52 protein-coding genes and 2 riboswitches (2 of these 54 running past the window's edge) are annotated in these 57,058 nt (G+C 60.7%); of the genes, 23 read left to right on the forward strand and 29 right to left on the reverse strand.

Annotation, left to right across the window (positions count from 1 at the left end; all coding sequences use genetic code 11):
- The 11 genes in view from bamA to KUV52_RS08480 are tightly spaced (at most 41 nt apart) and all read left to right on the forward strand, a layout consistent with a single transcriptional unit that may run on beyond the window.
- Positions 1–538, forward strand: partial view of an outer membrane protein assembly factor BamA gene (bamA, locus tag KUV52_RS08430; protein WP_222525499.1) — the 3' end only. Its footprint begins 1,961 nt before the window's first position; 538 of the gene's 2,499 nt are visible here — the last part of the coding sequence; the start codon falls outside the window, past its left edge; the stop codon is at positions 536–538.
- Positions 539–579: 41 nt separating this feature from the next.
- Entirely contained in the window at positions 580–1,083 is a 504-nt protein-coding gene (locus KUV52_RS08435; protein WP_222525500.1) for an OmpH family outer membrane protein, read from the forward strand.
- Between the two features lie 3 nt (positions 1,084–1,086).
- Positions 1,087–2,124: a UDP-3-O-(3-hydroxymyristoyl)glucosamine N-acyltransferase gene (gene lpxD / locus KUV52_RS08440; RefSeq protein WP_222525501.1), complete on the forward strand. Its 1,038-nt coding sequence runs from the start codon at positions 1,087–1,089 to the stop codon at positions 2,122–2,124.
- Positions 2,125–2,145: 21 nt separating this feature from the next.
- Positions 2,146–2,595, forward strand: a complete 450-nt coding sequence (gene fabZ / locus KUV52_RS08445; protein WP_222525502.1) for a 3-hydroxyacyl-ACP dehydratase FabZ — start codon at positions 2,146–2,148, stop codon at positions 2,593–2,595.
- A gap of 3 nt (positions 2,596–2,598) precedes the next feature.
- Positions 2,599–3,369: an acyl-ACP--UDP-N-acetylglucosamine O-acyltransferase gene (gene lpxA, locus KUV52_RS08450; protein ID WP_222525503.1), complete on the forward strand. Its 771-nt coding sequence runs from the start codon at positions 2,599–2,601 to the stop codon at positions 3,367–3,369.
- A gap of 16 nt (positions 3,370–3,385) precedes the next feature.
- Positions 3,386–4,558, forward strand: a complete 1,173-nt coding sequence (gene lpxB, locus KUV52_RS08455) for a lipid-A-disaccharide synthase (RefSeq protein ID WP_222525504.1) — start codon at positions 3,386–3,388, stop codon at positions 4,556–4,558.
- Entirely contained in the window at positions 4,555–5,130 is a 576-nt protein-coding gene (rnhB, locus tag KUV52_RS08460; protein WP_222525505.1) for a ribonuclease HII, read from the forward strand. Before lpxB ends, rnhB begins: the two co-directional genes overlap by 4 nt.
- 11 nt (positions 5,131–5,141) lie before the next feature.
- Positions 5,142–8,639 carry a DNA polymerase III subunit alpha gene (gene dnaE / locus KUV52_RS08465; protein ID WP_222525506.1) on the forward strand — a complete coding sequence of 1,166 codons (3,498 nt, stop codon included), beginning with the start codon at positions 5,142–5,144 and terminating at the stop codon, positions 8,637–8,639.
- Positions 8,640–8,675: 36 nt separating this feature from the next.
- Positions 8,676–9,635 carry an acetyl-CoA carboxylase carboxyl transferase subunit alpha gene (accA, locus tag KUV52_RS08470; protein WP_222525507.1) on the forward strand — a complete coding sequence of 320 codons (960 nt, stop codon included), beginning with the start codon at positions 8,676–8,678 and terminating at the stop codon, positions 9,633–9,635.
- Positions 9,626–10,972 (forward strand): tRNA lysidine(34) synthetase TilS, encoded by a 1,347-nt coding sequence (gene tilS / locus KUV52_RS08475; RefSeq protein ID WP_222525508.1) that lies wholly within the window; start codon positions 9,626–9,628, stop codon positions 10,970–10,972. The genes accA and tilS overlap by 10 nt, the downstream gene beginning before the upstream one ends.
- Before the next feature lie 19 nt (positions 10,973–10,991).
- Positions 10,992–12,935 (forward strand): monovalent cation:proton antiporter family protein, encoded by a 1,944-nt coding sequence (locus tag KUV52_RS08480; RefSeq protein ID WP_222525509.1) that lies wholly within the window; start codon positions 10,992–10,994, stop codon positions 12,933–12,935.
- A 2-nt stretch (positions 12,936–12,937) separates the two neighbouring features.
- Here the strand turns inward: KUV52_RS08480 and KUV52_RS08485 are convergent, their stop codons facing one another.
- Positions 12,938–14,059 carry a patatin-like phospholipase family protein gene (locus tag KUV52_RS08485; protein ID WP_222525510.1) on the reverse strand — a complete coding sequence of 374 codons (1,122 nt, stop codon included), beginning with the start codon at positions 14,057–14,059 and terminating at the stop codon, positions 12,938–12,940.
- Positions 14,060–14,167: 108 nt separating this feature from the next.
- The gene (locus KUV52_RS08490; protein WP_222525511.1) at positions 14,168–15,880 is read right to left on the reverse strand and encodes a proline--tRNA ligase; all 1,713 of its coding nucleotides are present in this window, start codon (positions 15,878–15,880) and stop codon (positions 14,168–14,170) included.
- Between the two features lie 164 nt (positions 15,881–16,044).
- Here KUV52_RS08490 and KUV52_RS08495 point away from each other — a divergent pair, with 164 nt between their 5' ends.
- The gene (locus tag KUV52_RS08495; protein WP_222525512.1) at positions 16,045–17,637 is read left to right on the forward strand and encodes a CHASE domain-containing protein; all 1,593 of its coding nucleotides are present in this window, start codon (positions 16,045–16,047) and stop codon (positions 17,635–17,637) included.
- Here the strand turns inward: KUV52_RS08495 and KUV52_RS08500 are convergent.
- The 6 genes from KUV52_RS08500 to KUV52_RS08525 form a co-directional block, all read right to left on the reverse strand.
- A complete protein-coding gene (locus tag KUV52_RS08500; protein WP_222526814.1) occupies positions 17,634–18,197 on the reverse strand; it encodes an acyltransferase in 564 nt (187 codons plus the stop codon). The genes KUV52_RS08495 and KUV52_RS08500 overlap by 4 nt on opposite strands.
- Positions 18,198–18,250: 53 nt before the next feature.
- Positions 18,251–18,952, reverse strand: a complete 702-nt coding sequence (tsaA, locus tag KUV52_RS08505; protein ID WP_222525513.1) for a tRNA (N6-threonylcarbamoyladenosine(37)-N6)-methyltransferase TrmO — start codon at positions 18,950–18,952, stop codon at positions 18,251–18,253.
- A complete protein-coding gene (gene rcsF / locus KUV52_RS08510; protein WP_222525514.1) occupies positions 18,945–19,328 on the reverse strand; it encodes an Rcs stress response system protein RcsF in 384 nt (127 codons plus the stop codon). Before rcsF ends, tsaA begins: the two co-directional genes overlap by 8 nt.
- A gap of 48 nt (positions 19,329–19,376) precedes the next feature.
- Positions 19,377–20,639: an amidohydrolase gene (locus KUV52_RS08515; RefSeq protein WP_222525515.1), complete on the reverse strand. Its 1,263-nt coding sequence runs from the start codon at positions 20,637–20,639 to the stop codon at positions 19,377–19,379.
- A 12-nt stretch (positions 20,640–20,651) separates the two neighbouring features.
- Entirely contained in the window at positions 20,652–23,708 is a 3,057-nt protein-coding gene (locus tag KUV52_RS08520; RefSeq protein ID WP_222525516.1) for an amidohydrolase family protein, read from the reverse strand.
- 163 nt (positions 23,709–23,871) lie between these two features.
- Positions 23,872–24,267: an H-NS family nucleoid-associated regulatory protein gene (locus tag KUV52_RS08525; protein ID WP_222525517.1), complete on the reverse strand. Its 396-nt coding sequence runs from the start codon at positions 24,265–24,267 to the stop codon at positions 23,872–23,874.
- Positions 24,268–24,603: 336 nt separating this feature from the next.
- On the opposite strand from KUV52_RS08525, the gene KUV52_RS08530 reads away from it, so the two are divergent.
- From KUV52_RS08530 to KUV52_RS08545, 4 genes are all read left to right on the forward strand, one after another.
- Positions 24,604–25,353, forward strand: coding sequence for an electron transfer flavoprotein subunit beta/FixA family protein (locus KUV52_RS08530; RefSeq protein WP_222525518.1), 750 nt, complete (start codon positions 24,604–24,606; stop codon positions 25,351–25,353).
- Positions 25,353–26,279, forward strand: coding sequence for an electron transfer flavoprotein subunit alpha/FixB family protein (locus KUV52_RS08535; RefSeq protein ID WP_222525519.1), 927 nt, complete (start codon positions 25,353–25,355; stop codon positions 26,277–26,279). The genes KUV52_RS08530 and KUV52_RS08535 overlap by 1 nt, the downstream gene beginning before the upstream one ends.
- 123 nt (positions 26,280–26,402) lie before the next feature.
- Positions 26,403–26,600: riboswitch (Lysine riboswitch) on the forward strand.
- 79 nt (positions 26,601–26,679) lie between these two features.
- The gene (locus KUV52_RS08540; RefSeq protein ID WP_222525520.1) at positions 26,680–28,266 is read left to right on the forward strand and encodes a Na+/H+ antiporter NhaC family protein; all 1,587 of its coding nucleotides are present in this window, start codon (positions 26,680–26,682) and stop codon (positions 28,264–28,266) included.
- 78 nt (positions 28,267–28,344) lie between these two features.
- The gene (locus KUV52_RS08545; protein WP_222525521.1) at positions 28,345–28,923 is read left to right on the forward strand and encodes a thymidine kinase; all 579 of its coding nucleotides are present in this window, start codon (positions 28,345–28,347) and stop codon (positions 28,921–28,923) included.
- Between the two features lie 61 nt (positions 28,924–28,984).
- Here KUV52_RS08545 and KUV52_RS08550 read toward each other — a convergent pair whose 3' ends face one another.
- The 10 genes from KUV52_RS08550 to KUV52_RS08595 form a co-directional block, all read right to left on the reverse strand.
- Positions 28,985–29,746 (reverse strand): hypothetical protein, encoded by a 762-nt coding sequence (locus KUV52_RS08550; RefSeq protein ID WP_222525522.1) that lies wholly within the window; start codon positions 29,744–29,746, stop codon positions 28,985–28,987.
- A gap of 210 nt (positions 29,747–29,956) precedes the next feature.
- The gene (gene pepT / locus KUV52_RS08555) at positions 29,957–31,183 is read right to left on the reverse strand and encodes a peptidase T (RefSeq protein ID WP_222525523.1); all 1,227 of its coding nucleotides are present in this window, start codon (positions 31,181–31,183) and stop codon (positions 29,957–29,959) included.
- Positions 31,184–31,324: 141 nt separating this feature from the next.
- Positions 31,325–31,990, reverse strand: coding sequence for a CoA transferase subunit B (locus KUV52_RS08560; RefSeq protein WP_222525524.1), 666 nt, complete (start codon positions 31,988–31,990; stop codon positions 31,325–31,327).
- Between the two features lie 10 nt (positions 31,991–32,000).
- The gene (locus tag KUV52_RS08565) at positions 32,001–32,702 is read right to left on the reverse strand and encodes a CoA transferase subunit A (protein WP_222525525.1); all 702 of its coding nucleotides are present in this window, start codon (positions 32,700–32,702) and stop codon (positions 32,001–32,003) included.
- Positions 32,703–32,704: 2 nt separating this feature from the next.
- Positions 32,705–33,625, reverse strand: a complete 921-nt coding sequence (locus KUV52_RS08570; RefSeq protein WP_222525526.1) for a hydroxymethylglutaryl-CoA lyase — start codon at positions 33,623–33,625, stop codon at positions 32,705–32,707.
- Complete coding sequence (locus tag KUV52_RS08575) at positions 33,622–35,577, reverse strand: acetyl/propionyl/methylcrotonyl-CoA carboxylase subunit alpha (RefSeq protein WP_222525527.1); 1,956 nt, start codon at positions 35,575–35,577, stop codon at positions 33,622–33,624. The genes KUV52_RS08570 and KUV52_RS08575 overlap by 4 nt, the downstream gene beginning before the upstream one ends.
- Positions 35,574–36,383: an enoyl-CoA hydratase-related protein gene (locus KUV52_RS08580; protein ID WP_222525528.1), complete on the reverse strand. Its 810-nt coding sequence runs from the start codon at positions 36,381–36,383 to the stop codon at positions 35,574–35,576. The genes KUV52_RS08575 and KUV52_RS08580 overlap by 4 nt, the downstream gene beginning before the upstream one ends.
- A gap of 3 nt (positions 36,384–36,386) precedes the next feature.
- Complete coding sequence (locus KUV52_RS08585) at positions 36,387–37,994, reverse strand: carboxyl transferase domain-containing protein (protein ID WP_222525529.1); 1,608 nt, start codon at positions 37,992–37,994, stop codon at positions 36,387–36,389.
- A 61-nt stretch (positions 37,995–38,055) separates the two neighbouring features.
- Complete coding sequence (locus KUV52_RS08590) at positions 38,056–39,219, reverse strand: isovaleryl-CoA dehydrogenase (protein ID WP_222525530.1); 1,164 nt, start codon at positions 39,217–39,219, stop codon at positions 38,056–38,058.
- A gap of 51 nt (positions 39,220–39,270) precedes the next feature.
- Positions 39,271–39,663, reverse strand: coding sequence for a MerR family transcriptional regulator (locus KUV52_RS08595; protein ID WP_222525531.1), 393 nt, complete (start codon positions 39,661–39,663; stop codon positions 39,271–39,273).
- A 158-nt stretch (positions 39,664–39,821) separates the two neighbouring features.
- Between KUV52_RS08595 and KUV52_RS08600 the strand changes: the two genes are divergently transcribed.
- Positions 39,822–41,729 carry a propionyl-CoA synthetase gene (locus tag KUV52_RS08600; RefSeq protein ID WP_222525532.1) on the forward strand — a complete coding sequence of 636 codons (1,908 nt, stop codon included), beginning with the start codon at positions 39,822–39,824 and terminating at the stop codon, positions 41,727–41,729.
- A 54-nt stretch (positions 41,730–41,783) separates the two neighbouring features.
- On the opposite strand, the gene KUV52_RS08605 is transcribed toward KUV52_RS08600, so the two are convergent.
- On the reverse strand, positions 41,784–42,674 hold the full coding sequence (locus KUV52_RS08605; protein ID WP_222525533.1) for a 1,4-dihydroxy-2-naphthoate polyprenyltransferase: 891 nt from the start codon (positions 42,672–42,674) through the stop codon (positions 41,784–41,786).
- 180 nt (positions 42,675–42,854) lie between these two features.
- On the opposite strand from KUV52_RS08605, the gene KUV52_RS08610 reads away from it, so the two are divergent.
- The 4 genes from KUV52_RS08610 (at position 42,855) to KUV52_RS08625 (ending at position 46,903) form a co-directional block, all read left to right on the forward strand.
- Entirely contained in the window at positions 42,855–43,757 is a 903-nt protein-coding gene (locus KUV52_RS08610; RefSeq protein WP_222525534.1) for an SDR family NAD(P)-dependent oxidoreductase, read from the forward strand.
- 61 nt (positions 43,758–43,818) lie between these two features.
- Positions 43,819–44,694, forward strand: coding sequence for an acyl-CoA thioesterase II (gene tesB / locus KUV52_RS08615; RefSeq protein WP_222525535.1), 876 nt, complete (start codon positions 43,819–43,821; stop codon positions 44,692–44,694).
- A gap of 173 nt (positions 44,695–44,867) precedes the next feature.
- Positions 44,868–44,960, forward strand: a riboswitch (glycine riboswitch).
- 119 nt (positions 44,961–45,079) lie between these two features.
- On the forward strand, positions 45,080–46,441 hold the full coding sequence (locus KUV52_RS08620; protein WP_222525536.1) for an alanine/glycine:cation symporter family protein: 1,362 nt from the start codon (positions 45,080–45,082) through the stop codon (positions 46,439–46,441).
- 60 nt (positions 46,442–46,501) lie between these two features.
- On the forward strand, positions 46,502–46,903 hold the full coding sequence (locus KUV52_RS08625; protein ID WP_222525537.1) for a YbaY family lipoprotein: 402 nt from the start codon (positions 46,502–46,504) through the stop codon (positions 46,901–46,903).
- Positions 46,904–46,935: 32 nt separating this feature from the next.
- Here the strand turns inward: KUV52_RS08625 and KUV52_RS08630 are convergent, their stop codons facing one another.
- The 7 genes from KUV52_RS08630 to KUV52_RS08660 form a co-directional block, all read right to left on the reverse strand.
- Positions 46,936–47,115: a hypothetical protein gene (locus tag KUV52_RS08630; protein ID WP_222525538.1), complete on the reverse strand. Its 180-nt coding sequence runs from the start codon at positions 47,113–47,115 to the stop codon at positions 46,936–46,938.
- A complete protein-coding gene (locus tag KUV52_RS08635; RefSeq protein WP_222525539.1) occupies positions 47,115–47,834 on the reverse strand; it encodes a DNA-binding protein in 720 nt (239 codons plus the stop codon). The genes KUV52_RS08630 and KUV52_RS08635 overlap by 1 nt, the downstream gene beginning before the upstream one ends.
- Positions 47,831–48,385, reverse strand: coding sequence for a core component of ECF transporter (locus KUV52_RS08640; protein ID WP_222525540.1), 555 nt, complete (start codon positions 48,383–48,385; stop codon positions 47,831–47,833). Before KUV52_RS08640 ends, KUV52_RS08635 begins: the two co-directional genes overlap by 4 nt.
- The gene (locus KUV52_RS08645; RefSeq protein WP_222525541.1) at positions 48,382–49,008 is read right to left on the reverse strand and encodes an energy-coupling factor transporter transmembrane component T; all 627 of its coding nucleotides are present in this window, start codon (positions 49,006–49,008) and stop codon (positions 48,382–48,384) included. Before KUV52_RS08645 ends, KUV52_RS08640 begins: the two co-directional genes overlap by 4 nt.
- The gene (locus KUV52_RS08650) at positions 48,995–50,242 is read right to left on the reverse strand and encodes an ABC transporter ATP-binding protein (protein WP_222525542.1); all 1,248 of its coding nucleotides are present in this window, start codon (positions 50,240–50,242) and stop codon (positions 48,995–48,997) included. The genes KUV52_RS08645 and KUV52_RS08650 overlap by 14 nt, the downstream gene beginning before the upstream one ends.
- A 3-nt stretch (positions 50,243–50,245) precedes the next feature.
- Positions 50,246–52,279, reverse strand: a complete 2,034-nt coding sequence (locus tag KUV52_RS08655; RefSeq protein ID WP_222525543.1) for a TonB-dependent receptor — start codon at positions 52,277–52,279, stop codon at positions 50,246–50,248.
- Between the two features lie 223 nt (positions 52,280–52,502).
- Complete coding sequence (locus KUV52_RS08660) at positions 52,503–53,402, reverse strand: aldo/keto reductase family oxidoreductase (RefSeq protein WP_222525544.1); 900 nt, start codon at positions 53,400–53,402, stop codon at positions 52,503–52,505.
- Between the two features lie 184 nt (positions 53,403–53,586).
- On the opposite strand from KUV52_RS08660, the gene ompW reads away from it, so the two are divergent.
- Positions 53,587–54,216, forward strand: coding sequence for an outer membrane protein OmpW (gene ompW, locus KUV52_RS08665; protein ID WP_222525545.1), 630 nt, complete (start codon positions 53,587–53,589; stop codon positions 54,214–54,216).
- Positions 54,217–54,273: 57 nt separating this feature from the next.
- Here the strand turns inward: ompW and KUV52_RS08670 are convergent, their stop codons facing one another.
- Positions 54,274–55,002, reverse strand: coding sequence for an SDR family NAD(P)-dependent oxidoreductase (locus KUV52_RS08670; RefSeq protein WP_222525546.1), 729 nt, complete (start codon positions 55,000–55,002; stop codon positions 54,274–54,276).
- 153 nt (positions 55,003–55,155) lie between these two features.
- On the opposite strand from KUV52_RS08670, the gene metA reads away from it, so the two are divergent.
- The gene (metA, locus tag KUV52_RS08675) at positions 55,156–56,091 is read left to right on the forward strand and encodes a homoserine O-succinyltransferase (protein WP_222525547.1); all 936 of its coding nucleotides are present in this window, start codon (positions 55,156–55,158) and stop codon (positions 56,089–56,091) included.
- Here metA and KUV52_RS08680 read toward each other — a convergent pair whose 3' ends face one another.
- The gene (locus KUV52_RS08680; protein ID WP_222525548.1) at positions 56,092–56,487 is read right to left on the reverse strand and encodes a hypothetical protein; all 396 of its coding nucleotides are present in this window, start codon (positions 56,485–56,487) and stop codon (positions 56,092–56,094) included.
- 147 nt (positions 56,488–56,634) lie between these two features.
- Positions 56,635–57,058, reverse strand: the final stretch of a protein-coding gene (locus KUV52_RS08685) for a TonB-dependent receptor plug domain-containing protein (RefSeq protein ID WP_222525549.1). 2,075 nt of this gene lie beyond the right edge of the window; 424 of the gene's 2,499 nt are visible here — the last part of the coding sequence; its start codon lies off the right edge, out of view — the gene reads right to left on this strand; it ends in the stop codon at positions 56,635–56,637.

Below are 57,058 nucleotides of genomic sequence, written 5' to 3' on the forward strand. Positions count from 1 at the left end.
CCAGATCCTGCCGTTCTGGGAGAACTTCTACGCCGGGGGCAGCACCATTCTGCGCGGCTTCGAAACCAACTCCGTGGGTCCGCGTGCTTTCTACCTGACCGGTGATGGCACCCCCTGTATCCCGGACCCGTCAGGTTTCCCGGGCTGCAGTCTGCCGGGTAGCCCGGATACCATTTCGGTGGATAGCGGCCGCTCCGTGGGCGGTAATGCCATTGCCACCCTGAGTGCCGAGCTGATCGTTCCGACGCCGTTCCTGGACGAAGCTTATCGCAACACCGTACGGACCTCGTTGTTCGTTGATGCCGGTAACGTGTGGGATACGGAGTTTGATTACGACAGCTACCGCTTCCTGCCGCAGTCGGAGTTTGATAAGTTGCAGGACTTCTCTGACCCCGGTCGGATCCGGGCCTCCTACGGTCTTTCCGTGCAGTGGGTTTCCCCGATGGGGCCGATGGTGTTCAGCCTGGCCTGGCCCATCAAGGAATACGAGGGAGACAGAACGGAAGTCTTCTCGTTTAACATTGGCCGCACGTTCTAACACGACGTGGGTTTGAGATTCTTTTTGAAGGAGTGAGTGTTTTGAAAAAAGTGATTGCTACCGCCGCCTTGATGCTGGCGACCCTGGCTCCGGCCGCTATGGCCGAGCAGAAGATCGCCATCGTTGATATGGGCGCGGTTGTTGCTCAGCACCCGCAGCGTGAAGCCATCGGCCAGCAGATGGAAAAGGACTTCGGTGAGCGCATGGCAGAAGTGCGCAAGCTGCAAGAGGAACTGCGCGGTCTGGCTGAGAAGAGCCAGCGTGACGGTGCTCTGATGTCTGACCAGCAGAAAACTGAGCTGGAGCGCCAGGCTCAGTCCATTCAGGCCGACCTGCAGCTGAAGGGTCAGGCGCTGGAAGAGGACATGCAGAAGCGTCAGGCTCAGGAGCAGCAGAAGATCCTGATGGACGTGAAGCGTGCCATCGATTCCGTTGCCGCTGCTGAAGGCTATGACATTGTTCTGGAAGCCCGCGCAGCGCTCTATGCCAAAGAGCAGATCGACATCTCTGCTAAGGTTGTGGAAACCATCTCCAAGGGCAACTGATCCATGACGACAATGACCCTGGCGCAGTTGGCGAGCGCCCTAGGGGCTCGTCTGCAGGGTAATGGCGACACCCTCATTGAGGGTGTCGCTACGTTGAGCAATGCCAACGCCTCGCAGATCGCCTTCCTGGCCAACAGTAAATATCGCAGTCAGCTGGACAGCACCGCCGCCGGGGCGGTGATTTTGTCTGAAGCGGATGCCGAACATTTCACCGGCAACGCGCTGATCATGGCCAATCCCTATCTGGGATACGCTCAAGTCGCGCAGTTGCTGGACACGACACCGGATTCTGCGGAAGGGGTTCACCCGACGGCGGTAGTGCATCCGGAAGCAACCCTGGGCGACAATGTGAGTGTTGGCGCGAACGCGGTGATCGAAGCGGGCGCCGTTATCGGTGATAATACCCAGATCGGCCCCGGCTGCGTCATCGGACGTGGCGCTCAGGTCGGTGCTGGCACCAAACTGTGGGCCAATGTGACCCTGTACCACAGCGTAGTGCTGGGCGCGGAGTGCATTGTGCACAGCGGTGCTGTCATCGGCTCCGACGGTTTCGGTTATGCCAATGAGAAGGGCCAGTGGGTTAAGATCCCGCAGTTGGGCTCGGTTCGTATTGGCGACCGGGTTGAGATTGGCGCTAATGCCTGCATCGACCGGGGGGCGCTGGATGACACCATCATCGAAGAGGGCGTGATCCTCGATAATCTGGTTCAGATTGCCCATAACGACGTGATTGGCGCGCATACCGCAATCGCTGGCGCGACCGTTGTGGCAGGCAGTACCTCCATCGGCAAGTACTGCATCATTGGTGGCAACAGCGCCATTGCTGGCCATCTGACCATCGCCGATGGCACCCACATCTCCGGCATGACCGGGGTGACCGGGAGCATCAAGGAAAAAGGGCTGTACGCCTCGCCCCCGCCGCTGCAGGAAGCAAAACAATGGCGGAAAAATAGCGTGCGTATGCGACAGCTGGACGAGATGTACCGCCGCCTGCGCGATCTGGAAAAGCAGATGGCCCAACTGGCCACTGACGACAACTAATTTTTTCTTGAGGACAGTGCTTTGTCAGAGCAACTGAACACCATGGATATCCAGGAGATCCTGGACTATTTGCCGCATCGCCACCCCTTCGTCCTGGTGGACCGCGTGCTGGATATCGTACCTGGCGAGCGCCTGGTGGCTCGCAAGAACGTCACCTTTAATGAGCCCTTCTTTCCGGGTCACTTCCCCAATATGGCGATCATGCCCGGGGTACTGATTCTCGAAGCTCTGGCTCAGGCGTCCGCCATTCTGGCGTTCAAAACCCATGGTAAGCAGGACAACGCCCTGTACCTGTTCGCCGGCATCGACAACGCCCGCTTTAAGCAGCCTGTTGTCCCCGGAGACTGCCTCACACTGGAAGTGGAATTCATCAAGGAACGCCGTGGCATTGCCTTTTACGCTGCCCGTGCCCTGGTTGATGGCAAGGTGGTCTGCAGCGCAGACCTGATGTGTGCCAAACGCGAGATCTAAGACGTGATTGATGCTACTGCCGTCGTTCATCCGGACGCGAAAATCGGAAATAACGTGACTATCGGGCCGTTCTGTTACGTCGGCCCGGACGTGATCATTGGCGACGACACCTGGCTAAGCAGCCACGTGGTAATCAAAGGCCCGGCGACCATTGGAAAGGGCAACAAGTTCTTCCAGTTCTCCTCCATTGGTGAAGAGTGCCAGGACAAGAAATACATGGGTGAGCCGACTCGTGTTGAGATTGGCGACAACAACGTATTCCGCGAGTGCTGCACCGTGCACCGTGGCACCGTACAGGATGAGGGGCTGACCAAGATCGGCTCTGACAACCTGTTTATGGCCTACACCCACGTGGCCCACGATTGCGTCGTCGGTAACCATGTGATTCTGGCCAACAATGCCTCCATCGCCGGCCACGTTAAAGTGGACGACTGGGCGATCCTGGGCGGCATGACCGGCGTGCACCAGTTTGTTCACATCGGGGCTCACGCCTTCACCGCAGGCTGCTCTCTGGTACTGCAGGATGTGCCGCCCTATGTGATGGTGTCCGGTCAGAGTGCGGTACCCCGCGCCACTAACAGCGAAGGTCTGAAGCGTCGCAACTTCTCCAAGGAAGCGGTGCTGGCGATCCGTCGTGCCTACAAGCTGCTCTATCGCAGCGGCTTGACCACGGCCGAAGCGCTGCCCCAAATCCGGGAACTGGCCGAAGAGCATCCCGAGGTCGCCATCATGGCCGACTTCGTGGAGAACTCCAGCCGCGGTATCGTGCGCTAACGATGAGGAGAGACGCTTGCGTCCATTAACCATCGGAATCGTCGCCGGAGAACTCTCCGGCGATATTTTAGGTGCTGGTCTTATCCAAGCGATTCGCGCGCGTCATCCTGACGCGCGCTTTGTTGGTATTGGCGGCCCCCGCATGCTCGAACTGGGCATGGAGAGCCTCTTCCCGATGGAAGATCTGGCGGTGATGGGGCTGTTCGAGGTTCTCGGCAGCTTGCCCCGCCTGCTGAAGATTAAGCGGGAGTTAGTGGCGCATCTGTCTGAGCTGAAACCCGACGTGTTTGTGGGGATCGATGCTCCCGACTTCAACCTGCGGATTGAGAAGATCCTGAAGGATCGCGGTATCCCTACGGTGCACTATGTCAGTCCGTCAGTGTGGGCCTGGCGACCCAAGCGGATCTTCAAAATCGACGCCGCCACCGATCAGGTACTGGCTCTGTTGCCTTTTGAAAAGGCGTTCTATGACCAGTACAACGTCAGCTGCGAGTTTGTTGGTCACACACTGGCGGATGAGATCCCGCTGGAGAGCGATCAGGGTGAAGCGCGAGAAGCGCTGGGCCTGCCCCAATCCGGCAAGGTGCTGGCGCTGCTTCCGGGCAGTCGCGGAGGCGAGATGAGCCGGCTTGGCCCGGACTTCATTCAGACCGCCGCCGAGCTGAAGCGTCGTCAGCCTGAGCTGACCATCGTAGTGCCGCTGGCCAATGAGCATCGTCGGGCTCAGTTTGATCAGTTGCTGGCGAACTGCCCTGAGCCGCCGGAATTGACTCTGGTGGATGGCCAGTCGCGCACCGTGATGGCCGCCAGTGACGTCATCCTGCTGGCCTCGGGCACCGCAACACTGGAAGCGATGCTGGTTAAGCGTCCCATGGTGGTGGCGTACAAAGTGGCGCCACTCTCCTACCAATTGGCCAAACGACTGATGTTGATCGACCGGTTCAGCCTGCCCAATCTGCTCTCCGGGGAGAAGGACCTGGTGCCGGAGTTGATCCAGCACGATTGCACCGTGGACAACCTGGTGGCCGAAGTGGAAGCCAAGCTGGCGATGGATCCCGCGCCGCTGTTGGCGCGCTTCACCGAACTGCACAAGCAGATCCGCCTGGATGCCTCAGAGCGGGCTGCTGACGCCGTGCTGGCGCTGGTGCCTGGGCAACCTCAACGTCTGGCCGGGGAGGCCGCCCAATGACCCTGTTGATCGCCGGTGTGGATGAAGTGGGCCGTGGCCCACTGGTGGGTGACGTGGTCACTGCCGCCGTGATTCTTGACCCCAACAACCCCATTGAGGGGCTGCGAGACTCCAAGAAACTCAGTGAAAAACGGCGAGCGGCCCTTTACGATGAGATCCGTGAAAAAGCCTTGGCCTGGTGCGTAGCGCGGGCCAGCGTGGCGGAGATCGATCAACTGAATATTCTCCACGCCACCATGCTCGCCATGCAGCGTGCCGTGGCGGGCCTGCCCGTGACGCCCGGGCTGATCCGGGTGGACGGCAACCGCTGTCCCGATTTCGGTGGCCTGGCGGCAGAAGCCCTGGTCAAGGGTGATGATAAGGAACCGGCGATCAGTGCCGCCTCCATCTTGGCGAAAGTGACCCGGGACGAGGAGATGAAAGCGCTGGATCAGCGTTATCCTCAGTACGGATTTGCGGCCCACAAAGGGTATCCGACGGCGGTCCACCTGACTGCCCTGGCGGAGCATGGTGCTCTGCCTGAACATCGCACCAGTTTTAAACCGGTCCGGCGAGCGCTGGGCCTGGAGTAACGACACACGCCATGAGCGAACCCAAATTTATCCACCTGCGGGTCCATTCCGACTTCTCCATGGTCGATGGCCTGGCCAAAGTTGGCCCCCTGCTGAAGCGGGTGGCCGAGCTTGGCATGCCCGCAGTGGCGCTGACCGACCAGACCAACCTTTGCGGTCTGGTGAAGTTCTACGGTGGCGCTCACGGTAGCGGCATCAAGCCGATCATCGGTGCCGATTTCTGGATGCTCAGCCCGTTGCAGGGTGAGGAGCAGTCCCGCATCGTGGTGTTGGCGATGAACAACACCGGCTACGCCAACCTGACCGAGCTTATCTCCAAGGCTTACCTGCGGGGCCACGTGGATCATCGTCCGGTGATCGACCGGGCCTGGCTCGAGGAACTGGGCGAAGGACTTATTCTGCTCTCCGGCGCCAAAGACGGCGAACTGGGTAAAGCCCTGGTTAAGGGCAACCTGCCGATGGCCAGGGAGATTGCCGAGTTTTATCAGACCCACTTCCCGGACCGTTACTACGTTGAATTGCATCGCACCGGCCGTGCCGACGATGAGAGCTACGTGCACAATGCCGTGGCCTTTGCCGATGAGCAGGGCCTGCCGCTGGTGGCCACCAACGAAGTGGTGTTCCTGAACCAGGACGATTTCGAATTTCACGAGATCCGTGTCTGTATTCACGATGGCTACCCGCTGGACGATGCCCGTCGACCGCGCCTCTACTCCGATCAGCAGTATCTGCGCTCCGAGGAGGAGATGTGTGAACTGTTTGCCGACATCCCGGAGGCACTGGAAAACACGGTCGAGATCGCCAAGCGCTGTAACGTCACGGTGCGACTCGGTGAATACTTCCTGCCGGATTTCCCAACAGGCGATCTGAAGATTGAGGATTTCCTGGTTAAGGTGTCCGAAGAGGGACTTGAGGAGCGCCTTGAGTTTCTGTTCCCGGATCCGGAGGAGCGGGCGGCCAAGCGTGGCGAGTACGATGAGCGTCTCAAGATTGAACTTGAGGTGATCAACAACATGGGCTTCCCGGGTTACTTCCTCATCGTGATGGAGTTTATCCAGTGGTCCAAGGACAACAACATTCCGGTGGGCCCCGGACGGGGCTCCGGTGCGGGCTCTCTGGTGGCCTACGCCCTTAAAATTACCGACCTCGATCCGCTGGAATTTGACCTGCTGTTCGAACGCTTCCTTAACCCGGAACGGGTCTCCATGCCCGATTTCGACGTCGACTTCTGTATGGATCGACGGGACGAAGTGATTGAACACACCGCCGAGCTGTATGGCCGTGACGCGGTATCTCAGATCATCACCTTCGGTACCATGGCCGCCAAGGCGGTGGTGCGGGATGTGGGCCGCGTATTGGGCCACCCCTTCGGTTTTGTTGATCGCATCTCCAAGCTGATCCCAGGCGACCCGGGGATGACCCTGAGCAAAGCCTTTGAGGTGGAGCCGCAGTTGCAGGAGGTGTACGACGGTGACGAAGAGGTTCGCACCCTGATCGACATCGCCCGCAAGCTCGAGGGCACCACCCGTAACGCCGGTAAACACGCCGGGGGCGTGGTTATCGCGCCCACCAAGATCACCGATTTCGCGCCGCTTTACTGCGACGATGAAGGGAAGCACCCGGTTACCCAGTTCGATAAGAACGACGTGGAAACCGCCGGTCTGGTGAAGTTCGACTTCCTGGGTCTGCGGACCCTGACCATTATCCAGTGGGCGCTGGATATGCTGAATCCGGCGCTGGAAGCCAAAGGCAAAGCGCCGGTGCGGATCGAGTCGATCCCACTGGATGACCCCAGAAGCTTCGAACTGCTGCAACGCTCCGAAACCACCGCCGTATTCCAGCTGGAATCCCGCGGCATGAAGGAGTTGATTAGCCGCCTTAAGCCGGACTGCTTCGAAGATATGATCGCACTGGTGGCCCTGTTCCGACCGGGGCCGCTGCAATCGGGCATGGTGGACAACTTTATCGACCGTAAGCACGGTCGTGAGGCGATCTCCTACCCGGATGAAACCTGGCAGCACGAGAGCCTAAAGCCGATCCTTGAGCCCACCTACGGCATCATCCTGTACCAGGAGCAGGTGATGCAGATCGCCCAGGTGCTGTCCGGCTATACCCTGGGTGGCGCGGACATGTTGCGCCGGGCCATGGGTAAGAAAAAACCGGAGGAGATGGCTAAACAGCGGGCCACCTTCGAAGAGGGCGCGGTCAACAACGGCGTTGACGGCGAACTGGCGATGAAGATCTTCGACCTTGTGGAGAAGTTCGCCGGTTACGGCTTCAACAAATCCCACTCCGCCGCTTACGCTCTGGTGTCCTACCAGACCCTGTGGATGAAGACCCACTACCCGTCCTACTTTATGGCGGCGGTGATGTCGGCGGATATGGACAACACCGATAAGGTGGTGACGCTGGTGGATGAGTGCAACCGCATGGGTCTGCCGGTGCTGCCGCCGGATGTGAACCAGGGGCTGTACAAGTTCAACGTCAACGAGAAAGAGGAGATCGTCTACGGCATCGGTGCCATCAAGGGCGTGGGTGAAGGCCCGGTAGACGAAATCCTGGCGGCCCGTGAACGGGGCGGCAACTTCCTTGATCTGTTTGATTTCTGCAACCGGGTGGACCTGAAGAAGGTCAACCGCCGCACCATTGAAAAACTGATTCTGGCTGGCGCCATGGATAACCTTGGGCCACGCCTACCGGACGGTGCCCCGCACCGTGCCAGCCTGATGGCGACACTGGCGGAGGCGATGAAGTCCGCCGCCCAAAACGCCCGCAACGTCGCCCAGGGCATGGATGATCTGTTCGGCACCCTGACGCCGGAGCCGGAGCAGGCCCACCACTCTTTTGTCAAAGTGGCCCCCTGGACCGACAAAGAGTGGCTGGACGGCGAGCGGGAAACTCTGGGTCTGTATCTGACCGGACACCCGATCAATCAGTATCTAAAAGAGCTGAAGAAGTTCACCGCCGGACGACTGAAGGATGTCTCCCCCACCGGCCGTGGCAAGACCACCCGGGCCGCCGGCCTGGTGATTGCGGCCCGCATTATGGTCACCAAGCGTGGCAGCAAAATGGGGATTTTTACCCTCGACGACAAATCCGGTCGCCTTGAGGTGATGCTGTTTGCCGAAGGGGTTGAGAAGTATCAGGATCTGTTGACCACCGACCGGGTTTTGGTGGTTGAGGGAGAGGTCAGCTTTGATCAGTTCAGCGGTGGCAATAAACTGTCCGCCAAAGAAGTGCTGGATATTGGCCAGGCGCGTGAACGCTACGCGCGGGCGTTGGTTCTGAATGTGGACCAGCAGGAGGCCGATGCGGCCCGACTGGACTCCCTGAAGACCCTGTTGAATGAACATGGCGCCGGTGGTTGCCCGGTGCAGATCCAATATCAGCGACCCGACGCTCATGGCGTCTTTGAGCTGGGCGACGCCTACCGGGTGGTGCCCACCGATGAGTTGCTGGAAGGGCTGAAAAAGCTATTTGGGTCGGACAAGGTAACTGTGGCATTTTAACGGCTGGGGCGGCGCCCCCCCGAAAAGAGTATTGGTATGAGCCTGGAATTTCTGGAATTTGAACAACCGATCGCGGAACTGCAAGCCAAGATCGAAGAGCTGAAAAACGTCTCCCAAAATGGCGATCTGGACCTGGATCTGCAAAAGGAGATCTCTCAGCTGGAGGAGAAGCGCGAAGGGCTGACCCGCAAAATCTTCGCCTCTCTGGAGCCGTGGCAGGTGGCCCAGATGGCCCGCCATCCGCTCCGTCCCTATACCCGGGATTACATCGACGCGATGTTTACCGAGTTCGACGAACTCTGTGGTGACCGCGCGTTTGCCAACGATGAGGCGATCATCGGTGGTACTGCCCGCTTTAATGGTCAGCCGGTGATGGTGATTGGCCACCAGAAAGGCCGCGACACCAAAGAGAAGATCCGCCGCAACTTCGGCATGCCTCGTCCGGAGGGTTATCGCAAGGCCCTGCGCCTGATGGAGATGGCAGAGCGTTTCCGCATGCCGATCATCACCTTTATCGACACCCCTGGCGCCTACCCGGGTGTGGGTGCCGAGGAGCGTGGCCAGTCTGAAGCGATCGCCCGCAACCTGAAGGTGATGGCTGGCCTGAAAGTGCCGACCATCTGCACCGTAGTGGGTGAAGGTGGCTCCGGTGGCGCTTTGGCCATCGGTGTGGGTGACCGCGTCAACATGCTGCAGTACTCCACCTACTCCGTTATCTCCCCGGAGGGCTGTGCCTCCATTCTGTGGAAGGATGCCGGTAAGGCCTCTCTGGCCGCAGAAGCGATGGGAATCACCGCAGACCGCCTGCATGAACTGGGCCTGGTGGACAACGTGATCCGCGAGCCGATGGGCGGTGCCCACCGGGATGTGGCGATGATGGCGGACGCCCTGCGCGCTCGTCTGGAAGAGGACCTGGCGGTACTGCAGGGTCTGGACCTGGATACCCTGCTGTCTCAGCGCTATGAGCGTCTGATGGGGTACGGTTATTGTCGCTAAACGACGCCCTGGCGCGGCTTGACGCCGCGCTGGCCGAAGCCCTTCGGCCCCACCTCGACACTGGTGGCCACATCTGGCTGGCTTACAGTGGCGGGGTGGATTCTGAATTGATGGCGCTTTGCCTGGCCCGCTGGGCAAAGCACCACCCCTCACACGGCATCTCCCTTATCCATGTTCATCACGGCCTGTCAGCGTACGCTGATCAGTGGGCCGCGCACTGCCGTGCCCAGGCGCAGCAACACGCGCTGCCGCTGGAGGTGCTTCATGTCAGTCTGAAGCAGGGGCCGCGTGTCAGTGTGGAAGCCAGTGCCCGTGAGGCACGCTATCGGGCGTTTGCCGAGCGGATGAAAGCCGGAGACCTGCTGCTGACGGCGCACCACCTGGATGACCAGGCGGAGTCATTCTTGCTGGCACTGAAGCGGGGCAGCGGTCCACTGGGGTTATCGGGCATGGCCCCGATCCAGCCGTTTGCTGGCGGGCTGCAGATCCGACCCTGGCTGGGAATCCGACGCCGCGAGATTGAAGCGGCGGCCGCCACCCTTTCCCTCAGCCATATTGAGGACGACAGTAATCGGGATCCCCGCTTTGATCGCAACTTCCTGCGTCTGGACGTGTTGCCCATGCTCAATGAGCGCTGGCCCGGATTCAGTCAGGCGGTGGCGCGCAGTGCCATACTGTGCGCTGAGCAACAGCAGTTGTGCGATGAACTGGCGGAGCAGGATCTTCATCGATACCGCCGGGAGGACGGTGCGCTGAGCGCATCCGCTTTGCTGGTGTTGTCCGATGCCCGCCGCAACAATCTGGTCCGCTACTGGCTCAGGGAGCAGGGGGCCCGGTTGCCCAGCCAGGTGCAGATGGGCGCGATGAAAGCGCTCTGGCTGGCCAGGGAGGACGCGCAACCTCAGCTGGATTGGGGTACCCACACCTTAAGGCGCTTTCAGGATGGCATCTACCTGTTGGCCCAGCAGACGGCAACGATGCCGAATGAAGAGAACATCAATCTTGAAGCGCCGCTGACGCTGGCCAATGGTGAGCGTTGGAACTTTGAGTTGGCTGAAGAGGGGCCGAGACTCCTTGGCCCGGGATGCGGACAGCGGGTTACGGTTCGCTACGGTCTGCCCGGCACCTTGCGACTGAAACCGGCGGGCCGATCTGGCTCCCGCCCCCTTAAGAAACTCTGGCAGGAGTATGGCGTGCCTCCCTGGCAACGTGGTCGCGTGGCGATGCTCTGTTACGATGGTGAGGTAGTGGCGGCGCTGGGCCATTGGATAGAGAGCCACGCACTGTGCCAAACGGGGCAGGGCTGGCAGCCGGTAGCACAAAAGACAGAACAGTAACGACGGAGAAGTACTAAGGATGGATCACGGCTGGCTCGAAACAGGATTGGCGATGGCAGCCATGGCCGTATTGGCGTTGTGGTTGTGTCGCCGTTTGGGGTTGCCGGTGATTCTGGCCTGGTTGGGGCTGGGGTTGCTGGCGGGTCCACAGGGACTGAACTGGCTGGCCCCGGATGAGATCCACCTTGTGGCGGAGCTGGGCATCGTCTTCCTGATGTTTTCCCTTGGGCTGGAGTTCTCGCTGCCCCGATTGTGGGCGATGAGAAGCCGGGTATTTGGCCTTGGCTCCCTCCAGGTGCTGGTGACCGGTGGATTGGCCTGGCTGATTGCGCTGGCACTGGGGATCGACCTCCGTTCCGCACTGGTGGTGGGGGCGGCCATCGCCCTCTCTTCCACCGCCATTGTGTTGAAACAACTTGATGAGCAGGGCTGGCTCAACCGCCGTCATGGCGAGTTGTCGGTCAGCATCCTTCTGTTTCAGGACTTGGCGGTTATCCCCCTGCTGATCATCATCCCCATGCTGGGCTCCGACAGCGCCGGTACCGCGTTGCTCGTCGAGCTGGGCTGGGCGCTGTTGAAGGGGCTGGCGGCCTTTGCCATTCTGCTCTGGGCTGGCGGCTATCTGCTGCCTCGCCTGTTTGATGAGGTGGCCCGCTCCCGCTCCGAAGAACTCTTTGTGCTGACCACCCTGGTGGTGGCGTTGGCCACCGGTTTTGTCACCTTATGGCTGGGCCTCTCCATGGCGCTGGGGGCCTTCCTGGCCGGTATGCTGCTGGGTGAGAGCCAGTATCGACAGCAGCTGGAAGCGGACATCCGCCCCTTCCGCGATCTCCTGATGGGCCTGTTCTTTGTTTCGGTGGGCATGCTGCTGGATCTCAGCCTGGTGATGGACCACGCCCTTCTGCTGATGGGACTGGTGCTGTCGGTGGTGGTTGGCAAGAGTGCCGTCGTGATGGGGCTGGCGGTGGCCAGTGGGGAGAAACAGAAAGACGCGCTGGCCACCGGGCTGTGTCTGGCTCAGATCGGCGAGTTCAGTTTTGTTCTGATCGGTCTGGCCCTGACCTGGCAGGTGATTGACCCCACTCTGGCCAACCTGCTGGTGGTTACCGGTGTCATCTCCATGGCGTTGGCGCCCGCTTTTATCAACCACTGTCTGGATCTGGCCAAGCGCCTGATTGGGCAGGGGCACCAGTGGACCAGCGAGCAACAGGAGCAGATCCATCTGCCGCAGGAGGACCATGCGCTGCTGCTGGGGTATGGCCGGGTGGGGCAAACCATCGCCCGATTCCTGCGTAAAGAGGGGATCCCCTATACCGCGCTGGACCTGGACCCTATCCGGGTACGAGAGTCCCGCCGGGGCGGTGAACCGGTCCTGTTCGGGGATGGCCGCCGGGGGGAGATCCTCAAGCAGGCGGGCATCGAGCAGGCAAAACTGGTGGTGATCACCTTCGACAACCGACGTGAGATCTTCAATCTGCTCGACTGCATCCGGGAACTGGCACCGGATTGCCGGATCCTGGTTCGCACCCGGGATGACGATACCCTGATGGCGCTGGAGCAGGCAGGGGCCGACCAGGTGATCCCTGAGAGCCTCGAAGGCAGTCTGATGCTGGTGTCCCAGGTGCTTTACCAACTGGGGGTGCCGTTACCGGTGATCCTCAAGCGGCTGGAACGGGAGCGGCGTCGCCACTACCGCACGCTGCACGGTTTCTTCTCAGGCGAAGGGCGGGGCAGTGAACTGCTCCATGGGGTGACGCTGCCGGAGGGGGCCTGGGCCGTTGGCCGCTCCCTCTCCAAGGTCTCACTGAACCACTGGAAGGTCAGCATCGAGGGAGTCCAACGGGAGCATGATCGCTTAGAGCCTCGGGATGACCTGGTGCTGCGCCCCGGGGATACCCTGCTGTTGATGGGGGCTTCCAATAAGCTGGATCGCGCCGAACGCCGTCTGCTGGACGGGTACTGAGACTACAGCCGGAAGAAGTGCTTCAGCTCGCCCTTGCGGGCCAGCGCGTCCTGATAGCCCAGCTCAATCAATTCCCGGCAGTAGGGCGCTTCAAACATCAGGTAACTCATCAGACTCGATTCGCTGTCCTTGCGAACGCCGATGGTGCGCAGAAGCAGGCGCACGGCAAGGGGCAGCCGGTGGTAGTGCCGCCGGGCAATCTCATCTAGGTCCTGAGAGGGCTTAAGCACCAGGGTCTCAATGGTTCTCAGAGGCTGGTTGTCGCGCTCCGGGAGTGGGATCAGGGCCAGTGAGCGGTTGATCCGCTCCAGTCGCTCCAGATCCGAGTTAAGGGTGTCGGAGAACACGGTGTCCAGCAGGTGGCCAGCGATGTCGCTGGTGGCCGGGGCCTTATGGCGGGTGGCCACGGGCTGAGTGCGATGGGGGCTGTCCAGGTTCACCACCAGCAGTCGTGAGGCGCCCAGATGGATTGGGGGACTGAGTGGGGAGAGTTGCAACACCGAACCGTCGCCATAGTGGTCGTCCCCCAGACGCACGGAGGGGAAGATCAGCGGAATGGCGCTGGAGGCCAGCAGATGATCAATGGTCAATCGGGCGGGCTCACCCCGACGGCGAAATCGTTGCCAGGGCAGCAGGCTGTCGTTGCCCTGGTAGAAGTTCACTGAGCAGGGTTGGTGGTAGCGGCTGACGGAGAGGGTAACGGCCCGCAGGTAGCCCTGATCGATATGGCGGTCCAGTCGCTCCAGCGGCAACACCTGCTCCAGCAACCCCCTTAGTGGCCGGTTATCCAGCAGGCTGGGCGGGCGCCCCGCCAGCCTTCGCCCCAGTGCCAGGTGGCCGAAGTGGGAGAGCATGCCACCGGCATCTGCGCGGTAGACCTGTTGGGTGGAGAAGTTCTGCCAGACCCACTCCAGCTTACGAACCCCAAGATGGAAACAGCTGGCGAAGCAGGCCAGGGTGGTGACATTGATGGCACCGGCGGAGGTGCCGCAGAGGATAGGGAAGGGCAGGCCGTGGTTGCGGGGATAGAAGCTGGCGATCGCCTTGAGCACTCCCACCTGATAGGCTGCGCGCCCACCGCCCCCACTGAGTTGCAATCCGTACTCACTGTGCGCCCCGTCCATGCTTTCCCCTGAAGGCCTGCTTATGGATTGATTTTAGTCAGGTTTCCCCCAGGTCGAAAAGGCAAAAAAAACCAGGGCCGGAGCCCTGGTTCTTCGTTAGCGGTGTGTTCAGGCAAACTTGGCCTTGAAGAAGGACACCACGTCATCGATGGCCAGTTCGGACTTTTCGCTGCCCTTGCGCACCTTGTATTCCACTTTGCCTTCGTCGATGCCGCGGTCACCAATCACGATGGTGTGCGGAATGCCGATCAGCTCGTGATCAGCAAACATCACGCCGGGACGCTCTTTACGGTCGTCGAACAGCACTTCAATGCCCGCAGCGGTCAGTTCGGCGTACAGCTTCTCTGCCAGCTCCTCAACGCGATGGGATTTGTGCATGTTCATCGGCAGGATGGCCACCTGGTAGGGGGCGATGGCATCCGGCCAGATGATGCCGCGGTCGTCGTGGTTCTGCTCGATGGCTGCGGCAACGATGCGGGATACACCAACGCCGTAGCAACCCATGATCAGCGGTGTGGCTTTGCCGTTCGGATCCAGAACGGTGGCGTTCATGGACTCGGAGTACTTGGTCCCCAACTGGAAGATGTGACCCACTTCGATACCACGGGCGATCATCAGAGTGCCCTGGCCACAGGGGCTGGCGTCACCCTCAACGACGTTACGCAGGTCCGCCACCTTAGGCAGGGCAACGTCGCGCTCCCAGTTGATGCCGAAGTGGTGCTTGCCTTCGATGTTGGCGCCAGCGCCGAAGTCGTTCAGCGTGGCGACGGAGCGGTCCACGATAACCGGGATCGGCAGGTTTACCGGACCCAGGGAGCCCGGGCCGGCACCGATGGCCGCGCGGATCTCTTCTTCGGTGGCGAAGGTCAGCGGAGCAGCCACTTCAGGCAGTTTTTCCGCTTTCACTTCGTTCAACTCGTGATCGCCACGTACCATCAGGGCCACCAGTTCGTGCTCGGCGCCTTCGGGGGCCTTCACGATCAGGGTCTTGACGGTTTTCTCGATGGCCAGGTCAAACTGCGCCACCAGTTCGGCGATGGTCTTGGCGTTCGGGGTGTCCACCAGAGTCATCTCCTGGGTGGCTTCACCGCGCTCACCCAGGGCAACCGCTTCCGCCTTCTCGATGTTGGCGGCGTAGTCGCTCTCGGTGCTGTAGGCGATGGCGTCTTCACCGCTCTGAGCCAGTACCTGGAACTCGTGGCTGTGGCTGCCACCGATGGCACCGGTGTCGGCCAACACCGGGCGGTAGGCCAGGCCCATACGCTTCAGGATGCGGCAGTAGGCGTCGTACATCGCCTGATAGGTTTCATCCATGGTTTCCTGGTCGAGGTGGAAGGAGTAGGCGTCCTTCATCAGGAACTCACGGGCACGCATCACGCCAAAGCGGGGACGGCGCTCATCGCGGAACTTGGTCTGGATCTGGTACAGGTTGATCGGCAGCTGCTTGTAGGACTTGATCTCGTTGCGAACCAGGTCAGTGATCACCTCTTCGTGGGTCGGGCCCAGAACGAAGTCACGATCGTGGCGATCCTTGAGGCGAGCCATTTCGGCACCCATGTCATCCCAACGACCGGTTTCCTGCCACAGGTCAGCCGGCTGAACCACTGGCATCAGAGTTTCCACGGCACCCGCCCGGTTCATCTCTTCGCGAACGATATTTTCCACCTTGCGCAGGACACGCAGGCCGCTTGGCAGCCAGGTGTACAGACCGGCAGCAAGCTTACGGATCATGCCGGCGCGCATCATCAGCTGATGGCTGACGATTTCCGCGTCGGAGGGAGTCTCCTTCATGGTGGAGATCAGGGTTTGGCTGGTACGCATGGTTGTGGAATCCAACTGCAGAAAAGTAGCCGAGTATTTTATCAATTCATTGAGACAAGTCTATCGCCCTGAGTCCCCAATTCGTGCGGTTTCCGGTGGCAGTGAGCGCCGCAATCTCCTACTCTGGGGACAACGACAAGGACGTTACGAGGCAAAGGATAAAGGTGCATCGCTCTCTCTTCCTGCTGACCATCTCACTGCTGGGCTGCGCGTTCTCCTTCGGCGTGGCATACCGTATCGCACAAGCGGAACAATCGCTGCTCGAAGAGGAGTTCCGGCACAGCGCCGAAATTCAGGCCCAGATGGTGAGTTGGCATCTGGGGTCCGCCTTTGACACCCTTACCAATCTAGGCGTGCTGTTTCAGGGCTCAGAAAATGTGAGTCCCGAGGAGTTTGCCGTCGTGGCGGAAGGGATGATCAGCCGCCACCGGGAGATCAAAGCGCTGGAGTGGGTGCCGGTGGTCAACCACCCGCAGCGGGCCGAGATGGAATCGGCCTGGCGGCTCCGCTACCCCGGTTTTACTTTCAGCGAACTGGTCAACGGTGTGATGGTGGAAGCACGTCCCCGCCAGACCTACTTTCCGGTTTACTACGTTGAGCCTCTGGCAGGCAATGAACGCGCATTCGGGTTTGATCTCGGCTCTGAGCCGGTGCGATTAAAGACGCTGCAGGAGGCCAGGGATCAGGGCGAGATGCGGGCCACCGGCGCCATTCAACTGGTTCAGGATGGTCAGGTGACGCAATCGGTCCTGGTGATGCTGCCGGTGTATCGGGGGATGCCCGGTACCCTGTCCAGTCGTCGTGATGCCTTGATGGGGTATGTGCTGGGGGCCTTCCAGATAGAATCGTTGGCGCAGATCCTGTTTTTCAATCGCGCGCACAGCCGCATCGATTTCCGCTTGCTGGATGACAGTGCGGATGGCGAGGTGCTGGTGACGGTGGGTGATTTTGATGAGGCGATGACCACCTGGACGCATGATATGCCGCTCAAGGATGTGGCGGGTCGCCAGTGGCGGCTGCAGGCGCGTCCTCAGGTTGGGTTTTTCAGGGAGCAGCGGACACTGATGCCCTGGGTTATCGCCGTTGGCGGGCCACTGCTGGTGCTGATCCTGGCCAGCATGGTGTATCAACTGACTCAACGTAACCGGGCCATCGCCGCACTGGTGGAGCAACGCACCGAGGAGTTGGATGAGGCGAACCGTAAGCTGATTCAGCTGACCCTGACTGACAGCCTGACCGATGTGGGTAACCGGCGCCAGTTTGATCAGTGGTTGGGAGCGGAGTGGGACGCCGGGCGGCGCAGCGGCCGGCCCTTGACCCTGATGCTGGCGGACGTCGACTTTTTCAAAGCTTACAACGACAACTATGGGCACCGGGCCGGAGATAAGGCGCTGCGACAGATTGCCACCACCTTCAAAACCGGCCTGCACCGCCCCCGGGACTTGGTGGCCCGCTACGGCGGTGAGGAGTTTGCCTTGCTGCTGCCGGAAACTGCCGATAACGTGCCGTTGCTGGCTCAGGCCCTGTGCGACGCTATCGCCCGGTTGGGGATCCGCCATGAACACGGTGGCCTGACTGGTGTGGTGACGGTCAGCATCGGGGTGGCCACACTGGTTCCTGCCGTGGACCAGACGCCGGAAAACCTGGTCGATCTGGCGGATCAGGCCCTCTATCGGGCTAAGTCTGAGGGGCGCAATCGGGTGGTCTGCTACGGGGGAAAGGTGACGCTGCAACTGGCGCCGGAGCGCGCCGATTAATCGTCCCGGCGGTCCCCGATAATTCGGGCCGGGCTGCCTGCCACTTTGGCGTAGGGGGGCACATCCCGGGTCACCACGGCGCCCATGCCGATCACCGCGTGATCACCGATGGTTACGCCATCGACGATGCCCGCCCGGGCGCCAATCCACACATCCTTGCCTATCACCACCCCTTGTGAGGTGACCGGCTGCTGGTAGAGCGGCCGGTCCAGCGCCATGCCGTGGTTGAAGGCGTAGATGGAGACGCCGTGGGCAATCCGGGTCTGGTTGCCAATTCGGATCCCGGCCCTTCCGCCATCCAGGCTGCAGCCGTGGTTAATGCTCACTTCCCCTTCGATGTGGATGGGGCCATGGAGGAAACAGTTGGCGGCAATCATGGTACGGGGCCCGATATGGACCGGACGGCCCGGCTCCGCAAACAGCGCCAGATCCGGGGCCAGGAAACACGCCTCGCCAATGGTCACGGTTTCCAGGGCGGCCAGCCGCGACTGGATCTCCGCCTGCCAGGGCTCCGCCCAGGCTCGGTGTTTGGGCTTGAGACGATAATAGAGCCAGGGCATCCAGGCGAGTCGACGTTGATGCTGAGCGCGGTACGCTTCCGGGGTCAGAGCCGTCACACCCGCACCACTTCGCACACAGCGTTGACGCCGTCGATCACCTGCCAGCGCAGATCCCAGTCATAGAGCTGCACGCCGTAGACCCGCTCCGGCTCTGCTTGCTGATAGGCGGGGCGGGGGTCCTGAGCCAGCACCTGGCGGGCCAGTTCGATAAAGCCGGGCTGGGCCTTCTCAGCGGCGGCCAGTTGGGCTTCCGCCTGAGGCTGCACGCTCATCGGCATCTGCTCAGGCGCGTCGTGAGCGTAGCCCCCCAGGGCGTCCGGGTGGGCATCGGAGTAGGGAATATAGGGTTTGATGTCGTAGATGGGCGTGCCATCCAACAGGTCGATCCCTTCCACCTCCAGGTAGTGCTGTTTGCCCTGCTGACCGATGCCGTGCAGTCGCACCACGGATAGGCCCAGGCCGTTGGGACGGAAGGTGGAGCGGGTAGCAAAGACGCCGAGCCGCACATTGCCGCCCAGACGGGGAGGGCGCACCGTGGGTTTCCAGCCCTGTGCCTGGTTCTCATGGAAGCCCCAGATCAGCCAGAGGTGGGAGAACTGCTCCAGCCCCTTCAGGATCTCCGGGCGATTGCACTCACCCTGCAACAGCAGTCGCCCAATGGCGGCGGGCACCAGGTTGGGCTGACGTGGGATGGCAAACTTCTGACGATAGGGGGATTGGCACAGGGCCACCGGTGTCAGCAGGTGCTCAGTCATCCTGAGACTCCAGCTTCAGCGCTTTGCCATAGCAGGCGCGAGCGCTGGTGCAGCCCGGCTGCTCCTCGAGAGGGATGCATTGATGCAGGCGCACCGCGTTGGCTCCGAGTTTGCCCGCTTCCAGCCGCATCTCGGTGCGCGCGTCCGCATCATTGGCTGGTACATCCTGAGGACGTTGCTGACAGCTGATCCCTTCCACCAGACCCAGTACCTCAGCGTTGCCAATGGGCGTCTCCGGGCTCAGCAGTTGAACCTGGCTGGGGGCGAAGTACTGCTCGAATTCGGAGCGATCCAGGTTGGAGTCGATGGCGTAGTCACCGGCACAACCGGTCAGGGCGAGGCCGCACAGCGGCAGAAGGGAGAGAAGACGGGGCATAAGCTCATCAGAGTGATCAGAGTATGCCCCGATTGTATCAAGGATTTATCAGCGCTGGCGGTACTTTTGGTAGAGCCGCTCGTGGCGGTTGTCCAGGTCCACCAAACGGCCATCCAGGTAGAGACCGACGACGTTGCCCTGGGCCATATCCAGCAGGTCGCCCTGTGTGATCACCAGACTGGCGCGCTGGCCAACGGCCAGGTCACCCAGCCCTTCAGCACCCAGCAGTTGAGCGGGGACCGAGGTGATTGCCGCCAGAGCCACGTCACGGGGCAGACCATAGGCGACGGCCTGACCGGCCGCGAAGGCCAGGTTTCGGCTGTCCCAGCTGCCGGTCCATGCCAGTGCCAGGGTGATGCCACTGTCGTGCATCAGTGACGGCAGGGAGAAGGCAAAGTCGTAGGGCTCGTCAACACGGCGCGGCAGCCCATTGGCGTGGGTGTAGATCACCGGGATCGCCATGGCCACCAGTCGCTCTGCCACCCGGACCGCGTCGTACCCGCCCACAATGACCGCCTTGAAACCGTATTGCTCGACCAGGTCCAGAGCCTGGTTGATCTGACGGGCATCGTCCGCATGAATAAACAGGGTCAGCTTGCCCTCAAACAAGGGTCGCATCGCTTCCCACCGGGTATCCAGAGGCAGGGAGCCATCCTGGGCCAGATGATAGCGCTGGGCCGCTTCAAAGGTCTGGTATACCTCCTCAAGGCGGTTTTGACGCTGCTTCTGGGTCTGCTGACGCGCGTCGCTGTCCCCCTGGGGCAGATCCGCACGGGGCCAGTAAAGGTGCAGGCCGGTATCCTGCTGTACCAGACTGTCCCGCAGGTTCCAGCCGTCCAGCGATACCAGAGCGGAGCGGCCGGCAAGCAGGTCTCCCTCCGGTACCAGTTGGGCGTAGCCAATGCCGTTGCGGCGTACCGTGGGGATCACCTCGGAGTCCGGGTTAAAGGCCACACTGGCGCGAAGCTGGGGGTTGTGGTCGGTCACTTCGTAGCTGTCCACGGTGCTGCGGACCATACCGATCTCCCGCAGGCCTAACTGGCTGTCCAGCGCCACCATGGTGGGGTAGAGGTGGTAGCCGGTGAGGTCGCGGACCTCGGCATCAGCGGGAACGCTCAGTTCAGTGCCGATGGCCAGAATCTTGCCATCCGCCATCAGTAGGTCCGCTTCAGGCAGCTCGCCCTGAGCGACGGTGTGAATGGTCGCGCCTTTAAGCAGCACCGGACCTTGCGCCTTGCCGGGCAAGAGGTCATGGGCCTGAACTGGCACCAGGCTGGCCACCAGGGCCAAAGTAAGAGTCAACAATCGCATGCTTTGGATTCCTTAGTGGTGATGCATGACCAGACGGCCATTCACAAAGTGGCTGATGGAGTCGCAGTGCCATTCCGGTGTCTCTTCCGGAGTCACATCGCTGTCACCACTGCCTGCCGGAGCATCGTCTTCAAGCAGCTTCTGCAGCAGGGCCTGACGCTCCTCGGCGATGCGCTGTCGCTCCGCCTGGTCCCGACTCCGGTCAAAGTAGGCCTGACCGGCAATCCAGGTGGTTTCTGCCCGGGCGTAGACCGACAGCGGATTGTCACTCCACAGCACCAGATCCGCCTGTTTGCCCTCTTCAATGGAACCCACCAGATGGTCAATCTTCAGCTGCTGTGCCGGGTTGATGGTGATCATCTTCCAGGCTTCCTCGGGGCTCATGTCGCAATACATCACCGACTTGGCCGCTTCCTGATTGAGTTTGCGGATCAGGTCCCGGCTGTCGGAGTTGATGCTGGTGTTCACCCCCTGCTCGGTCATCAGGCAGGCGTTCTGGGGAATGGCGTCATACACCTCGAACTTGTAGGCCCACCAGTCAGAAAAGGTGGAAGCGGTGGTGCCGGCGGCAGCCATCTCCCGGGCCACCTTGTACCCTTCAAGAATGTGGGTGAAGGTCTGAACCTTAAAGTCCATCTCCTGCGCCAGATCCAGCAGGGCGATGATCTCCGACTGAACGTATGAGTGAACGTGGATGTGGCGCTGCTCCTCCAGGATCTCGGCCAGTGCTTCCAGACGGTAGTCAGGACGCGGTGCCAGAGTGCGGCGTTGAGTGCTGCGGCTCATATCCTGGTATTCCGCCTGAGCAGTACGGTACTCCCGCGCAGCCTGGAACGCGTCACGGTATAGTGCCTCGACGCCCATCCGGGACTGCGGGTAGCGGGAGACATAGTCATCCCCCCAGTTGGACTGCTTGACGTTCTCTCCCAGGGCAAACTTGATGCTGGCTGGGGCGGCGCTGAATTTGAGCCCCTCCGCGCCTTCACCCCAGCGCAGCTGAATGGTCTGCGCCTGACCGCCAATGGGGTTGGCGCTGCCGTGCAGCAGTTGGGCGGTGGTTACGCCTCCGGCCAGAGCGCGGTAGATATGGATATCGTTAGGGTCCAGAACGTCGCCAATCCGCACTTCAGAGGTGATGGCGTCCGACCCTTCGTTGGTGCCGCCATACAGCGCAATGTGGGAGTGCTCGTCGATGATCCCGGCACTGAGGTGTTTGCCGGTGGCATCAATGATTCGGTAGCCACGCGGGGTCTTCAGATCCTGGCCAATGGCGCGGATTTTGCCGTTGTGTACGAGAACGTCGGTGTTGGTGAGTACACCGGCCTTGGAGGAGGTCCACACCGTGGCGTTCTGAATGTGCAGGGACTCCGCTTCCGGCAGGGCGCTCAGACCAAAGGCACGGTTGGGGTGGGTGAGTCGGCTGACGTAAGCGTCAACGGCGCTCTTCTGGGCCGTCGCGGCTTCCTCCTGCTCAATGTTCAATGCAGACAGAGTCAGTGCCTCCATCTCGCCACCGGGCTGCAGCAGGGAGCCTCGCATCCCCTTGCCATCGGCGACAAAGGTAAAAACGGAGATGCCCGGGATACCAAGCGCATCCAGGCGCGCTTTGGCGCTGAGGTGCTGAGGCGTGACGGTGAGGTCAAACAGGTCGATGGTGGCTTCGCCCATGGACAGGGTGCCGCTGAGTGAGTCCGGATTGTCCATCGTGAGCAGCAAGGGGTTATCCCCCAGGGTCAGCTCATATTCACCCAGATAGGGCGCCGTATGATCCAGGTTGATGGGATGGTGCTGACCGCGAAGATAGAGCGCTTCGATGGTGCCATCCTTGAACAGGTCGCCTCGGGCAACGACCAGGTCGGCGCGATAGCCGGGGGCAATTTTTCCTGCCTGATCCTCAACACCGGCGATCCGGGCGGGGACGGTGGTCAGCGCGGCCAGGGCTTCATCCTGGCTCAGGCCGTGGTCGAGAGCGGTGCGCAGTCGGGGCCAGAACTGGTCCCCCTCAATGCCATGCTGGGTCAGCGCAAAGGGCAGGCCAGCCTCGGCAACCGCAGCGGGGTTGCCCGGTGAGCGCTCCCAGTGACGCAGCTGCTGAAGGCTGATATCCAGCGCGTCGTTCACGCTTTCCAGGCTGGGCTTGGCGGCCTGCTTCAGAGGCAGAATCAGAGTGGCCTGCCACTGGGTCAGGTCCTGAAGACGTTCAAACTCAAGCCCGGTGCCCACCACGGTCGGCTTGACCTGAAACTCGTTGAGCAGGCGCAGGGCACGAAGGGAATCGTCCGGATGGTGGCTGGCGAAGATCACCGATTGACTGGGCAGGTCACGCAGCGCCTCAAGGCTGAGCTGACGCTCCAACTCACTGACCAGCGATTTATCTCCCTGCTCCTGATACCAGCGGGCGTCTGACAGCGTCTGACGGATCAGCGCCATCGCCCCCATGATGGACGCGGGATATTCCTGGTAGGCGCTGCCACGATCAAAACTGAGTTGATGGGCACCGTCGGTTTGATAGATCAATTCATGACTGTTGCCCTGTCCAAGGGAAACCGTCACTCCTCGTCCCTGAAATACCCCATCCTGATAGGCGGAATGAACACTGGTAAATCCGTTGTTCAACCAGTTCTCTGCGGAGTCGTCAGGATGAAAATGTTCCGCCCAGCGCATTTCACTGTGTACTGCGCTGTTATGGTGACGAGCACCGACCGGAGATATTTGGTAAACCGGGGCTTCTTCTGGGGCTTCGGGATATTCCCAGCTCAGTCCATATTGAGAATAGGGATCAATAAATCCCGGATACAGGGTATAGCCGGTCAAATCGACTTCAAATGCCCCTTTGGGAATCTCACTGTGCTCAGAAACCGTACGGATAATGCCGTTATCAATGATGATTGTGGCGTTCTCAAGCACCTTTCCCGGTTGTGTCACTATTCGTGCATGGGTCAGTGCTGTGAGGCTGGGGGTTTTATCCCGGATACCTAATTCTGGCTGGATTTGATTTGCCAATCCTGGCTGACTGATTAGGCTGAGTCCGGCCAGGACGCCTAATACCCTTTGTCGTTCCACAACCATGTGGCACTCCCTGTTCTAATTATTGCTGAGTGGGGAGGGCATTATCTGGTGTGGGCCACAGGCTTGGCAACCTTGGGGTTACATCTCAGTCACGGAAAATGTAACGAGGGATGAAACAAAAAACGGCCGCCTAAGCGACCGTTTCATCAAGCAATGATGCCAATTACTTAATCAGGAACTCATCCAGAGAGTGGCCAGCGTCCAACTTCTCTTTGATGGCCTTGGGAGTACGACCCTGGCCGGTCCAGGTGATGTGCTCGCCATCAACAACGATTTCGTACTTAGGCGGACGCGGAGCGCGCTTCTTGCGAGGAGCGGCTTCGGCCATAATATTCAGTTCTTCCAGGCTGATGCCATCTTCAGCCAGCTGTTTGCGGATGGCTTCAATTTTGGCCAGACGCTCTGCATTGGCAGCACTTTCAGCGGCCAGTTCTTCTTCACGCTCTTCTGCAATCTTCTGCATTTTAGCGATTACTTCGTTCAACTCATCCAGAGTCAAACCTTTTAATTGGGCTTTCAGGCGACGACCGTGAGTCAAGATCTCAAGAAAATCTACCATGTTGCTTAAACCTTTTCTGAACACTTGGAGGGGTCTAATAAAACTACTACCTGATTATAATAGTGTCATTTCAAATTGAAAGCGTATTTTTTGTGTTCATTTTGTCCTAAATCCTTTCCAAATTATCCTAATCCCGGCGTATTTCTTATTCAGTCTCGGTTCACCTTCGTTTTGGATTAGTGAATATCGTTGGTTTTTGGTGAGTGAATAATCTCTATTAATCTTCAATAACCCCGCTGCCAAGCGCCCTTCAGCACCATGTTGACGTTTACGTTAACAGAAAGTAGAGTGAGGCCAGGATTGCGGCACTGTGCCGGTACGCAATAAGGACTGACAATGAAGATTCTCGTTCCCGTCAAACGGGTGGTAGACGCCAATGTAAAAGTGCGCGTCAAAGCGGATGAGTCCGCTGTCGAGCTGGCCAACCTGAAAATGGCCCTCAACCCCTTCTGTGAAATCGCGGTTGAAGAAGCGGTTCGCTTGAAGGAGCAAGGTAAGGCCACCGAAGTGGTGGTGGTCACCATCGGCCCCAAAGCCGCGCAGGAACAACTGCGCACCGCGATGGCGCTGGGGGCCGATCGGGCCATCCATGTGGAAACCGATGAGGAGTTGGTGCCGCTCTCCATTGCAAAGCTGCTCAACGCTGTTGTGCAAAAGGAGCAACCGGAGTTGGTGCTGCTCGGCAAACAATCCATTGACGGTGACAACAACCAGACCGGCCAGATGCTGGCGGCTCTGATGGGGGCGGCCCAGGCCACTTTCGCTTCCAAGCTGGAGGTGAGTGACGGCGGTGTGCAGGTGGTGCGCGAAATCGATGGCGGCCTGCAGACCGTACAGGTCAAGCTGCCTGCCGTGATTACCGCGGATCTGCGCCTGAATGAGCCCCGCTACGCTTCCCTGCCCAACATCATGAAAGCCAAGCGCAAGCCTCTGGACACTCTGAGTGTTGAGGCCCTCGGTGTGACCCTCGGTCAGCACCAGAAAGTGCTGAAGGTGTCGGCACCGAGTGAGCGTAAGGCTGGCGTTATGGTGGGCTCCGTTGAGGAGTTGGTGGACAAGCTGAAAAACGAAGCGAAGGTGGTGTGATGGCGATTCTGGTAATTGCAGAGCTGGATACCCAGCTGAAAGCGGACACCGCCAAGGTGGTGAGTGCAGCCAAAGCCCTCGGTGGTGATGTGCATCTGTTGGTCGCCGGGCATCAGGTTGAGGCCGCCGCACAGGCGGGCGCAGCTCTGGACGGCGTAACCCAGGTGCTGGTAGCCGATGACGCCCGTTTCGAACATGGCCTGGCGGAAAACCTGGCCGACCTGGTGGTCACACTGGGTCGCGAGTACAGCCACATTCTGGCGGCCGCGTCCGCTCAGGGTAAAGACCTGCTTCCCCGCGTGGCAGCCCTGCTTGATGTCTCCATGCTCTCCGATGTCGTCAGCGTGGAATCGGATGACACCTTTGTCCGTCCCATCTATGCGGGTAACGGGATGGCGACCGTACAGTCTCTCGACCCGATCAAGGTGCTGACCGTTCGTACCTCGGCGTTCGATGCAGTGAGCGAGCAGGCTCCTGCCGCTGTTGTTGCGGCCAGTGGTGGTGCAGATACCGGCCTGAGCCAATTCGTGGCGCTTGAGCGCATCGAGTCTGAGCGTCCGGAACTGGGCGCGGCACGGGTAGTCGTATCCGGTGGACGGGGTCTGGGCAGCGGTGAGAACTTCGCCCTTGTGGATGCCTTGGCCGATGCGCTGGGTGGGGCTGTCGGCGCTTCCCGAGCTGCGGTGGATGCCGGTTACGTGCCCAATGACTACCAGGTTGGACAGACCGGTAAGATCGTGGCGCCGGAGCTGTACATTGCGGTCGGGATCTCCGGTGCCATTCAGCACCTGGCAGGCATGAAGGACTCCAAAGTGATCGTGGCGATCAACAAGGACCCTGAAGCGCCCATCTTCCAGGTGGCGGATTACGGCATCGAGGGGGATCTGTTCGAGATCCTGCCGAAGCTGACCGAGCAGCTTTCCTAAGCCATTCAAATTGGCCGCTCTGTGAGCGGCATCACAAAACGGCGGCATTTTCTGGCGAACCCTATCGCCAATGTGGTTAGAATGCCGCCGTTGTATTGCCCATTCGAGGTAATGCAACTGCCTAAGAAAGGTAGAGGCGCACCGCCTATCAGTAATCCGGAGTAGGGTGATTCCCGTTGAGTCCGGACCAAAGGAGTCGGTGCCGAAGTGCGACGGGCGTCATCCCGCCGTGCTGGGGTCGTATCGAACAGGTACGACACTGCCATAGTAATCTCTGTCAGGACGACAGCAGTGGGTTTACTATGGAGCGCTACTGAAAGGACGGTGGATCACTTCTCATATCCCCCCGCGGTGTATTGCCGTGTCAGTTGCCTCCATCTCATAACGACGACTATAAAAGATGGTTTCCATGCAATTCGCCAATACGGCGTTCGCGCTGCTGCCGCCGGTAGTGGCCATTCTGATGGCGGTGCTTACCCGCCGAGTTCTGCTTTCCCTGGGTGTGGGTATCCTGCTGGGTGCCCTGATGCACAACGGCTTTGCCCCGTTGGCTACCCTCTCTGACCTTGCTGATCGGGTGGTGGGTCTGTTTATCGACGATGGTGCTATCGAGTCCTGGAACATGCCGCTGATCGGCTTCCTGTTCGTGCTGGGCATGACCATCGCCGTGATCAACGTGACCGGCGCTGCCAAGGCCTTCGCCCACTGGGCCCGTAAGCGCGTCAAAACCCGTCGTGACGCCCGTCTGATGACCATGATGCTTGGCTTCGTGATCTTCATCGACGACTATTTCAACACCCTGGCCGTTGGCTCTGTCGCCAAGCCGGTAGCCGACGACCATAAGATCTCCCGCGAGGAACTGGCTTACGGCGTCGACTCCACTGCTGCGCCGGTATGCGTGATGGCACCCATCTCCTCCTGGGGCGCCTACATCGTGGGTTTGATCGGCACCGTGTTTGCTGCCCGCGAAATCACGGAGTTCAGCGCACTGAACGCCTTCCTGCAGATGATCCCGATGAACCTGTACGCGCTGACTGCCCTGGCGCTGCTGGCCTGTGTCATCATCTTCAACCTGCAGATCGGCCCGATGGCCAAGGCCGCCCAGCGCGCCACCGAAACCGGCCAGCTGTGGGATGACAGCAAAGGGCTGCCGCCGGGTGCTGACCTGGACCTGCCGGAAGCAGACAACGGCTCCGTTTGGGGTCTGCTGCTGCCGATCCTGGCTCTGGTGCTGGCTTCCGTGTACTTCATGCTCGCGACCGGTGCTGCCAATATGGGTGATGAGCCCTTCTCCGTGATGGGTGCCCTGGAGAATACCGACACCACCATCGCCCTGTTTTACGCCTCGCTGGTGAGTCTGGTGGTGGCTTTGGGCACTGCGCTGTATCAACGCCTTTCTGGCGGCATGATCGCCAAGGCGCTGGTCAGCGGCGCCAAGTCGATGCTGCCTGCGGTCTACATTCTGTTGTTCGCCTGGACCATTGCCGGCGTTATCCGTGACCTGGAGACCGGTACCTACCTGGCCTCCATGGTGCAGAGCAATATGCCGATGTGGTGTCTCCCGGTTCTGATCTTCCTGCTGGCGGGAGTGACCGCGTTTGCCACCGGCACCAGCTGGGGCACCTTCGCCATCATGCTGCCCATCGCTGCGGACATTGCGATCGCCAGTGAAATGGCGATGCTGCTGCCGCTGATGGCGGCGGTGCTGGCCGGGGCCGTATTCGGTGATCACTGCTCCCCCATCTCTGACACCACCGTGCTGTCCGGTACCGGTGCCGGCTGTCACCATATTGACCACGTGGCCACCCAACTGCCTTACGCGATCTCCGCTGCAGTCATTGCGGGTCTGGGTTACCTGGCCATCGGCATCACCCACTCTGCTCTGGCTGGCTTTATGGTCAGCGCAGTGGCTCTGGTGGCCTGGGTGCTGGTGATGCGCGCCTACTGTGACCGCTCCATTGCGATGCCGAGTGCGTCACAGGCCTAAGGGTTTGGAACAACCGGCGGTGGTTCCCACCGCCGGTTTTCTATAAACTGGCGCGAACGATTTTTGGGGGGTCTTCACTTGGCACAGCTCTACTTCTACTACTCGGCGATGAACGCCGGTAAATCCACCTCTCTGCTGCAGTCTGCCTACAACTATCGCGAGCGTGGCATGGTCCCGCTGGTGCTGACTGCCGGATTGGACGACCGTTACGGCGTGGGTAAGATCACCTCCCGCATCGGTCTGGAGTCAGAAGCGCTGATCTATCGCACTGAAGACAACCTGATTGAGCTGATCAACACCGAACTGGCTAAAGGTGCTGTGCACTGCATCCTGGTGGATGAGAGCCAGTTCCTGACCAAGCTGCAGGTGCAGCAACTGACCCACGTCGTCGATACCCTTGATATTCCGGTGCTCTGCTACGGCTTGCGTACCGACTTTCAGGGGGAGCTGTTTGAAGGGGCACAGTACCTGCTGGCCTGGGCAGACAAGCTGGTGGAGCTGAAAACCATCTGCCACTGTGGCCGCAAAGCCAACATGGTGGTGCGCATGGATGAGAACGGCAACCCGGTGCGCGATGGTGACCAGGTGCAGATTGGCGGTAATGACAGCTATGTCTCCATGTGCCGCACCCACTTCCGTCAGTTGGTGTGGGAGTGACGATTCCCTCGCTGATGAAAAACCGCCCCTGATTGGGCGGTTTTTTTATGCGGGTATTTGCTCAGTAGCGGAAATCCACCACCATATTGAGGAAGGTCTCACTGTGGTTTGGGCTGGACTGAGCGGGTACCTGACCATCAAACCGGGTGTTGGCGTAAACCATCTCCAGAGTAAAGCCGAGCCCGGCCTGGAAGCGGTACTCTGTTGCCAGATTTGCGCCCCAGATCTGGCCATCGGCCTTCATCGTATTCAGACTTTCCGGGTTGTCAGGATAGCCCTGCCAAAGCCCTCGGGCCTCGCCAAAGCGGTAGTAGGGCCCTCCATAGATCAACCAGCCGGCGCGGGGGCGGTAACCCAGGATCCAGGCCAGATCATAAAGCGCCAGTTCGGCGTTCCAGAGGTCATACTCTCCCTCATTGCAGAAGGCGCACTGCGCTGACTCGTCGCTGTCGAAACGCTCCGTAGCCAGACTGATCGCCTGGGACCAGTTCCCCACATCTGAGAACTCCGCATACTGACCCGCAAACTGGTACTTGATGCTGTACCGGGTTGCCTGCCCTGCGGCCGCCACCCCAAATTCCACTCCGTGACCCAAGCTGAGCCCGACCCGGCCAAGCAGGTCGCTCTCCCTCTCCTTAACGACCACCTCGTTCTGAAGCGGTACCTCCCGCTGGTTTACCTGGCCCAGGCCGATACTGGGGCGTAACGGGCGGGCGTCCACTTCGGGTCGATCCATGCGGAAGTGTTGTGGGGTAAACGAGACGGTGGTGGCACATCCGGTCAGAGCAAGACCGCATACCATCATCCATCCAAATCGCCACATCTTCCTCTCCTTGCTGAGCGACGCTGGCGCCGTTGTGGCACCCGGTTTGACCTACAGATACAGGGCGACCAGAAAAGAGCAAAACCGTCGGGGATGAAACCGCTTTTGGGCATACGGGGGAGAAAAAGAGACCGACACTGTGTTGCGTGGGGTGGGGACAGACAGAAACAGAAACGCCCCGGTGATCGGGGCGTTGTCAGTGGAGAGGATTCAGGCGCCGTATCGCTCCGCCGTCAGTTGGCTGAGTCGAACAATCACCTTCACCGCTTTTTCCATCCCCTCCAGGGTGATGTACTCATGCTTGCCGTGGAAGTTGTCGCCACCGGTAAAGATGTTGGGGCAGGGCAGGCCCTTATGGGACAGCACGGCACCGTCGGTACCGCCGCGGATCGGCTTGATGATGGGCTGCACATCGCAATCGACCATGGCTTGTCGGGCCAGTTCGATGATATGGGTGTGTGGCGCCACCTGGGTTTTCATATTGCGGTAGCCCGCTTCCCACTCAAGGCGACAGGGGTGGCCATCGGCACAGAAACGGGCCGCCAGGGCCTCAAGATGTTCGCGGCGTTTGGCCAACCCTACATCCTCAAAGTCCCGGACGATGTAGCTCAGAGTGGCTTCGGCGGTGCCTCCCTGAATGTTGGTCAGGTGGAAGAAGCCTTCGTAGCCCTCGGTGGTTTCCGGGGTCTGATCCTGTGGCATCAGGGCATGGAAGCGGGTGGCGAGGGTCAGGGCGTTGACCAGCTTATCCTTGGCGCTGCCCGGGTGTACCGAGTTGCCGGTGATCACGACTCGGGCGCTGGCGGCGTTGAAGTTCTCATACTCCAGTTCGCCCACTGGGCCTCCGTCCACCGTATAGGCCCACTCGGCGTCAAAGCGTGCCAGGTCAAAGTGGTCGGCACCCCGGCCAATCTCCTCATCAGGGGTGAAGCCGATGCGGATCGGCCCGTGCTGGATCTCCGGGTTGGCTTGCAGGGTGGCGATGGCGGTCAGGATCTCCGCCACACCGGCTTTATTGTCGGCACCCAGCAGGGTACGGCCATCGGTGGTGATCAGGGTTTGCCCCTTAAGGTCACGCAGGGCGGGGTACTGTTCCGGGCTGAGTTGGTCACCATTCGCGCCCAGCGCCACCGCTTGCCCGTCATAGTCGGTGATCACCTGCGGGCGCACGTCCAGGCCACTGGCGTCCGGGGCGGTGTCCAGATGGGCGATAAAGCCAATGGCAGGCACCGGCTTGTCGGTGTTGGCGGGGAGGGTCGCCATCAGATAGCCGCGCTCGTCCAGGTGTACGCCTTCCAGCCCCATAGTGATGAGCTCCTCATGGAGTGCTTTGGCCAGAGTCAGCTGACCGGGGGTGCTGGGGCAGCTGCTGCTGTTGGCGTCCGACTGAGTATCAAAGGTGACGTAGCGGAGGAAGCGGTCAAGCAAGCGGTTCATGAGGGCCTCGAATCGACAGGGGAAACGACCATTATGGGGAGCTTGCCGGATGGCTTAGGGGGTATGGATCACAAAAATGCCACCCAAATGGGCGGCAGGATCAGGGGAAAAAAGAGGCACCCACAGGTGCCATCTCGATATTCAGGCATTGGGGAACTGCATCTCCGGAACCCGCTCCGGCACCACCAGTTCACCGGCTGTCTTGGCGACGATCTCCTCGACGCTGACGCCGGGGGCGCGCTCCACCAGGTGGAACTTGCCGTCGTGGATCTCGATGTAGGCCAGATCGGTCACCACCTTGTTGATGCAGCCGGCGCCGGTCAGCGGCAGAGTGCACTCGGGCAGCAGCTTGGAGTTACCGTGCTTGTCGGCGTGGGTCATGGTGACGATGATGTTGTCCGCGCCGGCCACCAGGTCCATGGCACCGCCCATCCCCTTAACCAGTTTGCCCGGAATCATCCAGGAGGCGATGTTGCCGTGCACGTCCACTTCAAACGCGCCCAGCACCGTCAGGTCGACATGGCCGCCCCGGATCATGGCGAAGGATTCCGCCGAGTTGAAAATGGAGGCGCCGGTGATGGCGGTAACGGTTTGTTTGCCCGCGTTGATCATATCGGCGTCCACCTGCTCTTCGGTGGGGAAGGGCCCCATGCCGAGCAGACCGTTCTCCGATTGCAGCATCACCTGCATCCCCGCCGGGACGTAGTTGGCCACCAGTGTGGGGATGCCGATCCCCAGGTTCACGTAGTAGCCGTCCTGCAGTTCCTGGGCCACCCGCATGGCCAGTTGTTCGCGACTGAGTGCCATGTTGGTCTCCTTATCCCTGTCGTACGGTGCGCTGTTCGATGCGCTTTTCAAAGCGGCCCTGGATCACCCGGTTTACGTAGATGCCTGGGGTGTGGATCTGGCTCGGGTCCAGTTCGCCCGGCTCGACGATCTCCTCCACCTCAACCACGGTGATCTTACCGGCGGTGGCGGCCATCGGATTGAAGTTCTGGGCGGTATGACGGTAGATCACGTTACCGAACCGGTCTGCTTTCCAGCCTTTGACGATGGCGAAGTCACCGGTGATCGACTCCTCCAGGATATAGGGGCGGCCGTTAAACTCGCGCACCTCTTTGCCGTCACCCACCGGCGTACCGTAGCCGGTGGCGGTAAAGAAGGCGGGGATGCCTGCGCCACCGGCTCGCATCTTCTCCGCCAGGGTGCCCTGGGGGGTCAGTTCCACCTCCAGTTCGCCGGAGAGCAACTGCTGTTCAAACAGGGCATTTTCCCCCACGTAGGAGGCGATCATCTTCTTAATCTGACGATCCTCCAACAGCAGGCCCAGGCCGAAGCCGTCGACACCGGCGTTATTGGAGACCACGGTCAGTCCCCGGGTACCCATGGTTTTAATCTGGGCGATCAGCCCTTCGGGAATGCCGCACAGACCGAAGCCCCCGGCGATGATGGTCATGCCATCGGTCAGCCCATCCAGGGCCTCCTCGTAACTGCCGACCACTTTGTCGAATCCAGACATCCTTACTCTCCGCTTCCTGACTGAAGGTTGCACCGGCCTGCCAGGGCCTGTGCCACTTTGGAACCATTGTTGCGGCCCAGCCGCTGACTGATCCGGCCGCCTGCCGCCACCAGGGCATCGAGATCCACGCCGTGGCGGATCCCCAGCCCATTGAGCAGGTAAACCAGATCTTCGGTGGCCAGGTTGCCACTGGCACCCGTGGCATAGGGGCAGCCCCCCAGGCCAGCTACCGCGCTGTCGATGGTGCTGACGCCCAGGTCTAGGCAGGCCAGTACATTAGCTAGCGCCTGCCCGTAGGTGTCATGAAAATGCAGGGCCAGGGCGTTCATCGGCACTCTCGCCGCTACCGCCTCCAGCATCGCCACCGCCTTATCCGGCGTGCCGATGCCGATGGTGTCCCCCAGAGAGACCTCATGGCACCCCATGGCGTACAGGGCGTGAGCCACCTCAGCCACTTTGGCCGGGGCAACGGCGCCCTCATAAGGGCAACCCAGTACGCAGGAAACGTAGCCTCGAACCCGAATGTCCGCCTCTTCAGCGGCCACCATCACCGGTTCAAACCGGGCAAGGGATTCCGCCACGGAGCAGTTGATGTTCTTCTGACTGAACGCCTCCGATGCCGCACCAAAGACCGCGACCTCCTGAACCCCCGCCGCCTGGGCGGCTTCAAACCCGCGCAGGTTTGGGGTCAGCGCCGAGTAGGTGATCCCCGGCTGCTTGTCGATGCGGGCAAACAGCTGGTCAGCGTCTGCCATCTGGGGCACCCACTTGGGGGAGACAAAGCTGCCCGCTTCGATATGGCGCAATCCGGTGCGGGAGAGCGCGTTGACCAGTTCAATACGGTCATCGAGGGTAACGGCCGCTTCATTTTGCAGTCCGTCACGGGGGCCGACTTCGACGATCCTGACCTCTCTCGGCCTCATTCAACCACCTCCTCTTCCAGCGCAATCAGAGCGGTACCATCCGCCACTTGCGCACCTTCGGCAAAGGGCAAGGCGGTAACGGTGCCGTCAAAGGGTGCACTGATGGTGTACTCCATCTTCATCGCTTCCATCACCACCAGCGCCTGACCGGTAGCCACCTTGTCCCCCACCGCCACCAGATTGGCCACCAGAGTGCCGTTCATGGGGGCTTGCAGCGCTTTGTCTGCGTCCCCCTGACTCTGTTCACCCTGATGAGTCACCTGGGCGAAACGCAGTGGCCCGCCGGGCAGCAGTACGGTGACGCCCTGTTCATCCCGATGGCAGGGCCAGGATTTGAGGTGGCCGTTCAGCTCCAGGCGCAGCCGGTCGCCGCTCTCCACCAGCGCAATCTGGGCGTCGATGCCGTTCAGTTCCGTGCGCCAGCCATGCTCGCTGGCGGTCAGTACGATGGGGTAGCGGTCACCGTGTTCATCCTCCAGCAGCAGTTGGGCCCGGGCGGGGGCGTTCAGACGCCAGCCCAGTGGTACCGCCGTGGTGCTGGCAGGCTCAAGCAGGCTCAATGCCACTGCCCAGGCTGCCGGCCAGGCATCCATGATGGGGGCAAATAGAGCCTCACTGTGGGCCTGAATAAAGCCGGTATGAAGGTCTGCCGCCGCAAAAGCGGGGTGATCCGTAATGCGATGAAGGAAGGGCAGATTGGTGGTGACCCCCGCCAGTTCGCACTGTCCCAGGGCTTGTACCATGCGGCGGATCGCCATCAGGCGGTCATCGCCGTAGCAGATCAACTTGGCGATCATCGGGTCGTAGTAGGCGGTGATGGCATCCCCCTCCACCACGCCGGTATCAACGCGAACCCCCTCTCCCTCGGGCCAGCGCAGGCGGGCCAGGGTGCCGGTGGCGGGCAGAAAATCCCGCTGGGGATCTTCCGCATAGAGACGCACCTCAACGGCGTGGCCGGAGATGGTGATCTGCGCCTGGGTCAGGGGCAACGGTTCGCCCGCAGCTACCTTGAGCTGCCACGCCACCAGATCCTGCCCGGTGACCAACTCGGTGACCGGATGCTCCACCTGAAGGCGGGTGTTCATCTCCATAAAGTAGAAGCGACCCTGCTCATCCACCAGGTACTCAACGGTGCCGGCACCCAGGTAATCGATCGCTTTGGCGGCCTTGACGGAGGCTTCCCCCATCTCGGCCCGAAGGGCCTCAGACAGACCCGGCGCGGGCGCTTCCTCCACCACCTTCTGGTGGCGTCGCTGAATGGAGCAGTCCCGGTCGGAGAGGTAAACGGCGTTGCCGTGCTGATCGGCAAACACCTGCACCTCTACGTGGCGGGGCGCGGTCAGGTAGCGCTCCAGCAGCAGTTGGTCATTGCCGAAGGCGCTTTGCGCCTCCCGGCGGGCGGTGGCCAGCGCCGCTGCCAACTCCTCCGCTTTCTCCACCACACGCATCCCCTTACCACCGCCACCAAAGGCGGCTTTGACCAGCAGCGGGAAACCAATTTTGGTGGCTTCCTCGGTCAGACGCGCATCGCTCTGGTCGTCACCGTGGTAACCCGGAAGCATGGGCACCCCGGCGTTCTCCATGATCGCCTTGGCGGCGCTTTTGGAGCCCATCTTAGCGATGGCGTCTGCCCGGGGGCCGATAAAGGTGATGCCCGCCTGTTCACAGGCCAGGGCAAATTCCGGGTTCTCCGACAGGAAGCCGTATCCCGGGTGGATCGCGTCGCTGCCGGCGCTTTTGGCCACTTCCAGCAGCAACTCGGTATTGAGATAGGAGAGGCGCGCTTCGGCGGGGCCGAGACGGAACGCCTCATCCGCCATTGCCACATGGCGGGCGTGACGGTCAGCATCGGAGTAGACCGCCACGGTGGCGATACCCAGACGCCGACAGGTTTCAATCACCCGGCAGGCGATCTCGCCGCGGTTGGCGATCAGCACTTTCTTGATGTTCATTGGGCCTCCTGCCGCTGAGTGTTTCCTGGCGTCTGCCAGTCTGGGGCGCGCTTGTCGAAAAACGCCTGCAGCCCCTCCTGCCCTTCGGGGCTGACCCGGATCTCGGCGATACGCCGGGCGGTCTCCTCCACCAGCGCTTCGGTGATGGGGGCATCGCCCACCAGTGCAAGAAGAGACTTACAGGCTCTGAGCGCCTGCGGGCCATTGGATAACAAGGCTTGGATAAGGGGTTCCGCAGCCTCGGCAGGGTGCTCGGACACCTCATGAACCAGGCCAAGGACCTGAGCCTGAGTGCCGCTGAACCGCTCAGCCGTCAGGGCGTAGCGCCGCATCTGACGCACACCGATGGCCCGGCTGACGTAGGGGCTGATGGCGGAGGGGATCAGGCCCAGTTTCACCTCGGAGAGGCAGAACTGGCTGTTGGGTTGGGCCACCACGATATCGGCGCAGGCGATCAGGCCAAGTGCCCCGCCAAAGGCCGCGCCTTGCACCAGGGCGACAACGGGGATCGGCAGCCGATCCAGTCGCTGCATCAGTTGGGCCAGTTCGCGGGCATCCGCCAGATTGGCATCTGTGTCCATGGCGGCCTGAGCCTTCATCCAGCCCAGATCGGCACCGGCACAGAAGTGCTTGCCATTGGCGTCCAGCACCAACAGGCTCAGGGCCTCGTTGGCGGCCACCCGGCTCAAAGCGTCATTGAGCTCGGCAATGGTCTCGGCGTTAAACGCGTTGTGCTTGTCCGGCCGATTCAGGGTCAAACGAGCCAGACGCCCGTCCAGGGTCAATTCAATGTATTGATAGGCCATGGCTTACATCCTGAAGACGCCGAAGCGGGTGGGCTTGACGGGGGCGTTCATCGCCGCAGAGAGGGCGATACCCACCACCTCGCGGGTCTGGGCCGGATCAATAATGCCGTCGTCCCAGAGGCGGGCACTGGCGTAATAGGGATGCCCCTGATGCTCATACTGCTCGACAATCGGCGCCTTAAACGCCTCTTGTTCCGCCTGGGGCCATTCGATCCCTTTCTTGGCCAGTTGGTCTGCTTTCACCTGAGCCAGCACGTTTCCTGCCTGTTCGCCGCCCATCACTGAGATGCGGGTGTTGGGCCAGCTCCACATCATGGTGGGGTCAAAAGCGCGGCCACACATGCCGTAGTTTCCGGCGCCGTAACTGCCACCAATCACCACGGTGAATTTGGGCACGGTGGCGCAGGAGACGGCGGTCACCAGCTTGGCGCCGTGCTTGGCGATCCCCTCATGCTCATATTTCTGCCCCACCATAAAGCCGGTGATGTTCTGCAGGAACAGCAGGGGAATGCCGCGCTGACAGCACAGCTCAATAAAGTGGGCGCCTTTCTGGGCGGACTCAGAGAAGAGGATGCCGTTATTGGCGAGGATGCCAATGGGGTAGCCATGAAGGCGGGCAAAGCCGCACACCAGGGTACTGCCAAAGCGGGCTTTGAACTCATCAAAGTCGGAATCGTCGACGATGCGGGCGATCACCTCTCGCACCTCAAACGGCTGCTTCAGATTGGTGCCCACGATGCCGTAAAGCTCCCGGGCGTCGAACCGGGGCGGCTTGACCGGTGCCGGAGTCAGGGGGGATGCCTTCTGGTGGTTCAGTCGGGATACCGCCTGACGGGCCAGTTGCAGAGCGTGCTGATCGTTGTCCGCCAGGTGGTCCGCCACGCCGGAAATTTCGGTATGGACCCGACCACCTCCGAGATCCTCGGCGCTGATCTCCTCCCCGGTGGCCGCTTTGACCAGCGGCGGACCGGCCAGGAAGATGCTGGCCTGCTCTTTCACCATGATCGACTCATCCGCCATCGCCGGAACGTAGGCGCCACCGGCGGTGCAGAGTCCCATCACCACGGCAATCTGCGGGATCCCTTCGGCAGACATCTGGGCCTGGTTAAAGAAGATGCGGCCGAAGTGGTCCCGGTCCGGAAACACCTCATCCTGACGGGGCAGGAAGGCGCCGCCGGAATCTACCAGGTAGATGCAGGGCAGGTGGCAACGTCGGGCGATCTCCTGAGCCCGCAGGTGCTTTTTCACCGTCAGCGGGTAGTAGGTGCCGCCCTTCACGGTGGCGTCGTTGGCGATGATCATGCACTCAACGCCGCTGACCCGGCCAATGCCGGCGATCACACCCGCGGCGGGCACGTCATCCTCATAGCATTGGTAAGCGGCCATCTGGCCAATCTCTAGGAAGGGGGCGCCGACATCCAGCAGTTGCTCGACGCGTTCACGGGGCAGCAGCTTGCCCCGACTGGTATGGCGCTCGCGGGCGACCTCGGAGCCGCCGGGCAGGATGCTGGCCAGCTTGGACTGGAGGTCAGTCACCAGCTCGGCCATCGCATCGTGGCGCAGCCGGAAGGCACCGTCATGAACATTGATGGTGGAATGCAGTTGGGTCACGGTCTGGTTCCCTGTCTTTAACGACTGGCAGGGCCGGCCCCCGGGGCCGACCCGGTACGGATCAGCGGATCTCGTTCATCAATTCCCGGCCAATCAGCCAGCGGCGGATCTCCGAGGTGCCGGCACCAATTTCGTACAGCTTGGCATCACGCAGCAGGCGGCCGGTGGGGTATTCATTGATGTAGCCGTTGCCGCCCAGCAGCTGAATGGCATCGAGGCTGATCTGAGTGGCCATTTCGGCGCTGTAAAGGATGGCACCCGCGGCGTCCTTGCGGGTGGTTTCGCCCCGGTCACAGGCGGCGGCTACGGTATAGACGTAGCTGCGTGCGGCGTTGGCGCGGGTGTACATGTCGGCCATCTTGCCCTGTACCAGCTGGAAGTTGCCGATGGGCTGACCAAACTGTTCGCGTTGACCAACGTAATCCATCACGGCGTCCATGGCGGCGGCCATGATCCCCAGCGGTCCACCGGAAAGCACCACGCGCTCGTAGTCCAGGCCGCTCATCAGCACCTTAACGCCATTGCCCTCGCCACCCAGGATGTTTTCGGCGGGTACTTCGCAGTTCTCGAACACCAGTTCACAGGTGTTTGATCCACGCATACCGAGTTTGTCGAGCTTCTGAGCCTGGGTGAAGCCGGGAAAGTCGCGCTCGACGATAAAGGCGGTGATCCCTTTGGAGCCAGCGTCCGGGTCGGTCTTGGCGTAGATCACGTAGGTGTGGGCATCGGGACCGTTGGTGATCCACATCTTGTTGCCGTTGAGAATATAGTGGTCGCCGTTCTTGCGGGCGGTGAGTTTCATCGACACCACATCGGAGCCGGCGCCGGGCTCACTCATCGCCAGCGCACCGATGTGCTCACCGGTGACCAGTTTAGGCAGATAGCGGGCCTTCTGTGCGTCATTGCCGTTTTTCACGATCTGATTAACGCAGAGGTTGGAGTGGGCGCCGTAGGAGAGGCCCACCGAGGCGCTGGCTCGGGAGATCTCCTCCATTGCCACAACATGCGCCAGGTAGCCCATATCGGCACCACCAAACTGCTCGGGTGCGGTGATCCCCAGCAACCCCATCTCGCCCAGCTGCGGCCACAGTTCGTTGGGAAAGGTGTTTTCCCGGTCGATGTCGGCCGCCCGGGGAGCAATCTCCCCCTGGGCAAACTCTCTGACCGCATCGCGCAGCATGTCCACGGTCTCACCGAGACCGAAGTTGAATCGTCCTAGATACATTCGCTTCTCCCCTTGTGCGAATCGGCCCGCCTGGCCTTTGAGCGATGATTATTATTGTTTAATCGCTTCCAGGGCCTGGCGGCATTGGTTTTCTGCGGAGGTGAGCTCCATCATGATCACCTTGATGTCATCCATCTGAAGTTGAAGATCCCGCTTTTTCTCTTCAATCAGGTCGAGCATGGTGAGCAACTGAGTCTGGCTGCTCCGATCGGCGTCATACAGTTCAAACAGCCGCCCGGTCTCCGCCAGGGAAAAGCCCAATCGCTTACCGCGCAGAATCAGCTTCAGGCGTACCCGGTCCTGCAGGCTGTAGATCCGGGTTTGCCCCCGGCGTTTTGGCTTAAGCAGGCCCTGATCTTCGTAGAAGCGAATGCTGCGGGTGGTGATATCAAATTCCCGCGCCAACTCGCTGATGGAGTAGGTGGCTTGTGAACCTTTGGTCATGGTGCTCCCGTACGGATGACATTTTTCGTCACCTTATATGAAGTTTACGTAAAGGTAAAGTTGACGCCGGGAATGCCGGTAGCCATAGGTCTAATGGGGCTTTTGCTCTCCCCCTGCTAAAACCGGAACACGCAGTGATTCGGTGAATGGAGGCAGAGATGACATCGATACGGGTAATGCAGCAGCGTGCAGAGGGGGATCCTAAAGGGTTTTGGACCGAGGCCGCCGCAGGCATTTCGTGGCATCGTTCCTGGGACCGGGTGTTGGACACCAGTAACGCGCCGCTCTATCGCTGGTTTTCCGGGGCAGAACTCAATACCTGCTACAACGCAGTAGACCGCCATGTCGAGGCGGGTTTTGGCGAGCAGGTGGCGATCCACTATGACAGCCCCGTCACCGATACCGCTTACCCCATCACCTATGCGGAGTTGCAGGTCCAGGTGGCAAGACTGGCCGGAGCCCTGAAAGCGGAGGGGGTCGGCAAGGGGGATCGGGTGGTGATCTACATGCCGATGGTCCCGGAAACCGTCTACGCCATGCTGGCTTGCGCCCGATTGGGGGCCATCCACTCCGTGGTGTTCGGTGGTTTTGCCGCTGCGGAGCTGGCTACCCGTATCGACGACGCCAAGCCCAGGTTGGTGCTCTCCGCCTCCTGCGGCATTGAACCCTCCGGAGTGGTGCCCTATAAGCCCCTGCTGGATCGCGCCCTGGAACTGACGAATCATCCGGTAGCCCGCTGCCTGATACTGCAGCGTCCCCAGTGTGAAGCCACGTTGCTGGCGGGGCGGGATCGGGACTGGCATGAGGCTCAGCAGGGGGTGGAGCCCGCAGAGTGTGTGCCGGTGGCGGCCACGGACCCCCTCTATATTCTCTACACCTCCGGCACCACCGGAACCCCTAAAGGGGTGGTGCGGGATAACGGCGGCCATGCAGTAGCACTGCACTGGTCGATGAAGGCGATCTACAACATTGAGGCGGGCGACACCTTCTGGGCGGCCTCCGATGTAGGCTGGGTGGTGGGCCACTCCTACATTGTCTATGGGCCGCTGCTGGCCCGTGCCACCACGGTGCTGTATGAAGGGAAGCCGGTAGGCACACCGGACCCCGGTGCTTTCTGGCGGGTGATCGAGCAGTACCAGGTGAAGAGTTTCTTTACCGCCCCCACCGCCATCCGGGCCATCAAGCGGGAGGATCCGGATACGGAGTATCTGGCACGCTACAACCTTGGCTGTCTTAACGCCCTCTACCTGGCGGGTGAGCGGTGCGACCCGGATACCCTGAATTGGGCGATGGACACGCTTAAGGTGCCAGTGGTGGATCACTGGTGGCAAACCGAAACCGGCTGGGCGATCTGCGCCAATCCGCTGGGTATTGAGCCGCTGCCCATCAAGGCGGGTTCGCCCTCACTGGCGGTGCCGGGCTACCAGGTCGACGTGCTGGATGAGGAGGGGGAAGCGGTGCCTCCGGGCCAGAGCGGGGCCATCGCCATCCGCCTGCCATTGCCACCAGGCACCCTACCCACGTTGTGGGGGGATGATCAGCGCTACATCGACAGCTATCTCAGTCGCTACCCCGGCTACTACCTGACGGGCGATGCGGGCTACCAGGATGAAGAGGGCTACCTCTACATCATGAGTCGCATCGACGACATCATTAACGTGGCGGGCCACCGTCTCTCCACTGGTCGCTTTGAGGAGGTACTGGCCCAGCATCCCGCGGTGGCGGAAGTGGCGGTGATCGGCGTGGCGGACAAGCTCAAAGGCCAGTTGCCCCTGGGGCTGGTGGTGCTGAAGGCCGGGGTCACCCTGTCGGAGTCGCAGCTTTATGAGGAGCTGATTGCCCTGGTGCGTAAGGAGATTGGTCCGGTGGCGGCGTTTAAGTTGGTGAGTGTGATCAACAAGCTGCCGAAAACCCGCTCCGGCAAGATCCTGCGGGGCACCATGCGTAAGATTGCGGATAATCAGGACTACGTAGTGCCTGCCACCATTGAAGACCCGGCGGCACTGGACCTGGTGCACAACACCTTGGTGCGTTTGGGCTATGGCAAAGGACGGGTTACCGCCTGAATCTGCAAAAGCGGACCATAAAAAACAAGCCCCCGATTCGGGGGCTTGTTCTATTCAGGCCATCAGTCGGGCCAGGATCAGTCCCAGACTGGTGGTGACGCTGTACACCAGCGTCAGTTGTGCGGTGCGCCCCAACAGCGGGTTGAGGGCGGCACCTTCGGTTTCTTCGAAGGCAGCGGCCAACTTCACCGCCATCGGTGCGGCAATCGCTGCCAGCAGTACCGCCTGACCGGGCAGGGCGCCCAGCAGCCAGGTGAGGGTGATCACCAGGAAGGGCAGCAGCACCAGAGCGCGGTAGAGCATACGGGCGCTGTGCTGGCCAATACGAACCGCCAGTGTCCGTTTGCCCGCCTGGGTGTCGGTGGCAATGTCCCGGGTGTTATTGACCAGCATGATCGCGGCGTTATAGAGGCCCAGGGTGGCGGCGAGAATCCAGGCGGACAGGTCGGTGTGACCGGTCTGGATGTAGTAAACGCCGACGACGGCCACCAGACCGAAATAGACAAAAGCCGCCACCTCGCCCAACCCCAGAGAGGCCAGCGGATAGGGGCCGCCGGAATAGCCAAGCGCACCGGCTACCGCAAGCGCCGCGAGCACGGCGATGGGCCAACCGCCGACGTAGATCAGGTAGAGACCAACAGCCACCGCCAACACCAGGCTAAGGACCATGGCATTGCGGACCGCAGTGGGGGCCAGCAGGCCAGCCTGAGTGACACGGGTAGGGCCCAGTCGCTGTTCGGTATCGACACCGCTTTTGTAGTCGAAGTAGTCATTGGCCAGGTTGACACCAATCTGCAGCAACAGTCCGCACAGCATGGCGGAGGCGGCAACCAGCCAGGAAAACTGACCCTGGTACCAGGCCAGTACGTTCCCCAGAAGCAGGGGACTGATGGCCGCAGGCAGGGTGCGGGGGCGGATCGCCATCAGCCAGTATTGGAAATGCATTGATAACGCAGTAGAAAAAATTTAGGTATGCGGAGTGTAACCTGTTCGACGTGAAAAGACCCGGATCCGCTTCACGGAGGATTGGTGCATAAGAAATGGCCTTTGCCCGGGGGATCACAGAAATTTCGTCGGCCTTGGGCCACAGTGACAAAATGAAGACACAGGAAAAGGCAGCCAAACGTGATTCAATTCGATGACCAAGTGATTCTGGTCACCGGTGCCGCCCGGGGGTTAGGTCGTGCTTACACACTGGCCCTGGCAGAGCGCGGTGCCCATGTTGTGGCGCTGGATCTGGGTTGTGACGCAGACGGTGAAGGGCGGGATCCGGGATACCTGGACGATGTGGTGGACCTGGCTCACGACATGGGGGCCAAGGTGATTGGTCATTGCGTCGACGTGAGGGATGAAAACGCTCTGCATGAGGTTATCGCCGATACCCTGAAACGATTTGGCCGAATTGACGGCCTGGTCTGTAACGCTGGTGTTCTGATCTGCCAGGAGGAGTTGGGGACGGATCTCGGCTTGTACCGGCGTCAGATGGAAAGCAATCACTTTGCTACCGTGGCCAGCATTCAGGCCGTGTGGCCCATCATGGCTGAGCAGGGCTATGGTCGCATCCTCATCACTTCCGGATTCTCCGCCATGTACGGTGATGACCGGATGGCGGGCTATGCCGCTTCCAATGCCGCAAATCTGGCACTGATGCGCAGTCTGGCCCCACTCGGTGAGTCAGCGGGCATTCGGGTCAACGCACTCTGTCCGGCCTGCTACAGCCGCCTCTCCAAACGGTGGGTATTGCCGGAGCAGGCGGAAGAGATGACGCCCGATACTGTGGTGCCCGCCATGTTGTGGCTGATGTCGAATCAGGCGCCCAATGGCGAGGTGATCACCGCTGGAGGCGGCCACTATGCCTTGGCTGGGGTGCAGGAGGGGGTCGGATTGCGACTGGAGCCAGCAGAGCGCCGACCGGAAACCCTGGCGAGCCTTTGGCCCAACCTTAAGAGCAGCCCCAAGAACCAAAGCTACGACAGTTTTGCCCAGCGTCTGGCCCGCACCATGCGCAGTGTCATTGACGGGCGGTAGCAATTCGGGGAGTTAGTCAGTAGCGTATTGCCACTTACGAATTTCGAATGTGGGATACGCAATGTCAGATACCCTCAATCGTCTGCTGGGGATCCTCTCCCTTGAGCAGTTGGAAGATGGCCTCTACCGTGGTCAAAGCCTGGACCTGGGCTTTGGCCATCTGTTTGGTGGGCAGGTTCTCGGCCAGGCGCTGAGTGCCGCCAAAGAGACCGTGGCTTCAGAGCGCTCAGTTCACTCTTTTCACTCCTACTTTTTGCGTCCTGGTGACCTCTCACGTCCAGTGGTCTACGAGGTGGAAAACCTTCGGGATGGAGGCAGTTTCAGCGCCCGTCGGGTCAGTGCCATCCAGCATGGTCGTCCCATCTTCTACATGACCGCCTCCTTCCAGGGTGAGGAACCGGGATTGGAGCATCAGGACCCGATGCCCGATGTACCGGGCCCCGAAGGGCTGCCCAATCAGCATGACCTGGCCAAACTGCTGGCGGATAAACTGCCCAAGACCTTGATGGAGCGTTATCTGGATAACGCCGCCATCGAGATGCGCCTGGTAGAGCAGATCGATCCCTTCCGTCCCAAAGCCACAGAGCCCAAGCGCTACGTCTGGATGCGAACTCAGGGCAAGCTGCCGGACGATCCCCGTCTGCACCGCTATCTGCTGGCCTATGCGTCGGATTTCAATTTCCTGGTGACCGCGCTGCAGCCCCATGCGCTGTCCTGGCTGGATCCCCGTTTGAAGGTGGCCACCATCGACCACGCCATGTGGTATCACCGCCCCTTCCGCTTTGATGAGTGGGTGCTTTATGCCATCGACAGCCCCAATGCCACCAACAGCCGGGGTCTGGTCCGGGGGCAGTTTTTCAACCAGAAGGGGGAGCTGATCGCCAGTGCGATGCAGGAGGGGCTGATGCGCCAGCAGGAAAAAATACCGAAAGTGTGAAGCCCGTCACTGCCGTGTCTCATTGCGACACGGCGTTTTTTTGTTACATTGCTTCTCCCCGCCCTTCACAAGCGGGGAACTCGGATGAAGGTATCAGGAGAGTGGTGGCCCAGGCCGCCCGCCGAAGAAGTAAATCTTTCAGGCGTCGGGAAATCCCGATGAGGACTGGTACTGGACGAGCCTCTGGAGAGATCCATTGATTTGGACGCCGAAGGCGCAAGCGGCTATGCCGTGAAACGCTCAGGCAAAAGGACAGAGGTGCTGAATACCGCCATCAATCCCTTGATGGCGGCCTGCACTGCCGCTGTATCTCGGGCTCCTGGCCCGGTCCATCATGGTTTCTCCTCTTTGTGTAGTGAGTCGTCACACAGGAGGAAAAACGCCCATGAACTCACTCGAAAATGCACTAGCCACACTCTCTTCCTGGGTATGGGGTCCGCCGTTGCTGATCCTGCTGCTGGGAACCGGTCTCTATTTCACCCTGCGTCTGGGGTTGCTGCAGCTGCGCGGCCTGCCGATGGCGCTCAGGCTGATGTTCAAGAAGAGCAGCAGCGCCGGGGACGTCAGTCGTTTCAGTGCACTCTGCACCGCGTTGGCGGCCACCATCGGTACCGGCAACATCGTCGGCGTTGCGACTGCGGTGAAACTGGGGGGCCCCGGGGCGCTGTTCTGGATGTGGCTGGCAGGTCTGCTGGGCATGGCAACCAAGTACGCCGAGTGCATGCTGGCGGTAAAGTACCGTCAAACTGACGAGCAGGGTGAGCAGGTGGGTGGCCCGATGTACTACATCGCCAAGGGCACTGGTCTCAACTGGCTGGCCAAACTGTTCGCACTTTTTACCCTGCTGGTGGCCTTTTTCGGCATCGGCACCTTCCCCCAGGTCAATGCGATCGTTGACGGGGCGGCCATCGCCTTTGCGATTCCCGATACCCTAACCATGGTGGCGCTGACCGCCCTGGTGGCCGCTGTGGTACTGGGGGGCATCAAGCGCATCGCCACCGTCGCGACCGCTCTGGTGCCCACCATGGCGCTGGGCTATGTCGTGGCCTGCAGTGCTCTGCTGATGCTGAATTGGCAGGCGGTTCCTGACGCGTTTGCCCTGATCTTTGAGTCCGCCTTTAACCCGGTTGCGGCCGGTGGTGGCTTTGCCGGTGCTACCGTGATGATGGCGATCCAGTTTGGTATCGCCCGTGGGGTGTTCTCCAATGAAGCGGGTTTGGGCAGTGCGCCGATGGCGGCAGCGGCGGCCAAGACCGACTCCCCGGTGGAGCAGGGGCTGGTGTCGATGACCGGCCCACTGTTCGATACGCTGATCATCTGTACTCTGACCGGTCTGGCGCTGGTGATGAGCGGCGCTTGGCAGGGCGATGCCGCCGGTGCTGCGATGACTTCGGAGGCGTTCAACACCGCGCTCTCCTCCTTTATCGGCACCAAGATCATCACCCTGGCGCTGCTGTTCTTCGCCTTCACCACCATTCTGGGCTGGTGTTATTACGGTGAGCGGGCGGTGCTGTTCCTGGCGGGGGAGCGTGGTCGCTACCCCTATCGGGTGGTGTTTGTTGCCCTGGTCGCGGTGGGGGGTCTGCTGCACCTGGAGCTGATCTGGCTGCTGGCGGACGTGGTCAATGGTCTGATGGCGATCCCCAACCTGATCGCCCTGTTGCTGCTGCGCAAGGAGATCCTGGCGGACACCCGGGCTTATCTTGCTGCCCGGACTCACAAAGCGGCGGATCCTCAGCTGGCCTGACTTGAGGCAGGCAAAGCGCTTGATTACACTGGGGCTATGCGCAATTTGGAGCCCATGGCAATGTTGAAACGACTGCTTTGCCTGCTGTTTATGCTCGGCCTGGCCGGGTGTGTGACTGTCACGGATGCGGAGCCGGAGCCTGTCCGGGTCAGCGGTGTGATCACCTTTAAGGAGGCCACACTGTTGCCTGAGGGGTCCCGGGTGGTGGTGGCGATCATCGACGCCAAAACGCCGGGGGTGATCCTCACTCAGAAGGAGTTTGATGTCGGCAAGCTGCCGGTGCCCTTCTTCTTCTCTGTGCCGAAGGACATACTCGACAAGAAGGCGGAGTACGTCATCTGGGCCGCGGTTCGGGTCAATGGTCGACCGGTTCTGCAGACCTATGACCTCTATCCGGTGATCAACAACAAGGCTTTCAGCGCCGAAGTGATGTTGCAGCCCATCCGGGAAAACGCCCGCTAAGAAAACGCCCCGCAATGCGGGGCGTTGTTGTATCAGGGCCGAGGCTTAAGACATTCAAATCCGTCGGTGAGCCAGCGTCGGTAACGGCAGTTATAGCAGCTGACCAGCACCATATCGGTATGCTCATCTTCATCATCCGGGCCAAACTGTTCACAGGCGCGGGCAATCACCCGAACCTCATGGTAAGCGGAAAATCCTTTTGGGCAGTTCATCAGTAGTCTCGCAAATGGGGTTTCTGAGCGTTGATCCAGCGGGCACCATCTGCCACCACCAGCAGGGTATTGCAGTGGTTCCACCAAACGGTTTTCACCTTATCCAGCAGCTCAATGGGTGTGTCGGCTGGCAGCCGTTCGCCGCTGGGGGTTGAGATGGCGTCGATCTCCGGGTGGCGCAGCAGTTCTGCCACAGTGAGTCGGTCACCCTGTACCGCAAGCTTCCCTTTGCAGCGGCCATCCCTGCCACTTAATCGTAAGCCAACGCCCGCCAGTGCACCGATCACTCCGTCACCTCGCCCGCCATGTTCACTGAGGTGGATCCCCATCTCAAAGGCGAGTTGGTAGGCTTCCGCTTTGCTCAGTACCTGACGCTTGGCGGCCTGGCCAAACGCGATAAGCCGGGCCTGGTCAATGCGTTCCAGCGGTGCAATGCAGAGGCCGGGATCGGAGCCCGCAGCAGAGTGATTCAGCAGAAACTGCTGCGCCATGGCGGTGAGGCTGCCGTAGTGCTCAGGGCGCGTCATCAGCTCGAAGCACATAGCGCTGTTGTGAGAGGTGTAGGGGATGTCCGGGTGGACGTACAGCTGATGCCGGGTGATGCTGGAGCAGTGGCCCAAATCCTGCTCATGGATCTGGTCAATCAGCTCCTGGGCCAGCTCTCCGGTGCCCTTGGTGCCGATCTCGTCGGTGTCGTCGATGCAGAGGTACAGTTTCATTGGCAAAGCTCCTTGCCGGGCAGTCGGCTGGGGGGGATCAGTTGGTGATGTGCCAGGTGACGCAGCAGGGTGGGGACCATCAGGCAGGCCAGGGCGGCAAAGACGCAACCACCCAGCAGCTTCCAGCCTACCTGAATCACAATCACTTCATAGGCGGCGCTGGCCAGCATCAGTTCCATCGCGCCTTTGGCGGTCCAGGCCAGCACGCCAGCAAAGGCCACCACCATCGCCTGAAGCCGGTACCAGGGGGCGAAGGGGAGAGCGGTCAGGGCCAGCTCTACCGCGATGGCGGGCATCATAAACTTCAGCAACACCAGCGGGCCGCCCTTGCCAACGCCCAGCACCATCGCCAGCAAACCGGCGATCAGCCCGCAATAGAATACTGAGCCGCGCACGGGTACCAGACCGCGTGCCAGCAGCAGGGTGGTCATCAGAAAGAACATGGAGTGGCCGGTCAGACCAAGCTTGAAACGGAACACGGATTTCACCGCGACAAAGATCAGTGCCAGGGAGCCCAGCAGCAGGGCATCGTTCAGTGAGCGCGAATTCATAGAATCTCCTCAAATCGAGTCATCGGGCGGTCCTCCTGGTAGCCACGGCTGCGCAGCGCCAGGGCCTGTTGTTCGGTAAACCGCATCATCTGAACCAGCAGCGGCAGCAATACGGTTTGCCCCAGCTCCGCATAGCCCCGGGGACGCAGAAAGTCCCTGGCACTGAGGTGAGCTCCGCGCAGGCGGGCCAGCCGGAACAGCAAGCGGGTTTCATTCACCATGGTGGGCAGCAGTGCGAGTGCCGCCTGAAGCACGGTGGCATTGCGGCGGGAGAGCCAGGGGTCCAGTGCCCGGATAAGGGTCTGGCCCGGAGTGGACAGGTAAAACCAGAGCCCCGGCAGAATCCCAAGCAGGATGCGGACACTGACCAGTGCCGCTTCCGTCAGGCCGGCAGAGCCGAACTTGATGGCGTATACCGCTGAGATAAGCAGCCAGTTGGGCAGCATAAACAGCAGGGTCCGACGCAGTTGACGCGGCCCCTTAGGGGTGTGCCACAGCAGCAACAGCCAGGCCAGACCCAGCGGAGCGAGGAGATCCGTCGGGCCAGAGAGCCCCAGTAGAGTCAGCAACGGCACCGCCAGCAGTTTGGCTTGGGTCAGTCGAACCGGATCAGGCCGCCACATGCACACCTCCATGGGCAATCTCCCAGGCCAGGCCGGTATCCGGCAGGGGACGATGGCTGGCGATGATGATCGCCATGCCCTGCTGACACTGTTCCATCAGCAGGTGCCAGAGCCGCTGTTGCGCTTCGGAATCCAGCCCTGCCAGCGGGTCGTCCAGCAGCAGCAGGTCGGGGCGGGCCACCACCTGCGCCAACAGCGCCAGCAGGTGTTGCTGGCCATAAGAGAGATGAAGGGGAGAACGGTCTGCCAGCGCTTCCAGCCCCAGGCAGGCCAGCCAGCGCGGCAGGTCGCTGGCGGTCTGGCCGGAGCGGGAAAGACTAAAGGCAACCTCCTCGGCCACGGTGGCCGCAAACAGCTGACGGTCCGGACGCTGTAACAGACAGCCGACCCGGCCCCGGCTGCGCCCCACCGCTTTGCCAAGCAGGGAGACCTTGCCTTCCAGGCGATGTTCCAGCCCCGCCAGCGCCAGCAGCAGGGAGCTTTTGCCACTGCCGTTGTCGCCGCTCAGGGTCACGCACTGCCCCGCCCGCAGAGTCAGCTCGGGCAGCACCAGCAGCGGCGTCTCCTCGACCCTCAGCAACGCCTCCTCCATCTCAACCACACTGCTGCCGAGAGGAAGGGGAGGCCAGGGGGGAAGGGCGACCGGTTGGGTTTGGCCCAGGGAGAAGGTATGTGGTGCCAGCTCGGCGAACGCTTCACCATGGTGTTCGGCAATCACTATGGTCGTTCCCTGCGCTTTAAGGGCTTTGAGCGTAGCCAACACGCTGTCGAGTGCGGACGGATCCAGTTGTGCCCAGGGCTCGTCCAGCAGCAGCAAACGGGGCTGAGACACCAGTTGAGCCGCCAGCAGCAAGCGGTATTTCTGTCCCTGAGAAAGGTGAGCCACAGGGGTATCCAGGGGAATAGGCAGGCCCACCTGCTCCAGAGCGGCCTCAATCTGAGAACGCATCTGTGGTGGCGCAACGCCCAGATGTTCGAGCCAGAGGGCGACCTCGGGCCCAACCCGCTCTCGCATCAGCTGCAGGGCGGGATCCTGCATCACCAGGCCGATCCGCTCCGGGCGCTGAATCGTGCCTGAAGGGCTCTCCAGCAACCCGGCGATCTGCAGCAGCAGGGTGCTTTTTCCCGATCCGGTCGGGCCAGAGAGGAGCAGTACCTCTCCAGCCTCAAGATGGAGTGAGATCGACAGAGCCGGGTTGCCCCGGCTCAATTGCAGCTGGTCAAGGTGCAGCACGAATTACCACTGACCCTTCAACTGCATCAGCCACTGGCGGCCCGGTTGGGGCAGGGCACGGCTGGTTTCGTACAGCTCGTCGAATAGGTTGGTGACCGTGAACTGCCAGCTCAGACCGCCCCAGGGCAGGGGTTGGCTGACGCTCAGGTCCACCAGCAGGTAGTCGTCAACATCAAACTGCACGCCATCCTGGTAGTACACCTGATCCATCACGTACTGGGTATCGACCCGGCCGACCAGCTGCCAGGGCAGATAGGCGGTGACGTTGGCCTTCACCGTGTGTTTTGGGCGGTACTGCAGGGTGGTACGGTTCTGATCGTCCTCACCACGGTTTTGTGCGTCCAGGTAGCTGTAGCCCAGCATCCAGTTAACGGATTCAAACGCCTGGTTGTGCCAGCTGGTGTCCACACCGGTAAAACGGTAGTGCGCGTAGTTGCGCAATACGCCGTCGTCATCCTTCTCGATGTAGTTGTTCACGTCGCTGTAGTAGGCGCTGATCTCAAGGCGGTTCATGGCCCCCAGGAACTGGGTCAGCCCCAACTCGTAGTGTTCCGTGGTTTCCGGCTCCAGCTCGATACCGTCTGCGGCCTCGTACTGGTTCTCCAGGGTCGGATAACGGATCTTGCGGGCGCCGCTGACACTCAGCTTGGTGCTGTCGGTGACGTAGTAGTAACCGGAGCCCAGCAGACTGTGGCGCAGCTGGTCATCCAGATCGTTATCGTGAATGCCGCCACTGAGGGTCAGGCCACCCTGTTGGCTGGGCTGCCACTGGTATTCCACCAGCAGGGACTGGGTCATCTGTTCGCGCTTTTGTAGGGGATCGGATGCACCGCCGGTGCCGCCACCGGAACCGCCGCCAGTGCCGCCACCTGTACCGCCACCGGAACCGCCGCCCGTGCCACCGCCCGTGCCACCACCCGTGCCACCACTCGTGCCACCACCCGTGCCGCCCGCCAGCGCAGAGGCCGGGTTCAGATCTTGTTGCTCCGCGCGCCAGCGCTGTTGCTCCAGCAGGTAGGCGGTGGTCAGAAGGTGGGCATCCTGCTTCCACAGCCACTGCAGGTTCATCCCCTGGTTGGCCAGATGGATGTCGTTCTGTTCCAGAGCCTGGGCCAGGGTATCGTCGCTGTACTTGAGACGCTGCTCATCCTGATCGTGGTAGTAAAGGTAACCACGCAGCTCGTGATTCTCGGTCAGACGGTGGCTGCCACGGGCTTGCAGGCCAAAGCGCTCCTGATCCTCGATGCGTTCCACTTCACTCTTCTTGTGGTCCACTTGAATCGGGTTGCCCTTCTCCAGCGTGCCCCAGTTCGCGGTCAGGCCCAGTTGGGTGTCTTCGCTGACTTGCCAGTCAAACTCGCCCAACAGGCTGTGCTGCTCGAAATCACTGTTGTTACGGGTGCCGCCATCTTCCTGCTTGTCTGCTTCGAAATCGGAAGGCAGACGGAAACCGTCGCGGCCATAGCCCTGGTACTGCAACAGACCGGAGCGGGTCTCATCACCCAGGGCAACACCGGCACCGGCCTGCCAGGCGCCATCATTGCCGCCACCGGCATTGACGCTGAGGCCATGTCCGTCAAACCCTTTGCGGGTAATGATGTTGATCACGCCGCCGGCACCACCGGGTCCATACAGCAGGGAAGCGCCGCCGGTGACCACTTCAACCCGCTCGATCAGATTGACCGGCAGGGTCGCCGGGTCAAACTCGCCGTCGCTACCGTTGTTGTAGGGCACGCCGTTGATCAGGAAGGTGATGTGACGGGTCTTGAAGCCACGGCTTTCGATGCGGGCGGGCCCCTTGTTGGCCACACGGATATGCAGGCCGGGCACCTCCTGAAGCACCTGCTCCAGGCTTTGGGCACCGGAGAGCTCAATGTCGGAACGGCTCAGGGTGTACTGGGTTGCGGCTTCGCGCTGCGCGGTCGGTTGCTCACCGTGCACCACCACCACCTCGTCGATGCCGCCGGTGGAAACGGCCAGGGCGGGAAGGGGCAGTGCCATGGCCAGCAGAATGGGGTTGAGTCCAAATTTCAACATTCTGAAAATCCTCGAAATAATCGGCGGTATTTTGTTGAAGCCGGTTACCCGCCCGCAACGTCGCCTCGAAAGAATTCAGAGGTGGATCAACCACAAATCCCCTGTTCTGACTTTAGGGGGCTAATGTCCGAGTTGGTTTGGACAGAATGTCTCGCGTTTCGACAAAAAGCCCCACCTTGATGGACAAGATGGGGCAGGACAAAAAGTCGGCTTTTCAGTGAGTTCAGGGCACGTCGTGGCCGGTGGAGGCACGCCAGATCCGGAACCACTGCTCCCGGGTCAGTGTCAGGCGGCTGGCATCCACGGCCTGACGCAATCGCTCAATCCGGCCACTACCCAGAATGGGAAGGGGGCTGCAGGGCAGCGCCAGCAGCCAGGCCAGGGCAACCTGATCCACCCCCTGAGCGCCCACCTCTTCGCCCACTTTGGATAGCTCCAGTCGGACGCTACGCGCCTGAGGGTCAGTGGGGCTGAACAGCCGTCCTCCCCCCAGGCAGGACCAGGCCATGGGGCGGATCCGATGTTGCTGGAGGTGGTCCAGGGTACCGTCGTGCAGGGCGGTGAGCTGAAGAGGCGAGATCTCCACCTGGTTGGTGACCAGTGGGAAGGGCAGCCGGGACTGGAGCAGCTCAAACTGGGATGGCGTGAAATTGGAAACGCCAAAGTGCCGGACTTTGCCCGCGCGACGAAGTTGGGTAAAGGCTTCTGCGACCTCATCCGCCTGCATCAGCGGATCGGGCCGATGGATCAGCAGCAGATCCAGGTAATCGGTGCCCAGATGACTCAGGCTGGTGTCCACCTGAGTCAGAATATGGCCCACGCTGGTGTTGTAGTGGGGCAGGTCATAGCCCTTCTGACCCGGCAGGCAGATCCCGCATTTGGAGACAATCTGTATCTCATGGCGAATGGCCGGCTCCAGCGCCAGTGCTTCACCGAAGGCGGCTTCGCACTGGTAGTCGCCGTAGATGTCAGCGTGATCACAGCTGGAGATCCCTAACGCCAGGTGGGCCTTAAGAAAGTCCAGGCGTTGCTGCGGGGTCATTTTCCAGTCCAGCAATCGCCAGTAACCGGCAATAAAGCGGGACAGGTGCGGGCCATCGGGGTGGAGGGGAGTCAGTGGCATAACAACGTCCTGTTCAAGTCTAAAAACAACATTAAAACGTGAGGCAGATCATGATCGTCGCCGTGGTTACTTAATTGTTTCAGAGAGGTTGAGCGAGATCAAAGTTGGTGTTGGTCAAGATCGATAGGGTTGGCGCCAGAAGGTTACGGGAACCAACCCCATCTCACGCAATGGAGTGAATAAGATGAAAACCAAACTGCTGTCTCTCGCCCTGCTTTCCGCACTGTCTGCCCCTGCCTTGGCCCACGATGCCGGCGATTTTATTGTTCGTGTTGGCGCGGCAACGGTTGCTCCGAATGAAAGCTCTGAGGATGTTGCTACTCTGGGCGAGTTCGCGGTCGATGACAACACCCAGCTGGGTCTGAACTTCACCTATATGGTGACCAACAACTTCGGTGTGGAACTGCTGGCGGCCACCCCGTTCAGCCACGAAGTGACTCTGCCGGAAGCTGGCATCAATAAGCTGGCCAAGGTGAAGCACCTGCCGCCGACCCTGATGGCTCAGTACTACTTCGGCTCCGGCAACCTGCGCCCCTACATCGGTGCCGGTGTGAACATGACCGTGTTCTTCGATGAGAAGTTCACCGATGACCTGGGTGGCGCAGTGAGCGACCTGGATGTGGATACCTCCTTTGGTCTGGCCGGTCAGGTGGGTATCGATTACAAGCTGAACGACCAGTGGCTGGTGAATGCCTCCGTCTGGTATATCGATATCGGCACCGACGTGAACTTTAAGCTTGGCGGCGACCAGACATCCATCAAGACCGACATCGACCCGTGGGTTTACATGGTATCCGTGGGTTACACCTTCTAAGGCCAGCCTTAGACACAAAAAAGCCACCCTCCGGGGTGGCTTTTTGTTGGACGGTATTCAGCCCTTGTACTTGCGCTTGTTGTAGATGAATTCCGGCAACATCGCGGTCAGCCAGCTGATCACACGCCAGCGGCGGGTAACATAAACCGTATGCTTGGCCTTCTTCATTGCCCGCACGCACTGGCCGGCGATCTTGGGCAGAGAGGCGCTCCAGTGCTTGCTGCCGCGTCCCTGCATTTTGTCCAGGTAACCCATGCGCAGGTCGGTGATGGTTACCGGCAGCTTCAGTCGTTGAGCGTGCAGACGCAGCCCTTGCAGATAGTTCTGCTGATACGACTTGGAGGCGTGGAACGCCACTTGCGGTCCGCCACGCTCACCGGCGATGGAGGTCAGCGCCGCCAGTTGACCGTACTTCTGCGCCACCATCTTATTGAAGGCGGCATTGGCCAGGGCAGTAAAGCCGGTGACATTGATGTCGACGATGGTTTTGTCCAACTGCCAAGGTAACTGCAGGTCCAGCCCGCTGGCGGCGGTGTTGATCACCACCAGTGCGGCGCCATCCAGCTTTTCCCATAAGGCATCAAATGCCGCTCGGGAGGCGTCGGGGTTGGTGATGTCGATGGCCACCAGTTCGGTTTGCGGACCCAGTTGCTCCGCCAGTGGGGCGAGAGCCTCGATATCGGCGGCCATCAGCCCCAGGCGAACATTGTCTTTCGCCAGCTCGAGAGCCAGAGCGTGGGACAGACCGGAGTTGGCACCGATAAGAATGGCGCTTAGTTGACTCATAAAAAAAGAAACTCTTTAGGGGTATCGCTCGATTCTAGAGAGGCCGAAGGAGGCTCACAAGGACAGAGTCGACACTTTAGTGAAGCTGTCCGGACTTGTGGACGTCCGGATGTCCTGATATAACTGGCCAGGTACGCTTAAGGAGAAGAGCCCATGCCGGTCAAGGTGCCAGACAGTCTGCCCGCGTCAGCCATTTTGCGCGGAGAAAACATCTTTGTGATGTCCGAATCCCGGGCGGAAGCGCAGAACATCCGGCCATTGAAGCTGCTTATCCTCAACCTGATGCCCAACAAGATTGAGACCGAGACCCAACTGCTGCGCCTGTTGGGCAACAGCCCGCTGCAGGTGGATGTGGAACTGCTCCGTATCCACAACCGCCCCTCAAAGCACACGCCTTGCGACCATATGAACGCCTTCTACCGCGATTTTGACGAGGTAAAGGGCAACAACTACGACGGCCTTATCATCACCGGGGCCCCGCTGGGGGATCTGGAGTTTGAAGAGGTGGCTTACTGGGACGAGATCCGAGCCATCATCGATTGGTCACAGCAGCACGCCACCTCGGTGCTGTTCCTGTGCTGGGCCGCACATGCGGCGTTTTATCACCTCTACGGCATCAAGCGCTATCTGCGGGATACCAAGATCTCCGGGGTGTTTGAGCACCGCCGCGTTCATGAGCACGTGCCGCTCCTTCGCGGTTTTGACGACGAGTTCTGGGTACCGCACTCCCGCTATGCCCAGGTCTCGATGGATCAGCTTAAGGCCCATCCCCAGCTGATAGTACTGGCAGAATCCGATGTGGCGGGGGCTTACCTGGTGGTGGACCGAAACAACCGCAACCTGTTTGTGACTGGCCATCCGGAGTACACGCGCACGACCTTGCAGGATGAGTATCGCCGGGATCTGGCGGCGGGCCTGACCCCCAAGGTACCTGATAACTACTATCCGGAAGATGACCCCACCCGTAAGCCGCACGCAAGCTGGCACTCCCACGGTGCCCTGCTGTTCAGTAACTGGCTTAACTACTACGTCTACCAGCAGACGCCGTTCGATCTCTCCGACATGGAGGGGATGACTCCCTGGGAGTGATCAGAAGGGCATTCGGGTGGTCCCCTTCGGCAGATGCCAGAACCGCTTGTCGGCGATGGCGTACTGCCACACCGGATAGAGCAGCACCAGCACCACACCGAAATGCACCAACAGTGGCAGAAGGGCAACGGGATCCGGATTGTCGAGCCACACCATAAAGCCCATCACCAGAGAAAACTGGCAAGTAACGAACAATAGGGCGGCGCAGCCAATGGCAAACCAGCGCGGCACAATCGGATAGTGATAGGCGAAACCGAAGGCGGGCAGTAACAGCAAGCCTCCACACCAGACGACCAGCCACTGCAACATGGTCAGCCCCCCGGTAAACAGCCAAACCAGCAACTGGCTGCCCATCACGGCCGCCACCAGGGCAATCATCACGCGCCAGAACAGCATCGGCACCTCCCCCATATTAGGTGTTATCTCCTTCTATCAAATGGCTTTTTTTTCGGCAAGCGTGGGCGATGCCTTGTTTAATCCAGATCATGCCGGTGAAAAAAATGGCGACCGTAAAGGCCGCCATTGATTGGAAGAGTATGGGGCTCAGAAATCGTAGGAGAGCTTCAGATAGTAAAAGCCGCCATTGAGCCCAACCGGGGCCGTAGCGGGATAGCGTGCGCCCGCGACGCCCTGCCAGGGGTGTTCATCAGCCCGTTGATCCAGCAGGTTCTGTGCGCCCACGGAAGCGACGATTTGATCAGCGATCGGATAGCTCACCTCCGCATCCACAGTCCAAGCGTCGCTGCCTTCAATCGGGAAGATCTCCGAGTCGAGATGATCCTCAAAGTAGGCGCCGAAGTAGTTCAGACGCACCACCCCATCCCACTTGGCGACCTTGTGGTTTACCGACAGGCTGCCTTTGTGTTGTGGCAGGTTTTCCTCCAGCAGACGCACCTTGGTGACGCTGATGTTCTCCGGGTTGAAATCGGTCACCTCGGTCTGGTTCCAGTTGTAGGCGAGGGCGAAG

Origin of the sequence: Ferrimonas balearica (assembly GCF_019802055.1) — a bacterium.
GTDB lineage: Bacteria > Pseudomonadota > Gammaproteobacteria > Enterobacterales > Shewanellaceae > Ferrimonas > Ferrimonas balearica_A.

Excerpts from the sequence above, each read along its gene's own strand:
- KUV52_RS08590 (WP_222525530.1), bottom strand. The coding sequence starts at position 39,219 with ATGTATCTAGGACGATTCAACTTCGGTCTCGGTGAGACCGTGGACATG.
- KUV52_RS08635 (WP_222525539.1), bottom strand. The coding sequence starts at position 47,834 with ATGAAACTGTACCTCTGCATCGACGACACCGACGAGATCGGCACCAAG.
- KUV52_RS08595 (WP_222525531.1), bottom strand. The coding sequence starts at position 39,663 with ATGACCAAAGGTTCACAAGCCACCTACTCCATCAGCGAGTTGGCGCGG.
- pepT (WP_222525523.1), bottom strand. The coding sequence starts at position 31,183 with ATGAACCGCTTGCTTGACCGCTTCCTCCGCTACGTCACCTTTGATACT.
- KUV52_RS08480 (WP_222525509.1), top strand. The coding sequence starts at position 10,992 with ATGGATCACGGCTGGCTCGAAACAGGATTGGCGATGGCAGCCATGGCC.
- KUV52_RS08655 (WP_222525543.1), bottom strand. The coding sequence starts at position 52,279 with ATGTTGAAATTTGGACTCAACCCCATTCTGCTGGCCATGGCACTGCCC.
- KUV52_RS08560 (WP_222525524.1), bottom strand. The coding sequence starts at position 31,990 with ATGGCACTCAGTCGCGAACAACTGGCCATGCGGGTGGCCCAGGAACTG.
- ompW (WP_222525545.1), top strand. The coding sequence starts at position 53,587 with ATGAAAACCAAACTGCTGTCTCTCGCCCTGCTTTCCGCACTGTCTGCC.
- KUV52_RS08520 (WP_222525516.1), bottom strand. The coding sequence starts at position 23,708 with ATGGTTGTGGAACGACAAAGGGTATTAGGCGTCCTGGCCGGACTCAGC.
- KUV52_RS08620 (WP_222525536.1), top strand. The coding sequence starts at position 45,080 with ATGAACTCACTCGAAAATGCACTAGCCACACTCTCTTCCTGGGTATGG.
- KUV52_RS08645 (WP_222525541.1), bottom strand. The coding sequence starts at position 49,008 with ATGTGGCGGCCTGATCCGGTTCGACTGACCCAAGCCAAACTGCTGGCG.
- KUV52_RS08600 (WP_222525532.1), top strand. The coding sequence starts at position 39,822 with ATGACATCGATACGGGTAATGCAGCAGCGTGCAGAGGGGGATCCTAAA.
- KUV52_RS08500 (WP_222526814.1), bottom strand. The coding sequence starts at position 18,197 with ATGCCCTGGCTCTATTATCGTCTCAAGCCCAAACACCGAGCCTGGGCG.
- KUV52_RS08535 (WP_222525519.1), top strand. The coding sequence starts at position 25,353 with ATGGCGATTCTGGTAATTGCAGAGCTGGATACCCAGCTGAAAGCGGAC.
- KUV52_RS08575 (WP_222525527.1), bottom strand. The coding sequence starts at position 35,577 with ATGAACATCAAGAAAGTGCTGATCGCCAACCGCGGCGAGATCGCCTGC.
- lpxD (WP_222525501.1), top strand. The coding sequence starts at position 1,087 with ATGACGACAATGACCCTGGCGCAGTTGGCGAGCGCCCTAGGGGCTCGT.
- KUV52_RS08625 (WP_222525537.1), top strand. The coding sequence starts at position 46,502 with ATGTTGAAACGACTGCTTTGCCTGCTGTTTATGCTCGGCCTGGCCGGG.
- KUV52_RS08605 (WP_222525533.1), bottom strand. The coding sequence starts at position 42,674 with ATGCATTTCCAATACTGGCTGATGGCGATCCGCCCCCGCACCCTGCCT.
- tesB (WP_222525535.1), top strand. The coding sequence starts at position 43,819 with ATGTCAGATACCCTCAATCGTCTGCTGGGGATCCTCTCCCTTGAGCAG.
- KUV52_RS08540 (WP_222525520.1), top strand. The coding sequence starts at position 26,680 with ATGGTTTCCATGCAATTCGCCAATACGGCGTTCGCGCTGCTGCCGCCG.
- KUV52_RS08660 (WP_222525544.1), bottom strand. The coding sequence starts at position 53,402 with ATGCCACTGACTCCCCTCCACCCCGATGGCCCGCACCTGTCCCGCTTT.
- KUV52_RS08515 (WP_222525515.1), bottom strand. The coding sequence starts at position 20,639 with ATGCGATTGTTGACTCTTACTTTGGCCCTGGTGGCCAGCCTGGTGCCA.
- KUV52_RS08640 (WP_222525540.1), bottom strand. The coding sequence starts at position 48,385 with ATGAATTCGCGCTCACTGAACGATGCCCTGCTGCTGGGCTCCCTGGCA.
- KUV52_RS08670 (WP_222525546.1), bottom strand. The coding sequence starts at position 55,002 with ATGAGTCAACTAAGCGCCATTCTTATCGGTGCCAACTCCGGTCTGTCC.
- KUV52_RS08570 (WP_222525526.1), bottom strand. The coding sequence starts at position 33,625 with ATGAGGCCGAGAGAGGTCAGGATCGTCGAAGTCGGCCCCCGTGACGGA.
- metA (WP_222525547.1), top strand. The coding sequence starts at position 55,156 with ATGCCGGTCAAGGTGCCAGACAGTCTGCCCGCGTCAGCCATTTTGCGC.
- KUV52_RS08550 (WP_222525522.1), bottom strand. The coding sequence starts at position 29,746 with ATGTGGCGATTTGGATGGATGATGGTATGCGGTCTTGCTCTGACCGGA.
- dnaE (WP_222525506.1), top strand. The coding sequence starts at position 5,142 with ATGAGCGAACCCAAATTTATCCACCTGCGGGTCCATTCCGACTTCTCC.
- KUV52_RS08565 (WP_222525525.1), bottom strand. The coding sequence starts at position 32,702 with ATGTCTGGATTCGACAAAGTGGTCGGCAGTTACGAGGAGGCCCTGGAT.
- KUV52_RS08630 (WP_222525538.1), bottom strand. The coding sequence starts at position 47,115 with ATGAACTGCCCAAAAGGATTTTCCGCTTACCATGAGGTTCGGGTGATT.
- KUV52_RS08525 (WP_222525517.1), bottom strand. The coding sequence starts at position 24,267 with ATGGTAGATTTTCTTGAGATCTTGACTCACGGTCGTCGCCTGAAAGCC.
- accA (WP_222525507.1), top strand. The coding sequence starts at position 8,676 with ATGAGCCTGGAATTTCTGGAATTTGAACAACCGATCGCGGAACTGCAA.
- KUV52_RS08680 (WP_222525548.1), bottom strand. The coding sequence starts at position 56,487 with ATGCTGTTCTGGCGCGTGATGATTGCCCTGGTGGCGGCCGTGATGGGC.
- KUV52_RS08530 (WP_222525518.1), top strand. The coding sequence starts at position 24,604 with ATGAAGATTCTCGTTCCCGTCAAACGGGTGGTAGACGCCAATGTAAAA.
- KUV52_RS08490 (WP_222525511.1), bottom strand. The coding sequence starts at position 15,880 with ATGCGTACCAGCCAAACCCTGATCTCCACCATGAAGGAGACTCCCTCC.
- KUV52_RS08485 (WP_222525510.1), bottom strand. The coding sequence starts at position 14,059 with ATGGACGGGGCGCACAGTGAGTACGGATTGCAACTCAGTGGGGGCGGT.
- KUV52_RS08580 (WP_222525528.1), bottom strand. The coding sequence starts at position 36,383 with ATGGCCTATCAATACATTGAATTGACCCTGGACGGGCGTCTGGCTCGT.
- tsaA (WP_222525513.1), bottom strand. The coding sequence starts at position 18,952 with ATGACTGAGCACCTGCTGACACCGGTGGCCCTGTGCCAATCCCCCTAT.
- rcsF (WP_222525514.1), bottom strand. The coding sequence starts at position 19,328 with ATGCCCCGTCTTCTCTCCCTTCTGCCGCTGTGCGGCCTCGCCCTGACC.
- rnhB (WP_222525505.1), top strand. The coding sequence starts at position 4,555 with ATGACCCTGTTGATCGCCGGTGTGGATGAAGTGGGCCGTGGCCCACTG.